The 41209-nt window shown below is 40.1% G+C and carries 38 protein-coding genes and 1 tRNA gene (1 of these 39 only partly in view); 18 read left to right on the plus strand and 21 right to left on the minus strand.

The window, feature by feature from the left end:
* Positions 1–535 carry the 5' end (the start) of an oxidoreductase gene (locus CH352_RS16960; RefSeq protein ID WP_100705226.1) on the minus strand. The gene continues 1490 nt to the left of window position 1, outside the view, so 535 of the gene's 2025 nt are visible here — the first part of the coding sequence; it begins with the start codon at positions 533–535; its stop codon lies off the left edge, out of view.
* Between the two features lie 136 nt (positions 536–671).
* On the opposite strand from CH352_RS16960, the gene CH352_RS16965 reads away from it, so the two are divergent.
* Positions 672–1328: a TetR/AcrR family transcriptional regulator gene (locus CH352_RS16965; protein WP_100705227.1), complete on the plus strand. Its 657-nt coding sequence runs from the start codon at positions 672–674 to the stop codon at positions 1326–1328.
* Positions 1329–1375: 47 nt separating this feature from the next.
* On the opposite strand, the gene CH352_RS16970 is transcribed toward CH352_RS16965, so the two are convergent.
* The 3 genes from CH352_RS16970 to CH352_RS16980 form a co-directional block, all read right to left on the minus strand.
* Entirely contained in the window at positions 1376–2851 is a 1476-nt protein-coding gene (locus CH352_RS16970) for a flavin-containing monooxygenase (protein ID WP_100705228.1), read from the minus strand.
* Between the two features lie 160 nt (positions 2852–3011).
* Entirely contained in the window at positions 3012–5015 is a 2004-nt protein-coding gene (locus tag CH352_RS16975) for a sensor histidine kinase (RefSeq protein ID WP_100705229.1), read from the minus strand.
* Positions 4999–5766 (minus strand): response regulator transcription factor, encoded by a 768-nt coding sequence (locus tag CH352_RS16980; RefSeq protein ID WP_100705230.1) that lies wholly within the window; start codon positions 5764–5766, stop codon positions 4999–5001. Before CH352_RS16980 ends, CH352_RS16975 begins: the two co-directional genes overlap by 17 nt.
* 111 nt (positions 5767–5877) lie before the next feature.
* Here CH352_RS16980 and CH352_RS16985 point away from each other — a divergent pair, with 111 nt between their 5' ends.
* Together CH352_RS16985 and CH352_RS19185 are read left to right on the plus strand one after the other, a co-directional pair.
* Positions 5878–7143, plus strand: coding sequence for a sugar transferase (locus CH352_RS16985; RefSeq protein ID WP_100705231.1), 1266 nt, complete (start codon positions 5878–5880; stop codon positions 7141–7143).
* 159 nt (positions 7144–7302) lie between these two features.
* The gene (locus CH352_RS19185; RefSeq protein WP_243396200.1) at positions 7303–7569 is read left to right on the plus strand and encodes a hypothetical protein; all 267 of its coding nucleotides are present in this window, start codon (positions 7303–7305) and stop codon (positions 7567–7569) included.
* A gap of 65 nt (positions 7570–7634) precedes the next feature.
* Here CH352_RS19185 and CH352_RS16995 read toward each other — a convergent pair whose 3' ends face one another.
* From CH352_RS16995 to CH352_RS17015, 5 genes are all read right to left on the minus strand, one after another.
* Positions 7635–8660: an LEA type 2 family protein gene (locus tag CH352_RS16995; protein ID WP_100705233.1), complete on the minus strand. Its 1026-nt coding sequence runs from the start codon at positions 8658–8660 to the stop codon at positions 7635–7637.
* A gap of 168 nt (positions 8661–8828) precedes the next feature.
* Positions 8829–9242, minus strand: a complete 414-nt coding sequence (locus CH352_RS17000) for a hypothetical protein (RefSeq protein ID WP_100705234.1) — start codon at positions 9240–9242, stop codon at positions 8829–8831.
* Between the two features lie 183 nt (positions 9243–9425).
* Positions 9426–12791, minus strand: coding sequence for an efflux RND transporter permease subunit (locus tag CH352_RS17005; protein WP_100705235.1), 3366 nt, complete (start codon positions 12789–12791; stop codon positions 9426–9428).
* A 285-nt stretch (positions 12792–13076) separates the two neighbouring features.
* On the minus strand, positions 13077–14177 hold the full coding sequence (locus tag CH352_RS17010; RefSeq protein WP_100705236.1) for a DegT/DnrJ/EryC1/StrS family aminotransferase: 1101 nt from the start codon (positions 14175–14177) through the stop codon (positions 13077–13079).
* A 173-nt stretch (positions 14178–14350) separates the two neighbouring features.
* Entirely contained in the window at positions 14351–14566 is a 216-nt protein-coding gene (locus CH352_RS17015) for a hypothetical protein (protein ID WP_008593673.1), read from the minus strand.
* Positions 14567–14722: 156 nt separating this feature from the next.
* Here CH352_RS17015 and CH352_RS17020 point away from each other — a divergent pair, with 156 nt between their 5' ends.
* Both CH352_RS17020 and CH352_RS17025 read left to right on the plus strand, forming a co-directional pair.
* The gene (locus tag CH352_RS17020; protein ID WP_100705237.1) at positions 14723–15742 is read left to right on the plus strand and encodes a helix-turn-helix transcriptional regulator; all 1020 of its coding nucleotides are present in this window, start codon (positions 14723–14725) and stop codon (positions 15740–15742) included.
* A gap of 11 nt (positions 15743–15753) precedes the next feature.
* Positions 15754–16992, plus strand: a complete 1239-nt coding sequence (locus CH352_RS17025) for a M48 family metallopeptidase (RefSeq protein ID WP_100705238.1) — start codon at positions 15754–15756, stop codon at positions 16990–16992.
* Between the two features lie 18 nt (positions 16993–17010).
* Here CH352_RS17025 and CH352_RS17030 read toward each other — a convergent pair whose 3' ends face one another.
* Positions 17011–18153, minus strand: a complete 1143-nt coding sequence (locus CH352_RS17030; RefSeq protein ID WP_100705239.1) for a DJ-1/PfpI family protein — start codon at positions 18151–18153, stop codon at positions 17011–17013.
* 116 nt (positions 18154–18269) lie between these two features.
* Here CH352_RS17030 and CH352_RS17035 point away from each other — a divergent pair, with 116 nt between their 5' ends.
* On the plus strand, positions 18270–19385 hold the full coding sequence (locus tag CH352_RS17035) for an AraC family transcriptional regulator (RefSeq protein WP_207766629.1): 1116 nt from the start codon (positions 18270–18272) through the stop codon (positions 19383–19385).
* A gap of 7 nt (positions 19386–19392) precedes the next feature.
* Here the strand turns inward: CH352_RS17035 and CH352_RS17040 are convergent, their stop codons facing one another.
* Positions 19393–19815: a VOC family protein gene (locus CH352_RS17040; protein WP_100705241.1), complete on the minus strand. Its 423-nt coding sequence runs from the start codon at positions 19813–19815 to the stop codon at positions 19393–19395.
* 571 nt (positions 19816–20386) lie between these two features.
* On the opposite strand from CH352_RS17040, the gene CH352_RS17045 reads away from it, so the two are divergent.
* A complete protein-coding gene (locus CH352_RS17045; protein ID WP_100705242.1) occupies positions 20387–20722 on the plus strand; it encodes an LIC10421/LIC12816 family protein in 336 nt (111 codons plus the stop codon).
* A 132-nt stretch (positions 20723–20854) separates the two neighbouring features.
* Here the strand turns inward: CH352_RS17045 and CH352_RS17050 are convergent, their stop codons facing one another.
* Positions 20855–21091, minus strand: coding sequence for a hypothetical protein (locus CH352_RS17050; RefSeq protein WP_100705243.1), 237 nt, complete (start codon positions 21089–21091; stop codon positions 20855–20857).
* A gap of 127 nt (positions 21092–21218) precedes the next feature.
* On the opposite strand from CH352_RS17050, the gene CH352_RS17055 reads away from it, so the two are divergent.
* Complete coding sequence (locus CH352_RS17055; protein WP_100705244.1) at positions 21219–22781, plus strand: LA_3751/LA_3752 family putative glycosyltransferase; 1563 nt, start codon at positions 21219–21221, stop codon at positions 22779–22781.
* Between the two features lie 82 nt (positions 22782–22863).
* On the opposite strand, the gene CH352_RS17060 is transcribed toward CH352_RS17055, so the two are convergent.
* Together CH352_RS17060 and CH352_RS17065 are read right to left on the minus strand one after the other, a co-directional pair.
* Positions 22864–23271 carry a 5-fold beta-flower protein gene (locus CH352_RS17060; RefSeq protein ID WP_100705245.1) on the minus strand — a complete coding sequence of 136 codons (408 nt, stop codon included), beginning with the start codon at positions 23269–23271 and terminating at the stop codon, positions 22864–22866.
* A gap of 161 nt (positions 23272–23432) precedes the next feature.
* Complete coding sequence (locus CH352_RS17065; RefSeq protein ID WP_100705246.1) at positions 23433–23738, minus strand: hypothetical protein; 306 nt, start codon at positions 23736–23738, stop codon at positions 23433–23435.
* Positions 23739–23901: 163 nt separating this feature from the next.
* On the opposite strand from CH352_RS17065, the gene CH352_RS17070 reads away from it, so the two are divergent.
* The 10 genes from CH352_RS17070 (at position 23902) to CH352_RS17115 (ending at position 33523) form a co-directional block, all read left to right on the plus strand.
* Positions 23902–24855 (plus strand): helix-turn-helix transcriptional regulator, encoded by a 954-nt coding sequence (locus CH352_RS17070; protein WP_100705304.1) that lies wholly within the window; start codon positions 23902–23904, stop codon positions 24853–24855.
* A gap of 45 nt (positions 24856–24900) precedes the next feature.
* Positions 24901–25794, plus strand: a complete 894-nt coding sequence (locus tag CH352_RS17075) for a 4-(cytidine 5'-diphospho)-2-C-methyl-D-erythritol kinase (RefSeq protein ID WP_100705247.1) — start codon at positions 24901–24903, stop codon at positions 25792–25794.
* A 10-nt stretch (positions 25795–25804) separates the two neighbouring features.
* Positions 25805–25880 (plus strand) — tRNA-Gln (locus CH352_RS17080).
* 25 nt (positions 25881–25905) lie between these two features.
* Positions 25906–26661 carry a sugar phosphate nucleotidyltransferase gene (locus tag CH352_RS17085; RefSeq protein ID WP_100705248.1) on the plus strand — a complete coding sequence of 252 codons (756 nt, stop codon included), beginning with the start codon at positions 25906–25908 and terminating at the stop codon, positions 26659–26661.
* Positions 26658–27599 (plus strand): ribose-phosphate diphosphokinase, encoded by a 942-nt coding sequence (locus tag CH352_RS17090; RefSeq protein ID WP_100705249.1) that lies wholly within the window; start codon positions 26658–26660, stop codon positions 27597–27599. The genes CH352_RS17085 and CH352_RS17090 overlap by 4 nt, the downstream gene beginning before the upstream one ends.
* Positions 27600–27616: 17 nt before the next feature.
* Positions 27617–28252, plus strand: a complete 636-nt coding sequence (locus tag CH352_RS17095; protein WP_100705250.1) for a 50S ribosomal protein L25/general stress protein Ctc — start codon at positions 27617–27619, stop codon at positions 28250–28252.
* Positions 28253–28294: 42 nt separating this feature from the next.
* Positions 28295–28858 (plus strand): aminoacyl-tRNA hydrolase, encoded by a 564-nt coding sequence (gene pth / locus CH352_RS17100; protein ID WP_086447991.1) that lies wholly within the window; start codon positions 28295–28297, stop codon positions 28856–28858.
* Between the two features lie 176 nt (positions 28859–29034).
* Positions 29035–31011 carry an ATP-dependent zinc metalloprotease FtsH gene (ftsH, locus tag CH352_RS17105; protein ID WP_100705305.1) on the plus strand — a complete coding sequence of 659 codons (1977 nt, stop codon included), beginning with the start codon at positions 29035–29037 and terminating at the stop codon, positions 31009–31011.
* Positions 31008–31487 (plus strand): EVE domain-containing protein, encoded by a 480-nt coding sequence (locus CH352_RS17110; RefSeq protein WP_100705251.1) that lies wholly within the window; start codon positions 31008–31010, stop codon positions 31485–31487. The genes ftsH and CH352_RS17110 overlap by 4 nt, the downstream gene beginning before the upstream one ends.
* 50 nt (positions 31488–31537) lie before the next feature.
* Entirely contained in the window at positions 31538–33523 is a 1986-nt protein-coding gene (locus CH352_RS17115; protein ID WP_243396201.1) for a PP2C family protein-serine/threonine phosphatase, read from the plus strand.
* Here the strand turns inward: CH352_RS17115 and CH352_RS17120 are convergent.
* The 7 genes from CH352_RS17120 to CH352_RS17150 form a co-directional block, all read right to left on the minus strand.
* Complete coding sequence (locus tag CH352_RS17120; RefSeq protein WP_100705252.1) at positions 33498–33875, minus strand: hypothetical protein; 378 nt, start codon at positions 33873–33875, stop codon at positions 33498–33500. The genes CH352_RS17115 and CH352_RS17120 overlap by 26 nt on opposite strands.
* 65 nt (positions 33876–33940) lie before the next feature.
* Positions 33941–35440 (minus strand): polyamine aminopropyltransferase, encoded by a 1500-nt coding sequence (locus tag CH352_RS17125; protein WP_100705253.1) that lies wholly within the window; start codon positions 35438–35440, stop codon positions 33941–33943.
* A gap of 1 nt (position 35441) precedes the next feature.
* Positions 35442–35642, minus strand: a complete 201-nt coding sequence (locus CH352_RS17130; protein ID WP_100705254.1) for a hypothetical protein — start codon at positions 35640–35642, stop codon at positions 35442–35444.
* Between the two features lie 9 nt (positions 35643–35651).
* Positions 35652–37613, minus strand: a complete 1962-nt coding sequence (locus CH352_RS17135) for a DUF4178 domain-containing protein (RefSeq protein ID WP_100705255.1) — start codon at positions 37611–37613, stop codon at positions 35652–35654.
* Between the two features lie 75 nt (positions 37614–37688).
* Complete coding sequence (locus tag CH352_RS17140; RefSeq protein ID WP_100705256.1) at positions 37689–38525, minus strand: adhesin OmpL37 family surface protein; 837 nt, start codon at positions 38523–38525, stop codon at positions 37689–37691.
* Between the two features lie 56 nt (positions 38526–38581).
* Positions 38582–40891 (minus strand): heavy metal translocating P-type ATPase, encoded by a 2310-nt coding sequence (locus CH352_RS17145; protein ID WP_100705257.1) that lies wholly within the window; start codon positions 40889–40891, stop codon positions 38582–38584.
* A gap of 4 nt (positions 40892–40895) precedes the next feature.
* A complete protein-coding gene (locus tag CH352_RS17150) occupies positions 40896–41102 on the minus strand; it encodes a heavy-metal-associated domain-containing protein (protein ID WP_100705258.1) in 207 nt (68 codons plus the stop codon).
* Positions 41103–41209 lie beyond the last annotated feature (107 nt).

Here is a 41209-nt window from a genome sequence, read left to right on the forward strand (position 1 = left end):
CGTCTCTATGATTTGTGACAGGAGAGAAGAATTGGTTAATGAGATATCCTTCGCTGCCCATAATTTCCACTGCTCCAAATCCTGTTTCTTTTGCGAGCTTTGCTGAGGTCCCAAAATCTTCTGCGGTTTTCCAACATTCTTCTTCAGTGAGAGCTCTAGGAATATATCTATTGATGGGAGCGCGAATGGCAGAAGGGCCTACGCAATTTCTATCGAACGCATAACGTCCCGCGTGAAAAAGTTGCGCGCACATAGTTCCGCGGCCATTCAGAAGATCATTCATCTTCTTTAGTTCGGATGCATGTTCTTCATTTTGTATATTGAAGAAGTGTTTGGATCCCCTTCCTTCCTCGTTCACGCTAATTCCACCGGTCACTATAAGTCCGACGCCGCCTTCAAAACGTTTTCCATAGAATGCGGCCATTCTTTCTGCGGTTCCAGTTTTGCCCTCGAGTCCGAGGTGCATAGATCCCATTACAAATCGGTTTGGAAGTGTAAACTTTCCGATATTTATGGTTTGAAAGGCTTTTTCCATAATACAATTCTCCGCTGAATTCTATATTGAAGGTATTATTTACCAATGGTAATATAAATTACATAGGATTCAAGAGATAAATTACCATTGGTAAATATGTTCTTGCAAAAAATTAGAAATGCTAAGAATCGTTAGTATGTCCGTAAATAAGAAACGCCGCCAGCAGCAGGGACCGGGAAGGCCTTTTAAAAAGGACAAGGTCACTGTCAGGGAAGATCTTATATCCGCGGGTACTGAGTTATTAAAGACAACCCCTCTCGAAGAAATCTCCTTACGAAAAGTAGCTGCACTTGCGGGTGTCAGTCATGCGGCCTCTTACCATCACTTCGAAAACAAGAACGCACTGCTTGCTGCAATTTCAGAAAGAGGATTTCAGAAATATTTCTCTGAGTATCAGAAGGAACTTGAAAAGACGGAAAACAATTTTCTGGGACGTTTTCATGCTCTTGGTTGGACTTACATTCAGTTCATTTTAAACAATCAACAATTTGCTAGGATCATGTTCGGCGGTATTGATATAAATTTACATCCGACATTGTCTGCAGTTTCTAGAAGAACATATCGGCAGTTGCATGAAATTATACGTATGGGCCAAAGGTTGGGGGCGATTAAGCCTGGACAAACACGCGAGAAGACTGTGGCGTCTTGGTCTATGATACATGGAATCGCGATGCTTTTTTTGGAAGGGAGAATAAAACCTCAAAAGAAGAAAGAAGATATGAAAAAATTTATCTTGTCCGTGATCGAGTGCGCGTATACGGGAATGACATTACCGCCGCCTGTTGTAAAATAAAGATGTGGCTCTCTTCTTCAGAGCCACTCGAATTCAATATCTATTTTTCAAGCAGAGAGAATTTCATAATCAGACAGATCGATCTTTTTAGTTCGATAAGAATATTCGTAAGTATGACCGGGCCAATTGTTTGTGTTCTTACCGGAAGCATTTATATACCAATTCGTACATCCAGTGTCCCAAACGAATTTATCAAATTTTTTATTCAAAGAAGTATTGTAATTTTGCATACTGCGAACCTTAGGGATCAATGCTTTGATCCCATTCTTATCCATTTCATTTAAAGCAGAAATTAGATAACGAACCTGGGCTTCGATCATGTATACGATAGAATTATGAGCCAAATTCGTGTTCGGTCCGTATAAAATATAAAAATTCGGGAAACCTGCTACAGTTATTCCTAGATAAGCTTCTGCACCATTCTTCCAAACTTCATTTAGATCTTGGTTTTTGGTTCCCTTTACTTTCATAGGAGAGAGAAACTCGGTTGCCTTAAATCCAGTCCCAAAAACGATCGCGTCGAATTTTTTAAGACCATCTTTAGTAACTATTCCTTCCGCAATAGCCTCTTTGATGGATTCAGAAAGGACTTTTGTATTCGGTTTTGCTAATGCTTCATAATAGTCGTTGGAAAGAAGGATACGTTTACATCCTGCAGGATAATCTGGAGTTAGGATCTTGCGAAGTTCCGGATCCTTGATAAATTTTTTCATATGAAAAAGGCTCATCCATTTTACGATCTTATTTGCATGATTATTCTTTTGGAATGCGATCATTCTGATCTCGTTCCAAATATAGATCTGGAATCTATGCAGTAACCTATAGCCGGGAAGATACTTAAATAAGAACTTTTCAAAGTTGAAATATTTACGATCCGGTTTAGAAACTACCCAAGGCGCCGTTCTTTGAAAAACGGTTACGTCTGCTCCTTGGTTTATGATTTGAGGAATGAACTGAATTGCGCTCGCACCGGTTCCTATTGCCGCTACCTTCTTCCCTGAAAAATTATAAGAAGGATCCCAATTTGCAGAGTGAAATATCCTACCTTTAAAACTTTCCAAACCTTTGATAGAAGGAAGAGCGGGGCGATTCAATTGTCCCACAGCAGAAATAAAAACGTTATGCTCTAATGTTTCATTTTGAGAAGTTTTGATCTTCCAAGTTCTGGAAGAATCATCCCAATCGGCGGCTTTGATCTCGGTCCCGAAACGAATATGAGGAAGTATCCCGTATTTTTCGGCGCAATGTTTTAAATAGGAAAGTATCTCGGGCTGAGCGGAATATTTTCTAGGCCAGTTAGAATTCGGCTCGAAAGAAAAAGAATAAAGATGAGAAGGAACATCGCATGCAGCTCCCGGATAAGTATTTTCTCTCCAAGTTCCTCCAACTGAATTCGATTTTTCGTAAATTACGAAATTATTGAATCCGTTTTTCTTAAGTTGAATTGCAGCACATAATCCGCCAAAACCCGTTCCTACGATTGCGATAGAGATCGATTTTTCCTTTTTATTTTGCGACTGCATGGTTTCCTAACTCCGACTAACTTATTGTTTGAACAAACGTTCACTGTGTTTTATTTATTAGATTCCGACTTAAGCGCATCATTGAAATGAAAATCATTCTAGCAAGTCGATTTTTACGATTAACTTTTGTATCGAACCTTGTTAAATATCAATCTTAGGTTTAAATCTGTGGTGGTGGGGGAAGAAGGATCCGGATCAAGGCTTCTTGGGAACTAGGAAACTCTAATGTCAAAGAACCGTGAAAGATTCTCAACAACGCACTGTGTATTTTCAATCCTTGTCCGGAGGAACGTACTGATATAAGATCATTTCCTATTTTATTTTTGATCTGGATAAATAACCCGGTCTTGTATTGAATTTGGATCACGATACTCGATTTTAATTCTCCTGAATATTTTACTGCATTACGTAGGGATTCTCGGAAGGCATAATACAAAACTTCCTGTACTTCCGGAGGATAGTTTTCTGTTTGGGATTTTGTATTTTGATCTATTTCCCAAATTAAATTGGAATCTTTAGCTTCGGAATCCTGCAGTTTTTGTAGTATTGGAATTAAGCCCAGCCTGGAGATTTCCAAACCTGTATCCGACATTTCTCTCAATAAAGAAGAGATTCTTTTATGAAGTTCTGTAAGAGAATTTGCATGGTGAGAATTAAGACTTCCTGGTTTCTCATTGGAGATCTCTAAGATAAGAGAATGGATTTCAGGAAGTATTTCATCATGAAGGATCTGTCTAGTTTTTTGGTCGGAAATTCTTTGCTCTTGTAGCTTCTTTCTTTGTAGTTCTTCTAAAATATTTCCAGTTTCTTCTAAAAATAAAGAATGAACTAACCAGTTTCCTGTAATCTTTGCGATCTCAATTTCTTCTTCTGCGAATAATCCTCCGTTCTCTTTTTGGCCCAAGATCAAATATGCATCTCCGGAAAGAACGCTTTCAATTTTTACTCGAATTACAAACCCGGAGAACTGGTTCTTATCTAAGTATTGAATATCCGGGTTTTCCGGATCTATTTTAGAAAAATCAAATGTTTCTGCAGAAATGCTTTCCGGATAATAGATATTTGTATCGGAGATATAGGGGATTTTTCCTTGGAAAACCAAAGCAGCTTTGGAGGCTTCTAATACATCTTTGCATAAATACCCGAAAGAAAGTTTTACGGAACCGGAAGATAAAATCTTTTTTAATACTTCGTTTTGGTTAGAACTTATCTGTTTATTTTTTTGTAGTGTAAAAAATCGAGAGAGAAAGAAGGAATAAGAGAATATGATAGGTATTTCAGCTCTAGGATATCCTAATTTTGCGAAAAGAAAGTATAAAGCGGAAAGAACAAAAGAAGTATAAACTGAATTTTTCCATTCTTGTTTTAAACTGATCTTAGGTAATATCCTTCCTGTGAGTATTTCGTAGGATGTTAATGCCCAGCCTAAAATTAAAATAGAAATACAGATCAGTAGTTGAATACTGAGCAGGAATCCATAAAAATATTCAGGTTCCTTTTCCGCTTTTAGGATCGGATTTTCTATAATTCCGAATTCGTCTCCTACGAATAGAATGGAAACCAATAAGACAACTCCAAATAAAGAAAATCCGATAAGTTTTAAAAATGGAACTGCCTTTTGCCTTCCAAGTTCGGAAAGGCTATTATCTGAAATTTTAAATAGAAATAAACAAATCAAGGAAAGGGAAATACATACAAATATATAGATCAAATAAGCGAATTTGAAAGAGAACGGAACAGATTTCCAATATTCAAATAAACTGATATTCCATGTTTTTCCCGGATTATAGATAAGCAGAATGGAAATTGCAACCAATTGGCAAAAGGATAAAATATAAAAGAATACTAGGAAGATCCCCCTTCTTCTTAAAAATCCAAAAAACCAGACGATTACCACAAACCATCCGAACGGTATGAGTATTAGTAAGATCAGCCCCGGAAAAAAATATAAGATAGGATAAGAAGATACTACGATAAACCCGTTTTGACCCAGGATAGCGGAAAAAGAGAATAGCAAGGAAGACACAATTAAAGTAAAAATACTAAAATATGCGGCAGCATTTTTCTTTTCCAGATTCGTTCCGGTAGTTGATCCTAACCAAAATAAATTTGTGGAAAGAAAGATGAAAACAGAGCAGATTAATATTTCAAGATCTATCTTCAAAGTTAGGCATCCATGGAATTCTTTCGCCTGAAGAATTCCTATAAAAAATTTTTTCGTTTTCTTCCCATTCTAAAAATCGATTGGATAATACGATCAGTGCTGCTCTTGTGCGGGCCACTTTTTCGTCGGCGTTTGTTTCGTTTAATCCCCAGGCAGAGTAAATTTGACCGTTAATTCTGCTGATCGTTCTTTTGTCTTTGAACCCGAAATGTTGTGCTATTTGTTCGTTACTAAATCCTTTGGCTAACATTTCAGCTACCGATCTTTCGTTTGGTTCTAATACTGCAAGAGGAGAGTTTTCGTCCTTCTCTCTGACTTCTGTAACTCTGGATTCGATTTCCGGATCTATAAAACTTTTTCCATCGTAAGCCAATCGAATGAGTGGAGCTACCATCTGAGGAAGAAGATAATTTGATTTTCGGACGTATGCATAATGACTTAAAATTCCCGAACTTCTGAAAGTCCTAAAATACTCGTCGCTGTCTTGGATGGAATAGATGACTACAGGTTTACGTGGGAATTCCTTCCGAATGGAGATGATGGTTTCTATTCCATTCAATTTTCCAGCAAGCCTTACATCTAAAAGGAGAACATCTACATCCCCTTCTAAACAATAGCGGATCGCCTCTTCTCCCGAGTCACAATCGAATACCGATTTTATTTTTCCGGATCCTTCCAAGCCGGAGATCATCGCTTTTCTGAGCTTCAGATTGTCTTCTGCAACTAGTATCTTGAGAGGTTCGGCTTTCATGTATTCTCGGAATTTTAGGATAAGAAGAATGTTGAGGTCAAGCACTTGAGTGCTTGGCGAACTGCACTCGAAAGGTGGGTTTGTTTTTGAAAATTAGATATTCTTCCATCCATGAAACGAATTTTAGAATTTTTTTTGGCCGTAATAGCGCTTATCGTATTTTCCCCGGTTTTACTTGGGATCTTTCTGCTGATCTCTGTATTTGATCCCGGTCCGGCTTTCTTTTTTCAAGAAAGGGTGGGATTAGGAAAGAAACTATTTCGGATCTGGAAGTTCAGAACATTAAAAGATGGAGCTCCTACGAAGATCGGTTCTTTTTTGAGAAGTACCGGTTTGGATGAACTTCCTCAGATCTGGAATATCTTAAAAGGAGATATGAGTATTGTTGGGCCAAGACCCCTGACCGAGTATGATATTGAACGGTTAGGTTGGGGAGTAGAAGGTTTAGACAGAAGATGGTCCGTTCGTCCTGGGATTACGGGACTTTCTCAATTGTATTCAGGAAGAGGATCCAAATATTCTATTTGTTTCGATCTTTCTTATCTTAAAAGAAGAAGTTTTATCTTAGATCTTAAGATTATAAGTTTAACATTAGTGATGAATCTTTTTGGCAAGAAAAGAATTAGAAATTTATTATGGACTCATCTTCAAAAACGGGACCGAGGCTTTCTTTGGGGGAATTGGGCCAAACATTTCAGAAAGAATGCGGATCGTCCTTATCCAATCGTTAAAGAACAAGTTATAGGTTTTATTCCTCAAAAACGACTCCCTGTGGCTAAATCTCTAGCGATCTTTCAGTTAGGAGAGGCCGGAGAGGGTCGAATCGCTAAAGATATAGATCATATACATATTTATGGAGTGGATCCAAATTATAGAGAAGCGCTTAAACTTTTTGTAAAGGAAGAAGGTAGACACGCACGTATATTAGGGGACTGCGTTCGTGCGTTAAGAGGAGAACTGATCCAAAGCAACTGGACTGAAAAACTTTTTCATTTTGGTAGGAGACTTTTGGGAACCAGACTGAAACTGATGGTATTGCTTGTCGCAGAAGTAATCGGGATCTGCTTTTATAAGAAGATCGCGGAGAAGATCCCATTCGGTTCGGTAAAGAACGCGCTTTTACACATCGCAGAAGATGAAGAAAAACATCTGATCTTTCATTGTACTTTTTTTAAGATCCGACTTACAAACCCGGTCACTCGATTTCTTTTCAAGATTACATGGAGATTGCTCTCTTTTGCAGCTTGTGTTTCAGTTTTGATGGACCATCGTAAAACCTTCAGAGCATTAGAAATTCCGATCAAAGAATGCTATTTTCAGTTTAAGAATATTTCTCGGAACACGGAGAGAAAGATCCTCCAAACTTTTTTCGTTTAAGGGAATTTTTTTATGCATGTGGTTTTGGTGTTTAGAAGAAAAATTTTCGGTTATGGGTTTGAATGTAAAGAAGAGGAATTGGTTTACGAATCGAATTGTATCCGAAATCGTTTGGACCAGTATTTATTAAAGAATAATGTCCGACGGAAATGTTTTGCGGTGAAATACGAAAATGCCGGGAAAAGTTTCAGAGGGTTTATTGGTTTTCTTCAGGAAAATAGTTTCGATTTTCCTGAAGAATTAGAAGAAGCAGAGATTGAAACTGGAAAGTATTTGAAGCTTGGGAATTCATCTGTAATTGATCAAGTCAGGGCACAGTTATACATTGATAGAAGAATTCAAAAGTATTTGGATGAAAACAATATCAAAACGGATCGGATGAAATTTTGTTCCGGGAGGAATTTATATCTTAGAATTATTAATTAAATATTTATAATATATTATAGATATTTAAAGAGCAACGGATCGTAGCGGAGCCGGGTGCCAAGTCCTTAGTTCCAGCTAAAAGAGCCGGACTTGTCGAACTTGAATGGAACCGGACCTGTTCCGATCTCGGGGGATTCGGTAGTTGCTTTTCCGTTAAGTCGAAATGCTGCCGATCTTTTGGAGACTGCGTTTGCAATTCCTTGGGTCACTGTCCCAAGTGGGAAGGAAGTGCGGACGCTTAGAATAGATTCTTGTCCTTGGTTTTCGATCCGAACTGGCTGGCCTGTTAAGAATTTTTCTTTTTCGAGTGTGAGTTCAAATTCAAATTCAGAAAATTGTAATCTAGATGTGGCTCTGTTTTTCAAGATAATCTGGAATTCCGTGTCCACTTTTAAGTCGAGTGATGATAAACCTGCAGCGACAGCCGAACCTGGGGATTTTTTCTGAGGGCTGAGTAATGTGTCTAAGAATGTTGTGGCCTTTTTTGCCAAATCTTCTGTGCCTGCGGAACTTAAGATAGTCGAAGGATCAGGTTTGATAATTTTGAAATTTCGGATCTCTATGTCGGGGAGAACTGCGGGGATTTTTCTTTCTTCTTCAAACGGAAAGTCGAGTGATGCGGCACCTACGATGGATCTGTATTTTTCCGGGATAGGAAGTGAAACGACTCCCTGCACTTTGACTATTAAGTCGATCTTTCCTGGAACTTTTTTGTAAAGTTCTGCCAGATCATTATATGCAAATGTTAAATCTACCGGAACTGGTTTGTTGGAATTCCCACCTACGGTTGGAATTTTGGTTTTTGCCTTCGTGAATTGTTGCCCTTCAATCAGGATATTCATTTCCAGATTGGTCGCAGGTAAAGCGATCGGATAAGGATTTTTTACTTTCGAATCCACTCTTAGTCTGATCTCGGATAGATTGATCTCTGCAATGGAAACTTTTTCCAAGATGAAGGATGGTCTGTCTAGATCCTCGATCTTTTCTTTTACTTTTTTTAAATCAACTTTTTGTAATTGAGCACAACCGATTAGAAGGTTAGATATAAGAGCAATTCCGATATAAGCATGTAAGGAAGTTTTCTGGATCATAAACTCCTCCTAGAAGGTGAAGTCTTTATTTAAGATTTATTCTTTATTGGAAACTAAGTTTTGAATGCTCATAAATAAAAAATGGAGTTTTGCGATTCTGGAAAATGGTTCTTGTAAGTCCTACACACGATGTTGGAATTCCAACATCGTGAAAGTTTAGAAAATTGTTTAGAATTGGCACTGAGAATTTGGCGGATAGCTAGGATTCTGAGTATAACACTGAGTGCTTTGGATTGATGGATCTATCAAGGATAATAGCTTTAAAACGCCTACTGGATAGCTTGCATTTTGCTGATAACCGTTACTCCAATCAATTTTATAATTTCCGTAAGTATCGGAAGGTCGTATAGTTCCTTTGAAAGTATTGTACGTTCCTCCGGGCTGTTGCACACAAGATCGGATATTGTTAGATTCAATTTCTAACCATGCAACGGGATTAGGTCCCCCTTCAGCACAGTTTGCAACCTGGACCCATTTTCCATCTAAATTGATCCTGGAATCTTTTAGATCTCCCGCTTTTTCCTTACAACCGGCAAGCATTAAGATTGTAAAGATCGCCGCTAATATTCCTAAACGTTTCATGTATTGGTTTCCTTTGTTTTTCACGATGATTTCGGGAAAAACAAAGCCACTAATTGATAAAATTTATCAAAAGTCAATAAATTATTATTTAAAATATGATAATTTATTAATTTTTCTATATTATGAAAATTTGAATTTTAGTTCGGAAAAAAAGAAAAGGGCCGTTAGGCCCTCTTGCTTTCACTACTTTTTCTTTTTAGAACTAGTTCCTTTCTTTGGCTTGGATTCCACGTCATGAGCCCATTCACTTAAGGAAGGCTGATTATGATTTGTAGATACCGAGGCAGTCCCGGAATGATTACCATCGGTGTGAATGGTCGCCGTCATGTCAGGACGGAACTTGGTTTCTATCCATTCCCTGAACTTATCGATACCACCAAAGATAGAAGGGACCACGATTAATGTAACTAACGTGGAAAGGATCAGACCTCCGATGATCGCGATACCCATTGCGGTTCTGGATTTGGCAGCTTCTCCGAGGCCTAATGCAATCGGAACAGTTCCCATGATCATCGCGATGGATGTCATTAAGATTGGGCGTAATCTAACAACACCCGCTTCAAAGATCGCTTCGTCTCTTGTGAGTCCTCTTTCTCTTACTGCTTGCATCGCATAGTCCACGAGTAGGATAGAGTTTTTGGCCACGAGTCCCATGAGTAGGATGAGTCCGATCATAGAGAATATATTCAACATTTCTCCCGTTAAGAACAGAGCGAAGAATGCTCCGGAAATTGCAGGAGGGATAGCGAATAAGATCGTGACCGGAGTGATGAATGATTCATAAAGAGAAGCAAGGACCAAGTAGATGAATATCAAAGCAAGACCGAATGCTACGATGATATTCAAGAATAGTTCTTTCAAATCTTCCGACTGACCTTGGAAATTAAAACGAACGCCTGGTGGAGGAGGAATTTCCTTTGTGATGATCTTAGTAGCTTCTTCCATCGCGGTTCCGATCGCACCACCTGGTGCAAGGTTTGCGTTCACCACGACTGCTCTTGCTCTATCGATCCGGTTGATCCTAGACGGTCCTAAATTTTCTTTTCCCGTGCTGATCGCAGCTAGAGGAATCAATCTGTTTGCAATATTCGGGACCTTGGTTTGACCATAAGCCGCTCTCAAATTCCTTTGGTCGGGCTTAAGTCTCATTCTGACTTCGTATTCGATACCTTTATCGTAAAACTTACTGACTTGGTCCCCGGCAATCTGGTATCTCAATTCGGAACCGGCAACACCTGGAAGAACACCTACCAATTGCATTTTAGAATTATCTAAAACGATTTGGTATTCAGGTTTTCCTCCTCTAAAGTCGGAGTCGATATCCGCGAGGTCTTTGACACCTTTTAGCCTTTCTATTACTTTTTTAGAATATGCTTCCACTTCTTCCAAATTATTCCCTTTAAGAACTAATTGGAACGGATACTGGACCCCGCCTCCCACTGCAGAATAATCCGAAACTGCCGGCCTTGCAAAATCATAAGCCTTTAACATAGTGCGGATCTCTTCTTTGACGGTAGTAGTGCTCCTGGACCTTTTTTTAGAAGAAACAAGTGCAATCGCCAAAACAGCAGTGTTAGGTTCTCCACCATCAGGTTTGCCGATTGTAATCGCGATCTTATCCATTTCAGGGAATTTTTGGAGTTCCGCTAAAACCTTATCCGAAACGTCTTTGGTTCCTTGTAAGCTAGTGCCTGGAGGAAGGTCTAAGGTTACCATAAATTCACCCTGGTCGTTTGCAGGTAAGAATGTCTTTTTCACAAACGCACAGCTCACGAATGAGAGAGCAAATATTAAGAAAGTGAGAAGTATGATCTTGCCTGGATGGGCCAATGCGTAATGCATCGTAACCTTATAAATTTTTTCCAGCCAGTTTTGGAAACGATCGAATGCTTCTACCGCAGCGTTCTTTTTATCATGGGTAAGTTTTCCTGCAAAGTATGCGGACAACATAGGGGCCACAAAAAGACCGTCGAAGAGCGAAATGATCATGGCAAAAACCACGGTCAATCCGAACTGTTTGAAGAATTGACCCACGACTCCTGATAAAAATCCTACAGGGAAGAATACAGCAATCACGGTTAAGGAAGTTCCAATCACCGCGAGAGCCACTTCCATAGTTCCTTTTTCAGCGGCTTCTAAAACGCTCGCACCTTCTTCTAATTTACGGAAGATGTTTTCCCGGACAACGATCGCATCATCCACGAGAAGGCCAACTGCAAGTGATAGGGCCAACAACGTCATAACGTTGATCGTGAATCCCATGATCCACATGATGATGAATGCACCTAATAATGAGTTAGGCAATGCAAGACCGGTGATGATCGTAGATCTCAAATTTCCTAAGAAGAAGTAAACTGTAATTACCGCTAACAAGATCCCGAGAACGATCGCTTCTGTAACGTCTTCCACATTATAACGGATCCATCTAGAACCGTCGCGGATCAGTCTGATCTTAGGTTGTCCCGAGAGAGGTTGGATATCCGCATTCAGCTTATCTATCCTTTTTAAAACCTCGTCAGCAACCGCTACAGTATTTGCACCGGACTGTTTATAAACATCGATGAATAATGCAGGTTTCAGTTCTTTTTCTATAACCGGCTCTTTGGTCCCGCTTAATTTTGCAAAAGTCCTTTTGACCCTTTTAGGAAGCTGAGTAATCCAAGTGAAAGGATGTGTAAGAAGGCCGGCATCCTCTTCTTCAATAGCGTCACTTTTAGAAGCCCAAAGATAACCTAATGTTTCTTCATCTTCCGTTCCATCTCTAACAGAACCAAGCTCTTTGATAAGAACAGAATTACCAACATCTCCACCGAAGGAAACGATGGTGTTCTCAATCTGAGAAAGAGTTTCATATCTTCCTAATGTTCTATAAGAAGTTTCCTTTGCACCTGAATCGAATTTACCGACCGGAACGTTTAAGCCCGCGGTCTTCAATCTATTGGCGATGATCACCATTGGCATTTGATAAGAAACTAATTTGTTTCTATCTAATTCGATTTGGATCTCTCTTCTTGTTCCTCCGACTAGCTTAACTGAACCAACACCGGCGATCTGCTCTAACTTAGCTTTAACAGTTTCTTTCGCAAGGTCGTATAACTTTGCTTGGTCAAGATCTGCGAACACTGCGAGACGAATAATCGGTTGATCCGCCGGATCGAAACGAACCACTTTCGGTTCTTTGATCCCGTCGGGAAGTTTAGGACGAACTAATGCGGTTTTATCTCTGAATTGTTGCTCAGCATATTTGATATCGGTGGAAAGAGTGAACTCACCGAAAACAACGGAGACACCTTCCTGGTTACGAGAAGTGATCTTCTTCAAACCTGAAATAGAAGAAAGTTCTTCCTCTAAAGGTTTGGAAATCAATTCCTCGATCTCTTCCGGACCAGCGCCCGGATAGATCGTAGTCACAGAGACCACTGGAATGTTCACATCCGGAAAAAGATCCACTCCCATTTTACTGAGGGAAAAGATACCGGTGATCAACATCAGGATCACAATACTAGTAATAAATATGGGACGCTTAATAGAGAGGAGCGCGATATTCAAGTTGCCTCCGGAGTATCCTACATTTCGAAAATCGAATGAAGGATCTGCTCAGAGGTCCATTGCGGTCTATTCCTGGATTTTCGAAAACAAATTCGCGGACCGCGGTTCGGAAATTTAGAAAGAAAGGTTTTGGGATCGGACTAAGTAATTTTATTCAGAAAAAATTAAAGAGACTAAAGTCGGCGCGACCGGACGAGGAAAGTTACCTAATCGAGCGACAAGTAAGGAGCCGGTGACAAAAATACTGGAAAAACGCTGTTTGTAGGAATTCCTACCTAGCGAAATTTAGTAAATTCTGCGAATTGCCTGAGAGATCCTTTGCACATTATCCTTAGTTAAGTTAGGATAAATCGGAATGCAATGACCTCTTTGGTACAATCTCTCCCCGTTCGGGAAATCGGAATTAGAAAGTTCAAGAATATGATGGATCGGTTCCGCAACAGTTCTGCGAGTACCAATTTGTAGAGAACGGAAGTATCTTTCAACTTGCTCGTAATTACCTGGAGCAATAATCACAAAACGATTGAAAGTTTCGGAATTCGGATCGTTAAAATGAGAACCGACTTGGGAACCTTGGATGGATTGCAGATATACCTGAGCGATCTTTCTTTTTCTTTCTAAGATCACGCCAAGGTTAGATAATTGTTCGATCCCTAAAGCCGCTTGGTAATCGATCATATCGTAATCTAATCTAGGTTGGCCTTCTTTACGTGGATAAGGATCTTTACCTTCTTTTCTGGCTCTGATCTTTTTTGCCAAAGAATCATCATCAGTGCAGATCAAAGCTCCGTTCCCTGTAGTGATCAGATATTCTATAGAAAGACCGCAAATAGAAATTTTCCCCTGTTTACCGGGCGTAAAAGTTTCTGTTCTTGCTCCAACAGCTTCCGAAAAATCTTCGATTACTGGGCGGTTTTTGAAATCGTATTTGGAGAAGTCCGCCAAAGAACCGAAAGTGTGATCTACGACTACAGCTTTTACGGATTCGTCTTCCAAAGCAGAAGATAATCTTTCAGGACAGATATGGAAAGAATGTTTTCCCATATCGACAACCAAAGGTTGAGCTTGCATTAAGAAAATTGCATCTAGAGCGGCAAGAGGCGCGAAAGTGGAAATAGCAATCTTGTCTCCTGGTTGGATCTCAAGCGCCAATAAAGACAAATGATACGCGGCTGTTAAACTATTTGTGGAAATTACTTGTTTAGTCCGGAAAGTAGAAGAGAAGGCCTTCTCGAACTTATGGGTAACCGAACCGGAAGAAAGATGGTCTTCTACCAGGGCCTCTAAAACGGTCTTCAGGTCTTCCCGAGAAAGAGTCGGTTTATGGAATTCGATATCGGTTTTTTTCCGGCTTGATTTCTCTAAAACTTCGGTTTCCGCGCTCATCTTCCCTTCTCAGGTTCCAGTAATTTTATTATGTCGCATTATAGCCCATGTACTTGGCCCGTAAAGATTTTTTTCAAAATCTTAAGGCGCCAGGCAACTAGGACATTCAATACAAATAATCAGAATACCAGAGGAAATGTCTAGACGTTTTCGTACAAGGAAAAAAGGGAGGATCAATCTCCGAAAATTTTCTTACGAATGCCGATCCAAATTTCAGGTAAATAAGCGCCTACTAGGATTAGAGCCAAACCGGTATAGGTCCATTTGTTAAAATAAGATTCTCCGGAGAAACGAAGAGTGGCCACATTGATGATAGTTGTCCACCATCCGAGTAGAATAAAAATAAGACCTATAAAATTCGGAAAAAGAAAACCGATGATTTTACCCATAAAAACCTCTAACAAAAAGGGACTAAGACGGGAGAATTATCGAGATTGGATCTTGCTCATCAAGTTGTTTTTTGGGACTTTCTTCGAATTCAAAAACAGGGTAGCGATTTTTCCTTGCCCCGGGACTTTATAAAAACCAGAATTTAGAAACGAGCCATGAAAGAAGAACTAGACAAAGATATAGATCAGGAAATCGAGCCGAGGGAGATGAATCCCACAGAATACAGGCTTCTCACATTATTATTCAATTTTTTCAGATTTCCGGATGGGATCACCCTAAGCTCCTTGAGAAAGATCATGGAAGGATTTTATGATAATGAAAACCGAGACTCAGATCGAAGAAAGTTATCCAGAGATATAGAAGAGTTAGGCGCTCTAGGGTTCCATATCAAATATTATCCCCAAAAGAATGGGAAAGATTTCGTATACGTGCTCGTAAAAGATCCACTTTCAAAAACTCTCGAGTTTACTGAAGGAGAACTTAGAGAAATTTCCGCGCTCCTATTAAGAGGATATTCGGAAGCTCCAAAATACGAACTCTATACGGCCGCTCGAAAAATATTTGCGGGAGATTTGGAATACTTTCCTGAAATGAACGAAACTCCGGAAGAAAGTTCGGAAGAGTTAGGAGAGACCGCATTTCAAATATTGGAAGCACTCAAAAATCATACTCCGATCCGGATCAAATATTATAAAACTTTTCCTGAAGATTCCTACACTAAGGAAGCAGATCCGATCCGATTGATCCGGAAAGGCGGTCAGGACCATTATCTATTGGCTTACGACAGAGAAGAAAAAGCTAAAAAAAGATTCGTCCTGCCTAAGATCTTATCTGTGGAACTCCTACAAGGAGATCCGCTTTACCAGGCGAGAGGAGCCAAAAAGGAAACGGAAGAAGATCTTATCATACATGCAGGATTATTCCCTGTCCACGAACCAAAAAATGTGGTATGGATCTGCAAAGAAGAAGGTCTTGTGAAAGCAAAACTCTTCCTAACAGGTATCAAATACACGGAAGAAAAGAATAAACTCAGTTTCCAATCTACAAATCTGGAAGGATTATTGCCATTCTTATGGAGATGGCCGGACGCAATAGAAACGGTTCTTCCTGAAGAATTGAACTCAGTCTTCCGAAACTCAGTAAAACAGATCTCAGAACTCTACGAAAAAGTATAAACAAACAATATATGAAACTAAGAAACATTCTATTCTCTTTATTTTCCCTTCAGATCTTATTCACACTAGTAATGAAATATTTCTCCTACCAAGGAGATCTTTCGCCCGAACTGCATGAAAGAATTCTAAAGTATTTTACTCAGGAAGATATAAACTCAGGGATAGACTACGAAAGAAGAGGATTTTTTGTCTCTATCATTGGGTCCTTGCTGGACTTCGCTTTAGCGGGAGCGTTCGTATTCACTCCGATCTCGGTAAAGTTAGAAGAATACTTTCGTCGAAAAACTGGGGAAAGATTTTATCTCACAGTATTTCTATTCTTCGTTTCTTTCTATCTTTTAGAATTTATTATTTCATTACCGTTTAGCTATTATTTCGGATTTGTGATAGAACACGAATTTCAATTCTCCAATATGACTATAGGGGACTGGATCTTATTTAAGGCAAAATCTTTCGGATTAGGATTTCTATTCGGTGGACTCGTTGTTCTCGTAGTCGCATTCGTATTTAAGAAACTTCCGCGTGCTTGGAAATATATACTTCCTATCTTATCTTTGGGATTCGGATTACTTATGTCAGTGCTATATCCGATCGTCATCACACCGATCTTTTATGATTACGGCCCTATCCAAGAAGGAAGTTTAAAAACGAAAATTTTAGCCCTGAGCCAAAAAGCAAATATCCAAGTAGAGAATATCTACGTGATCAATGAGAGCAGATACTCAGGTCACACAAACGCATATTTCACAGGTTGGGGAGAAAGTAAGAAGATCTTCTTATATGACACACTCATCAAAAATCACACGGAAGAAGAAGTCGTAAGCGTTCTTGGACACGAAATAGGTCACTGGGTGCACAATCATCAAATGATAGAGATTGCACTTAGCACATTGGAAACTTTCTTATTATGCTTCTTACTCGGATACGTATTCCAAAAAGTAAAAGAAGAAGGACTTATCCCTCTAAAGGAATTTTATTCTCCTTCTACCTTACCATTTCTGTTTTTGATATTATCTATAGTCGGAACTGTAATCGGACCTTTTTCAGCAACGCTCTCCAGGGTTCTGGAAACCCAAGCTGATAGAGAAGCTCTTGTGTTGACCAACGATAAAAAATCATTCATCAGTACGGAGATCAAACTAGCAAAAGACAATAAATCCAGGTTGAATTCACACAAACTGGAAGTGATCTTCGAACATTCTCATCCTACGACTATAGAAAGGATAGAGTTCGCGGAGGGCTGGAAATAAGTATCCAGCCTTATGGTTCTATTTCCTCCAAGGATATTCCATCTGCAGAGCCACAAATGCTGCAGTGTTTGTTCCGTATTTGGATTCAATCTCTGAGAGATTCTTATCGTAAGCAATCACTGCCGCCATTCCATTCAGATTTTCTAAAATAGAGTCTAAATTGGCAGCTTCCGCTTGCGTTTTATCTACATGCAATAGTAACCCAGATTTGGTTCGGATCTGTTTTTGGTCAGAAACGGAAAATACTTCTGATCTGTAGGTTCTAGAAAAAGAGTCCGCTTGCAGAGCTAACACTACTTCATCTGTTCCATCCGAAACTTGAACTCCTAAGTTTTCATAATTCCAAAAGCCAAGATAGTTTTTTGCGGCAATATACATGTCTTTCCCGCTTAGATAAAAATCAGAACTTTTATGAGCGGGTTTCCAGTCCTTGGCTCCTAAGCTTGCCGCAATTTCTAAAGCTTTTTCTTTTCCGGAGATTGTCTCGATTAAAGCCAAAGAAACTGGAATAGAAGCAGTAATTCCAGTGGTCGTGATGATCTTTCGATCTGCAATGTACCTTCTATCCTTAATCCATCTAGTCTCAGGAAATTCTTTCTCTAGTTTAGAAAAAGAAAACCAATGACCTGTTGCCTTGTGATCTTTCAAAACTCCTGCATTCGCTAATACCCAAACTCCGTCGCATACTCCTACAATGGTAGAGCCCTTTGCAGATTGTTTTTGTACAAAAGATAGAAGAGTAGGATCATCCGAATAATGGACCGCAGGCACGATTACATAATCTGCACCTTCCGGATACTCAGAATCGAAATGATCAAAAGATTTCTCCGCTTCTACCTTTAACGCAGGGAACATTTGTACCGAACCGGTTTTCGGAAAAACGGAAATTACCTTTGCAATTTTCGCAGAAGTCAAAACTCCATAAGGGATCATAAAGTCAGTCAGCTCAGTCATTCGGTTCTCGCCGATGACGACAATGATTGGTTGCTTTCTGCCGAATCTGGGTTGGTAGGAAGGGATCTTGAAGTCTTCTTCCTGTATCTGGACTTTTGAGATTTCGGAAGATATTCCGTATTCTACAAATCCGAATAAAGTTATAATTACAAAACTCACGCATAAGAATTTCAAAAAACGATTTGGTTGGAAGCTAAGATGTTTCATACATTCAGGATACGATCATTTCTAAAAACGGTCGTCCTTCCGTATCCGGACGGACTAAAAAAAGAAAAATCCTGAAAAAATCTGGACATTCAATTCTAATCGGACTCTTTCATTTTATGGATACGTTTCTTGCATTTGGAGCAGGGCTTTCATTCTTATTGGCCATTTCTGAATTTATCGGGAAAGATAAGGCCAGACAAATTCAAGACTTCAATCTCGGATCCAAAATAGAGTCCGCATTTTACCGACCAATCGGTTTCTTCTTTCTATCTCTTTCTATCGTGCAGTTCCATTTGTATTTAGAATTATCCGATCAGTTAAAGGAACACCTTTGGTTTGCGGAAATCCATATCCCATTTCTATTTTTCACAGGCCCATTGGCTTACTTGTATTTTACAAGATTAGGAGGATTACCCGCAAAAGCACTCAACCTGGTGCATTTTGTTCCTGGATTCGCGGCGTTTTTGTTCCTTATACCTTTTGTTCTATCCGATCCGAATTCCAAATTAGAATACGTAACTGTATTCCCACCTAGACAAATTTATTTCCAATTCTTGTTCGGACTTTTGGTCTTAGGAACAATCTCCAATTTAGTTTATCCGCTTTTACTGATCGGAAAGATCCGCAAATGGAAAAGTTTCGTCCAAAAAGAAGAAGGTAGGGCATTCTCTCCGTTTCTTGTGCTCTTCTATGCGAGTATATTTGTGATTTTCCTGTTCGTGATCGCTCAAATCTTCTTCATGCCATTATTCACAATTGCCGCCGCCGCTCTGACTTTGATCGTATGTTCCGTTTTTTTGAGCGCTTCTACTTCTCCTGGTCTGATCGTCTCTTTTGAAAAAACTGCAAAGGAAGCAGGATACAATGAGACTAGGCTCCAAGGTTTGGATGTGGAGGCAGTCATCCAAAAGATGGAAGAATTGATGAGAGACAAAAAACTCTATCTAGACGAAGAGCTGACACTTCCTATTCTTTCAGAAGAATTAAAGATCAAAACACATCAATTGTCAGAGATATTAAACGATAAGATGAGGATCGGCTTCAGAGAATACATTACCGGATTTCGCTTGGAAGAAGCATCCAAAATGTTAAGAGAAGAGCCCCAAAGATCGGTGCTTGCGGTGATTTACGCGGCAGGATTCAAATCCAAATCCGCATTCCATAAACTATTCCAGGAGAAATATGGATGTTCTCCCGGAGAATATCGTTCTTCTTTATCTAAAAAATCTTAATTTAAGCTTACCATTCTCCAGTATTGCTCATACTCTTCCAAGGTTCTGCGATCTCTAAGGATTTTCCTCTTTGTAGTAACTCAATAGAAATTAAATCAGGAGAACGAATGAATGCCATGCGTCCATCTCTAGGCGGGCGATTGATAATCACTCCTTTTGCCTGAAGATTCGCGCAGGTTTCATAAATATTATCTACTTCGAAAGCAAGATGACCGAAATTCCTTCCGCTTGTATAAGCGGAATCTTGATCCCAATTATAAGTTAACTCTATTTCAGGAGAATTCCTATCTAACTCGGATAAGAATACAAGAGTGTATCTTCCTTCCGGATGATCATGTCTTCTTGTTTCTTTTAATCCTAATTTATTGCAGAAAAAATCCAATGCTTGATCCAAATCTTTTACTCGGATCATAGCGTGTAAGTATTTCATTTTGTGTCCCTTCGATTATTCTTCTCTGAAAAAGAAGATTTGTTCCTTATTTATCGGAAAATTACTGCGGATTTTTCCTATGACAAGCTCAAAGCAATGACGAAAAATCGAACGAATTAGTAAATTCCACCATATTGGATTTTTTCGATTTACCCCCAAAAACACCGTTTTTGACCCCATTTTTGCTCACCATAGGGGCAAAATGCTTAATTTGTGTGCTCAAAAAATAGGCATTTTCCGAATTTCTAATAAAGAATTGGCTTGAAAAAAACACCCTTCGGATCGATACTTGTACTATATTCAAGCAGCGGTATGAGAAATCATCCGATTCCGCTTCTTTTTTATTCAATATGAATGGATAGAAGCTATGTGGAACAAGGTGCTTAGAAAATTAGATAATTCTAATAAATGTAAATGTGATAAATGGTTCTTCGAGTTCGTTTAACAAAAATTTTTAATTTTTTATTAGTTTAAAAATTTTTTTGTTCCATTCGCCCGCATAGATAGGTCATATGGATATAAAGCGAAAACAAGAACAGAAAATATAAAAATAACTCGAGGTTTCAATTTTATGAAAATCAACAAACTCACTTCTCTTCTATTGGTAGTAGGCTTCTTAGCAGGATCTTCCGTTTTCGCAGTTTCACAAGATACTGAAGATCGTCTTTTAGAGCAAGCTTTGGTATCCGCTGCGGTTACTAAAGAGCAAAAAGTTGCAGTAGCTACTTACTTGAAAGCAATCGCTCAGCAAAAAACTGAAAGAGCAGAAGAGTTAAGAGCATTGGCTAAACGTTCTACTGGTGGAAAATTCCTCGCTAGCAACGCTCAGTCTGAGAAATTCTTAAGACAAGCAAAAGCTCTTGAAGCAGAAGCTGCAAAAACACAAGAATTTCTAAACAATCTTTAATTCGTAGTCACAAATCCTAAAAATCCATCGACTGCAAGGCGCCGTAAGGCGCCTTTTTTTATGTACTAGTTTGGTAAGAATAAAAGAAGAAGGTTAAGTGGGAGGAAGATATCGCTGAACTTTCGGGGATTTTTATTTAGCGACCTTTTTATCTTTGGGAAAACAACTCATGCTGAAGCCTTCTATCATATAACAAATAGCGTCTTTGGTTTCACATCTTAGTGCGTCATTATAGGTAGCGCTCTGTATTTCCAGGTCCATACGTTCACATACCATTTTTTCTCTGGTAGAAGTTTGGGTGCTTGTGTCTTGGCCAAGCAAACCACCGGCGAATAAGAAACAAATTGTGAATAATAACGCTTTTTTCATCATACTCTCCGGAGAATTCTCTGATTCTATGACCCTTTCAGGTTTCCTTCCTTGAGTCAATCGATTTGGAAGAGGTAAGGTTCCGAAAAAGGATTGTGAGACGGTTTAAACCTTCTAATTTGCCCTGATGAGTTTCCTGGACGGAAAGTTTCACTCTAAATGGACAAAACTTACGTTTTGTTTTTTGTTCCTTCTTCCTTTATTATATCCATTCTTATTGAAGCCTGGTGAGCAATTGTACTCGGATCATTTGGGTAAATTTATATTGGGAGAATCCGTAGGAAGAAACGGTTTTCTTTCTGGTACTTTGGTTCTGCCATCTAAAAGTCTAGATCCGGAAGGAAATTATTGCCCCACGGAATGTATTCGTATCGGTGAAGAGCTGATCAGTCCATTTCCTGCCGCATTGGGTTATGTGTATGCGGTTTTTCTTCCTTGGAGCGGGATCGTCGGAGTGTATGTCGCAGTTGCGATCTTGATCCTTCTTTCTTTTCTACTCCTCTCTATCTTATGGGATTGGGATCCGATCTATTTGGGAGTTTTGGTTTTAGCCTCTCCGTTTTTAGTGAACGGATATTTTTTCCCAGATGTAGGCATTTCTTCCTTTTTGTTTTTGTGGGGAAGTTTTCTATTTTTAAGATCCGGCCCTTCTTCTTCTCTGCTAAGATTTGTAAGTGCAGGTTTTATCTGCGCTTCTTCTGCATGGTTTCGGATAGAAAGTATCGTATTTCCTTTGTCCTTCATTTTTTTCTTAAGCATATATAATTTTCCTAATATAGAAGAAAGAAGGAAAATTATAGGCTATTCGCTTGGCTTTTTTGTAGGCTTGGGTCTTTTACTCGGAATACAGTATGTTCTTTATGGACATCCTTTGGGCCCGAGGTTTTCCTTCAACCAGCCCACTATGTTCCTGCTTCCTTGGAAGAAGTGGAACATTTACGTAGGACTATTGATCGCAAACCCGAATCGTATCGGATTTTTCGGCTACACTCCAGCATTCTTAATCGTTCTATTCTTCTTCATATATTATATTTTCTTTAAGAAGAATCCTTTTAGAAGAAACGAGGTATTGGGTATCTCAAATCGGGATCTATTCGTTTACTCTGGTTTGGCTGCATTTTTAGCATTAGTGATCTCTGCTCCAAACGATGGGATTATAGATTTTGGTTCCAGATATCTTCATTTGAGTTTGCCGGCTTTTGCGGGAATGTTTCTGATCCTGATTGAGAACATAGGAGAGAAGTTCCGTAAGATCGGAAAAATTGTTTTGTTTACGATCCTTCTCTATTCCGTTTACGTTAGTTTTTCTTATACCCAAATCTTGGGAAAATATGGAAGAAAGACAACTAAACTGAATGCGATCTATTTGGAGCAAAAACCTGATTTGGTTGTGGTTCAGATCAGGACGTATTCTCAGATTTTAGGAAAGTATTTTTTTCAAACTCCTTCTGTTTGGCTAATGAGAGAAGGTAATATTAAAAACTTTTTCTCTAAGAATAGTCCGGAGCAATTTAAAAAAATATTATTCGTTCAAACGAAAGCTTCTATCTTGGAAAGTTTGAATGAGTCAGATCCTTTTTTGAAAAATAAATATTATGAGAGCATTACCCAAGCGTTAGGTCCTGATTTTAAAAAAGTTTGGTCTGAAAATAAGGAAGATGTTTTGATCTTCTCTATGGAGAGAAAATAGTAAAATTCGAGAATGATAGAATGTTTTGCACTGCTTCCCCTGATTGGAAGCAGGCAAAACTTAGTGTGGCTTTATTCTGATCTTACTCGTTCAAAAAGAAGAAGAAAAAGAATCCTGCTGCTTGCGCTCTCGGAATTCCCACTGCACTTCCGATCAAGGAACCATTTTTTCGTACGTCACCATTACTATCAATGCGTCCGATCAGACTTCCGTTCTTACGTACATCTCCACTGGAATCGATCGAACCCACTAGTGATCCGTTCATCCGGATATCTCCGCTGGAGTCGATTCTACCGATCAGGCTTCCGTTTTTCCGAACATCCCCGCCGGATTCAAATCTTCCCACGAGAGAGCCGTTCAACCTTACATCTCCGTTGGAGTCGATACTGCCAATAAGAGAGCCGTTCTTTCTTAGATCACCTGCCTGCAAGGAGCCCAAGCCAGCGCTTAAAAAGAGGGCCACAACTATGAGTTTCAAAATTGATTTCATTTATGTATCTCCGTTCTTATATTCAAAGTTAACAAGTATACGGACATTTTTTGAGGAATATTATATGTTTCTTTCTCTGCTCTGCTTCCGATCCATTGATTAAAATGTAGTGTTCATTCCATTTGCAGAAGCTTGAGTTTTTTAGATCGGAACGTTATACACTATTCTATATCCTCGTCGGATTCTAATTCCAATTCGCATAATTGAGAATAATGCCCTGGCTTAATTTCCTTTCTGTCTCTTATGATTCCCGAGATTGGAATAAAGAAACTTGATCTTAGTCCGTACAATCTTCCATAAACTCCATCTCCTTTTTTATAAGAAGCTCTCGAATCTATTCGAAATCGTAAGATCCTCTTTCCGATGATCTGCACTGCGGCCAAGAATACTTGGTCTGAATCGAATAACTCCAGATAAAATTTAGGAAGAAGTCTAAATGTATTTTTTAAAAAAGACGTTTTGGTCATATAAGCGCATTCTATTGTAAAGGCCGGACAAATAGGTATCATCCTTCTTAAAATCCCGTGTTTTCGGTTACGATTCCGTAAAAAGAAACGCCTGAAAAATTCCTTCTCAAATGATACGTATTTTTGATTGTCTCGGAATTTCCCGAAAGAAAGAATGTCCGGCATGAATCCAAGTACGAAAAAACTCCAAACCAAATTAGCGGTGATTCATCTTTTGCAGGAAAACAAAAGAATGAGTTTGGAGGATCTTTCCAAGTATTCCGGTATTGATGATATAAAAGATCTTAAAAAAGAACTCGGAAAATTGTACATGGTGGGTTCTTATCCTTATACTCCTGACCAATTTGTGGAATTGGATTATGATGGAGAAACGATCGGTATTCGTATGCCTTTGAGTCTCGAGCAAGGATTAGTCCTAAGTGTAAAAGAGTGGGCCACGATCCGAAAATTATTTTTGGAAGAAGACGAAAAGGAAACGAGCAGTTCCAGAAAAAAGATTCTGAAATCTATATTAGATAAAATTCATACAATCCTTCCTTCCGCAGGGATCCCGAGCGAAAACGAGTTAAAAAAGGATATTGAGGACTCCATCTCCGAAGGTAAATCCTTACAGATCAAATACCGCGCACAGGGAGAGTCCGAACCGGAATCCAGAAAAGTAGATCCTTGGGCTCTATTAAGTTTTAGAGAAGAATATCTGATTGGATATTGCCATTCCAGAAAGGCACCTAGAACATTTAGATTGGATTCCATTCTTCAATTGAATAGAACCCTGGAAAATGTTGCGGAAATCCCGGACGAAGAAAGAAAGAATGCGATCTCCAAATTAAAGGAATTTGTCCAAGGAGGAGCGGGGGATTCGAATTTCGCAGAGATCTATCATACTGCGGAAGTTTACTTTAATCTACATTCTCGTTTGCATTTAGAAAGAACTTCTAGCAAAAAGCAGATCGGAGGCGTTACTTATTACCTTTCTAAGGCAAGGATCAGAAACCAGGATTGGTTCTTATCTATTTTGAAAGGTTTTGGTCCGAATGTAATTTTGCAAAGTCCTCCTGCTTTAAAAGAAAGAATGATTGCATATTGGGAGACTGTTTCTTCTGATTTGTCCAATTAGGAATCGATTGACTCCTTTCTCTTTACCATTGATTCAGGATATACCTTGCTTTCTCCCGCAAAGATCAACTTAGGATTAGAGATCCCTTACAAAAGGCCTGACGGATTTCATGAGATCCGGAGTGTATTCTTACGTTTGAATTGGGGAGATGATATTCAGATAGAACCTATCTCTCCCGGATCTTTTGAGTTGGTCTCTGATAACCAAATCATTTTGGAAAAGAGACATTTATACGATGAGGTTTCCGAGAAAGGAGACATCCGTAAGAATATTCTTTTCAAAACATTCTCTAAAATCCGTGCTCATTACAGAGAACTTCCAGGTGTAAGGATCCATCTTACTAAAAAAATTCCTCCTGCCGCGGGTCTTGGAGGTGGATCCACAAATGCCGCATCCCTTTTCTCTTTTTATTTCGGTTTGAGTCCTGAGTTTAGTTCGGATCATATTTTCGAACTAGCAGCAGAGATTGGAGCTGACGTTCCATTCTTCTTATCCGAAAATCATTCTTTGGTGTCCGGAAAAGGTGAGGTCTTGAAAGAAATTCAGGTGCATCCTGGTCAGGGAATTCTGGCCTTAACTCCTCAGGTACTCTCGACTGCCGAAATGTACGCAGGTCTCAAAAAGCCTTTACAAGCCGACCCTCCCTCGAAAAGATGGATTTCTCTAGACAATGACGTCGAGTTTTCTTTAAAAGAAGGAAATTGGGCGGCTTTGAGAGGAAAGCTCGTAAACGACTTCGAGCCTCTTGCCTTCCAAAAATTTCCCCAACTAGGGAAATTAAAGGAAAGTTTTTTGGCGAATGGAGCTAGTTATTCCTCCTTAACCGGATCCGGATCTTGTGTCTACGGTTTGGTGCAAGGATTGGAGATACGGGAAGAGCTGTTCGCCAAAATGCAAACGGAATTTCCCGACCTTACGTTTGTAAGCTTTAATTATTAAAGAACGAAACTGGGCCGTCGCCAAGTGGTAAGGCAGCGGTTTTTGGTACCGCCATTTCATAGGTTCGAATCCTATCGGCCCAGCCACTGTTTGATTTCACCGGATTACTGAATGGACGCCAAAAAGGAAGCAGTCGCCGTAGTTTTAGCTGCGGGAAAGGGAACCCGCATGAAGACGGAGCTCCCAAAGGTGGCTGTTCCTTTAAATGGAAAGCCCCTTTTAAACCATGTTATTGATCACCTCAAAGAAGCAGGCATCAATGACATAGTCATAGTTGTAGGCTATAAAAAAGAAGAAGTCCAAGCACTTTGCGCTGGGATCCCTGGAATTCGTTTCGCCGAACAAAAAGAGCAATTAGGCACAGCTCACGCAGTATTAAGCGCCGAAGAATTTGTTAAATCCCATAAAGGTCCTATCCTTGTAGCTTGCGGGGATGTTCCTATGATCACTGGGGACACATTCGGTTCTCTCGTTTCCACTCATGTCCAAAACGGATTCTCCGCTACTCTTCTTTCCGCAAAGGTAGATATTCCTACCGGTTACGGAAGGATCGTTCGTGATTCTTCCGGAGAAGTAACTGCAATCGTTGAAGAAAAAGACGCAGATGCGGAGCAGAAAAAAATAAACGAGATAAACACCGGAACGTATGTTTTCAGTTCCGAAATTCTTTTCGAATCTCTTAGAAAAATAGGAAACAGCAATGCTCAGGGGGAATATTATCTTCCTGATCTAGTTGAGTTGTACAAAAAAGAAGGAAAAAAGTTGGGCGCAGTGATTCTTAAAAACAGCGGAGAAAGCCAAGGTGTGAATTCTCCAGCGGACCTGGAAAACTTAGCGGCAGTTTTAAATGGAGCGGTTGCAAAATGAGCGGCTCTAATATCGCAGTTTTTTCGGGATCTTCCAATCGTACGATCGCAAATGAAATTTGCCAAGAATTAGGAATAGCTCCGGGCAAGATCAATCTTCGTAAATTTTCCGACGGAGAGATCGCGGTTAAGATAGAAGAGAACGTAAGAGGAAGAGACGTATTCATAATCCAATCTACTTCTGCGCCAGCAAACGATAACTTGATGGAATTACTTTTGATCATGGACGCGTTAAGACGTGCTTCTGCAAAAAGTATTTCAGTAGTCGTTCCTTATTATGGTTACGGACGCCAAGATAGAAAAGCGGAACCAAGAGTTCCAATTTCCGCAAGAGTAGTTGCGGATTTGATCGAAACCTTAGGTCCTACAAGAGTGATCGTGATGGATCTTCATGCGGACCAAATCCAAGGTTTTTTCAAAGTGCCTGTGGATAATTTACATTTTAATCCTGTACTGGTAGAATACATCTTAAGCAAGAAATTCGATGATCTAGTCATCGTTTCTCCTGACTCTGGCGGCGCGGAAAGAGCCAGATCCTTCGGTAAAAAAGTGAACGCAACTTTAGCGATCATAGACAAGAGAAGACCGAAGGCAAACGTTTCCGAAGTGATGAATGTGATCGGAGAGATAGAAGGTAAAAATTGTATCCTTCTGGACGATATGATAGACACCGCTGGCACAATCTGTAAGGCGGCTGACGCTCTTTTAAAGAATGGAGCCAAGTCTGTGTATTGTGCCGCTACTCACGGAGTTCTTTCCGGAGAAGCTATCGATCGTTTGAACTCTACACCTTTCACAGAGGTAGTATTGTCTAATACGATCGAGATACCAGAGTCCAAAAAGATCACAAAGTTAAAAACTCTATCCGTAGCTCCGTTATTCGCAGCTGCGATCCAGAGAATATCGACCAATCAATCGGTCAGCGACCTATTTATATAAGAACAAGGGTAAAGACAATGAGCCACAAATTAGCTGTCAAAAAAAGAACTGAAACCGGCAAGAACGTAAACAATCGTCTTCGTGAAGCTGGACAAGTTCCTATTAACATCATCGGAGGCGGGAATGCCGCATCCGGTTCCGTAAACGAGAAAGAACTTGAAAAATTAGTTCATTCCGGGATCCGTCAATCCACTCTAATCGAGTTGGAAGTAGAGGGAGAAGGAATCCAAAAGGTTTTCGTTAAAGAAGTACAACGTTTTCCTGAAATCGACAGAATTCGCCACGTAGACTTCTACAAAGTTGAACCTGGTAAGAAGATCGTTACTAAGATCGGAATTCGCACCGAGGGAACTGCAAAAGGTTCTAAGATGGGTGGTCAGTTCGACCATTTGATCCACGAGATCCGTGTGAAAACTGTTCCTGAGGATCTGATTGAAACTCTGGTTCTAGATGTAACTGATCTAGATGTGGGCGATTTTATCAAAGTTAGTAACTTAAAAGTTCCTGCAAGCTGGGAAATTTTAGTTAACGGAGATCCGATCGTTGCAGCAGTTCTGAAAACCAAAGCTTTACTTGCTCAAGAAAGAGCAGAAGCTAAGGAAGCAGCTGGAGCGAAGCCGGGAGCAAAAGCCGGAGCTAAAAAAGGGAAATAATTTCCCCATCCCGAGATCTAAAAAATTGGAGTACGTTATTGTATGAAGCTAATCGTCGGATTGGGTAATCCCGGAGACAAATACAATAATAACCGAGCAAATATCGGCTTCAAAATTTTAGACGTGATCGCCAATAATATAAACGTTGAGATCAAGACTAAAAAGAAAAAGTCTTTGATCGGGCGCGGCGATTTCGAAGGAGAAGAGGTTGTATTATTAAAACCTCAGACCTTCAGCGATCTATCGGGAGAATCCGTTCTGTACATAGCTTCCTTCCTGAAAATTCAGGTACAGGATATTCTTGTAATTCACGAAGATTTAACCTTACCCTTGGGTAAAATTGTAGTGGATAAGGGAGCTAACGGAAACGAAAACCCCGGGATCAAATCAGTGATCCAATCCTTACGTTCTCCAAATTTTATTCGTATCCGTATTGGGATCGGTAACGACCAATTCGATGGCACTAATTTGGACGGATTTTTGAAAGAAGATTTCCAACCTCTGGAAAACTTAAGTTTGATCCAGATCATCAACGACGCGGAAGCTGCAATTCGCTCCATCAGTTTGGGCGATATAGAAGACGTGATCGAAAAGTACAGACTGTAAAAATCCTTTACTTTTCCGGAAAAAAAGGGACTCTGATTGTGGGAACCTTTTCTGCGGAATCGGTTTCCAAATATTATACCGGTTTACGATTCCGGCGGGTCCAAGACCTGTTTCCTTTAGTCTAATCTACGGGAAGAATGCGGCTCCAAGGAGATGGTGGAGCTTGGGAGTTACACATGAATAACAATAATAAAGGTCTTAGATTACTTATACTTTTTATCTTAGTAATCTTAGGATTAGCACTTCTCGTACCGCAGATCCAAACTGCTCTGGGAAAACCTAGAATATTACCGTTCTCCCAATTTATGAGCATGGTAGAACCGGACGCTTCTTCCAAGCCGAAAGGCAAGTTGGTTAAGACTACGGACTCCAATTTCCCCGGCTGTGACAAATTAGTCATGGAAGGAGATATGATCAAAGGTTGTTACGAACCATTTGAAGAAGGAGCCACGAAAACTCCTGTTCGTTTTGAGACCAGGATCGCTCCTATCGACAAAGAATTTCTTTCTTCTTTAAGAAAAACGAATATTGATCTGGAAGTAGTTCCTTCCGAGAACGGACACGGATTCGGAATGTTGAGTTCTTTTCTTCTGATCGCTGTGATCGGTATTTTCGTATTTTACTTTTTTATTATGCGTCAAGTCCAGTCTACCGGCAACAAGGCTTTTTCTTTCGGAAAATCCAAAGCTAAGATGACTGTGGATCCTAAGGTTAAAGTAAGCTTCGCTGACGTTGCTGGATGTGAAGAAGCCAAAACCGAATTGGTCGAAATTATAGAATTCTTAAAAGACCCTAAGAAATTCCAAGCAATGGGTGCAAGGATCCCAACCGGAGTTCTTTTAGTGGGTCCTCCTGGAACTGGTAAAACTCTACTTGCTCGCGCCGTTGCAGGAGAAGCAGGAGTGCCATTCTTCAGTATCTCTGGTTCCGACTTCGTAGAAATGTTTGTGGGTGTGGGAGCTTCTCGTGTTCGAGATCTATTCGAACAAGGTAAGAAAAATTCTCCATGTATCATCTTCATAGATGAGATCGATGCTGTGGGAAGATTGAGAGGCGCCGGATGGGGCGGCGGTCATGACGAAAGAGAGCAGACCCTGAACCAAATGCTTGTTGAGATGGATGGTTTCGAGAAGAACGAAGGTGTGATCGTAATGGCAGCTACAAACCGTGCTGACGTTTTAGATCCTGCGTTACTCAGACCGGGACGTTTCGACCGCCAAGTGATGGTAGATCTTCCTGACTTAGTAGGAAGAGAACAAATCTTAAAAGTGCATTCTAGAAAAGTTCCTTTAACAAGCGATATCTCTTTGAACTCTATCGCAAGAGGAACCCCTGGATTTACAGGTGCGGACCTTTCTAACTTAATTAATGAGGCAGCTTTACTTGCTGCACGTAAGAATAAAAAACGTGTAACTCAAGAAGAACTGGAAGAAGCACGCGATAAAGTGATGATGGGTCCTGAGCGTAGATCCTTCTTCATTTCCGAAAAGGAAAAGGAAGTAATTGCGTATCATGAAGCAGGTCACGCGATCTTAGGAACCCTTCTGGCTTATACTGAGCCGGTTCATAAGGTAACTATCATTCCAAGAGGAAGAGCGTTAGGTCTGACTCAATCTCTTCCGACGGAAGACAAACATATTCATACTAAAGCGTATTGGTTGGACCAAATCGTAGTTTGCATGGGCGGATTCATCGCGGAAGAGTTTAAGTTCAAAATGACTTCTACCGGCTCCAGCAATGATATCCAGCAAGCTACAAATATCGCAAGAAGAATGGTCTGTGATTGGGGAATGTCCGAAAAACTGGGCACGATCAATTACGGAAGCGGCCATGAAAGTCCTTTCTTAGGAAGGGATATGGGTCAGAGCAACAAAGCTTATAGCGAAGAATTTGCCGCAATGATCGACAAAGAGATCAGAGGGATCGTTCAGACTTGCCTAGATAAAGGAAGGGAACTTGTCCGTAAGAACTCTACCAAGTTCGAAAATCTTGCGAAGGCTCTTCTTGCAAAAGAAACCGTTGCGCATGAGGAATTGATGGCTATCGTTCATCCTTCTCATGAAGAAACTAAAAAGAAAACAGAACGTTCTAACAAAAAGGAGAAGGCGGGACAAATTCCTAATAAGCCCGCGTATTCTACCGGCATAGAATGAAATTCTGGCTTTTTAAAACTGAGCCTGACGTTTTTTCCATAGATACCTTGGCTTCTTCTCCCGGCAAAACAGCGCCATGGGAGGGAGTCAGAGGTTATGGAGCGAGAAATTACCTAAGGGATGAGATCAAAAAAAAGGATCTCATTCTATTCTACCATAGCAGTTGTAAACCTCCCCATGTAGCAGGACTTGCGGAAGTAGTCAAGGAAGGCTACCCGGATCATTTCGCTTTTGATAAGAAACATAAGTATTATGATCCCAAAAGTGATCCACAAAAACCGACCTGGTTCATGGTAGATGTGAAATTTAAGGAAAAATTTTCTCGCCCAATTTCGCTAGAAGAATTAAGATCCCACGGGCAACTAAAAGGAATGGTCCTTTTGCAGCCGGGTGGTAGACTTTCGATCCAACCGGTTAGCGAAGAACATTTTCATTATATTTGTAAATTGGCCGGGGCAAAAGGTCTCCCCGGTTAGGGAGATTTTTGGTGAATATTTTCCGAAAAATTCGGAACTTCAGCTTCATTTTGCTGATACTCATCTTGGGTATAGGCTCACTATATTCTCAGGAAGATGTTCCCGTTTTTCCGATTTCCGGTTCTATGTCCGGAACTCCCATAAATAAATTTACTTTCATCCGAAAGATCCGTCCTGGAGAAGTGAAAACTCCTACTGACTTAGAATCAGGTGACTGGACTAGAATGGATAAGGACAGTGTCTCTTTCAGTTTCACAGACGATCAGTTTTTAATAAAGTTCAAGATACAGGCGCCTCCTAAAGAAGGAACGATCTCCTGGTACTTAGTTTTGAATAATCCCGGGATGGAAAATCTCACAGTTTTCAAAAGAGTCTGGGGACCACAAGGATGGATCTGGTCGGAACTTTCCAGAGATACGAGGATGTCCTACATCCAACCTGCATTTCTGATAGAAACCCCTCCAAACAAACAGGAAGAATTTTTAATCCACGCTTCTACCAGAAGATCCTTGGTATTGAATTTCCAAGCTTGGGCTCCTAAGGAATTCGCAGCTCATATCCAGATGGAGAATCTGTTCTTAGGGATCTTCTTTGGAGCGATCGGGATCATGTTGATATATAACGGGTTTCTCGCCTTTGTGGTGAAGGATTCCAGTTATTTCTTCTACGTTTTTTATCTATTGTTTTATGGACTCTGGCAGATGGCAGTCACAGGTGTCGGGGCTCAATATTTAATCCCGGCTCCGGCAACTTCTTGGAACGATTATCTGACCGGTTTTGCATTTTTATCCGTTGCATTCTCTCTTTTATTCACACGTTCCTTCTTACATATGGAAAGAGAGACCGGCTGGAAGAATTATGCTTTCTTAATATTGGCGGCCTTCGCGATTTTCGGATTCATCGCTTCTTTATTTTCCAGCATTTACGGTCCTATGATTTGGGCAGTTTCCTGGTACCCTTTTTTAGCCGCTGTTTTAGTGATCTATTCCGCTGCGATCCGTTTGAGGAGAGGGTATCGTCCTGCACGTTATTTTCTATTGGCCTGGTCAGTTCTGATCCTTTTTGTTTTAATTACCGCTCTTAGGAACTTGTCCATTATCCAGGATACGGAGCTTACTCATTGGTCCGCACAATTCGGTTCTTTGGTGGAGATGACACTTCTTTCTTTCGCTTTGGCGGATAGGATTAAAACGTTAGAAAAAGATTCTCTACAGGCTCGACTAGAAAATTACGAAAGCCAATTGAAGTTAACAGAAATTGAGCAAGAGCTTAAGATTGCGAGGGAATTGCAAGAGTCCATTCTTCCTGATCGTTTACCTGAAGTAAAAAATCTCAAACTTTCTGTGAGAGGCGAATTTGCGAGTTCCGTAGGCGGGGATTTTTACGATTTTCATCAATTGGACTCAGGTAAATTAGGGATCTTCTTATCGGATGTTTCAGGTCACGGTGTTCCTGCTGCGATCATTTCTTCCATGGTTAAGTTGGCATTCTCTATTGAGTCTAGAAAGAATGAAGATCCTGCGGAAGTTTTAAGAAGTATCAACAGATCTTTGAGTGGCAAGTATGGGAAACATTTTATCACTGCGGCTTATCTTCTGATCGATCCAGAGAACGGAAAGGTAACTTATTCTAATGCGGGGCATCCTCCTATCGTTGCTATAGACAAGGAATCAGGAGAAACCAAGGAAATATTTTTACCTGGTTGGATCATGGGAATGGATCCGAATCTGAAAAACTCTGTGGTCGAATTCCAGATGAAACCTGGAGATCGTTTGATTATTTATACGGATGGGATCACGGAAGCCAGAAGTAAAAACGGAGAAATTTTCGGATTCCAGAGATTTTATAAATTGTTAAGCGAACAAATGCAATCGCCTGGAGAAAAACTGGCAGAGGATCTGTTTTCTACTGTGCGGAGTTTTACGGGGAACAGAAAACATTTCGAAGACGATCTGACTTTTCTCGTCTTAGATTATTTGCCGATCCCCGATGAGAGTGTAATTAAGGAAATTACTTCGAGCTTTTCAAAAAGCTGATCAGTTCGTTGGAAACTTGGATAGGACGTTTTCTGTAGCTCTTTTTGTATTCTTTTTTATATTCTTTATGACAGCTTTTGCAGGATGATTCCAGATTGCCTGAAGCAAGAGCGGTATCTGTGATCTCTTTCCATTTTACTTTTTGTTCGTCTAAGGCCCAATTCGGAACTTCTTTTAAGATCCTTTCGAGTGCGGCCTTATCACCTTTCTTAGCTTTTTTGGAAGCAGGTTTAGTGTAATCTTCCATAAAGTCGTGTAACGTGGTTTCTGTAGTTCCGGATTGCGCATAGGAAGCAGAAACGCCTAGTAAGAATAATAAAACGAAGGAAATATTTTTAAGTGTACGGTTCATCTGAGAAACTCCTCTTTTTCCTCTATTTTTAAGTCTTTATAAGTTTAGGGAAGTTCTTTCTTTTTTTAATCTAAGATTCGATTCCATTCTTGGTCGTAATAACGTACAAGACTCTGGTTGTCTAATCGATTCGGTTCAGTTGGCACTCTGGACATATCTTGCGGGAATTCCGAAATGGATTTGAGTTCAGTTTCATTCAGGAATTTTAATCCTGCCGGAAGGTCTTTTCTGTACCCTCCTAATTTTCCGACACTCCCTAAAATAAATCCCCATTCTCCGAAGGAAGGAACATATACATGTAAGGCCCTGGTATTAAATCCTGATTCCTTAAGAGTAGCTTCTACGCACCAGAAAGACATTCTAGCGAATAGAGGAGAAGTGGACTGTATCTCTACGATCGAAAATTCGTTGAGCCTTCTTTTTAAACTTCTGTAAAATGCGGTACTGTATAATTTTCCAATGGAGAAATTACTCGGATCCGGAAAATCTATCAACACCACGTCGAATACTGAATTCGATTCTTCTAACCATAAAAAAGCGTCTGCGTTTTGCACTTTTACTTTAGGATTTTTTAAACTAAATCCGTTGATCTCCGTGAGAACAGGCTGTTCCGAAAAGATCCGAGTCATCTCCGGGTCCAAGTCCACTAAGGTGATGGATTCTACACTTGGGTATTTTAGGATCTCTCTTACTGCTAAACCGTCTCCTCCTCCTAAAACCAATATTCTTTTTGGGTTTGGATGAGATAGAAGGGCAGGATGTGCCAATGTCTCGTGGTATCTATACTCGTCTCTGGAACTGAATTGTAGATGTCCGTTCAAAAAAAGCCTGAGCTCACTTTTGTATCTGGTCACTATAATCTTTTGAAAATTGGTTTGTTTGGAGTAGATGATCTCGTCTGAAAAAAGATTTTCCTCACTGTAATATGTGATCATTTCGGAAAATGCGAAACCTAATCCTAATAAGGTCAATACAAGAGCCGATTTCGCTCTCAATAAGTTTTTATGTTTCTCGGAAAGTGGAAGAACGAATGTTCCCCATAGTGCCGTTCCAGCGTTGAGTAATCCGAAAAAGAAGGAAGTTCTCACCATTCCCAATTTAGGAGCGAAGAATATCGGAAATGCCAAGGAAGCCAAAAGTGCTCCTGCGTAATCCAAGCTGAGCACTTTGGAAACCATATCACGAAATCCTAATTTATTTTTTAGGATGCGGAGAAGTAAAGGTATCTCCATACCTACAAGGGTTCCTACTGCTACAACGATAGTGAAGAGTGGGATTTGGAAAATTCTAGTTTGTCCAAAACTTAAGAATAGAATTGCAGCACTGAATCCACCTAATAATCCTAACGCGAGTTCCACGTCCAAAAACTTAGGGATCAGATCTTCGATCAGGTATCTGGAAAGCCAACTACCGATCCCCATGGAGAATAAATAAACTCCAATGACTAAAGAGAATTGAGTGACTGTCTCTCCGAGCAAGTAACTCGCCACAGTGCCTGCTAATAGCTCGTATACTAAACCGCAGGAAGAAAGGATTAGGACGGAGATTAATAAGGCTCTCTGCAGTTTATTTTCCCCCTGGGAAATTTCTGGTGAACCAAGCGTAATGAGAACGGTAGATACCAGGGTTTTGTCTGACGGTTTTAGGGACCTGGTTCACTTCTTCGAAATCGGTGCTTGCTCCACCTTTTGTGTATTCCGAAAAAAATCCCAGCCCTAATGAGGCTGCGAATAGAGGATAAACAAGGCCTTTTATAAAATCCCACATAATAAATCCTTAAACTCTTTTGGATTCAAAAGAATAACTTCTGAAGAAAGTATAGATCAAAGGAAGCCATAAGAAGATAGAAAATAAGAAGAATGGAGCGGGGCTCATCACATCTCTGATTACCTTTACATTATAATCGGAACCCCAACCTACAGGAAAGTCGGACTGGCTTTCCAATCTCAGATAATATCTTCCAGGAGGGATTTCCGATAAAGATTTAGAATCCGATTTGGAACCTTCCGACCAAGATTCTCCGTCGTCCACTCCATGATAATAACTAGTTTCGATAGAAGTATCGTAAGCTGTGTCCGTATCTTCGTTAATCAGAGCAGCAGAGAAGAATAGATATTTATTGTCTAATTCGGGAGCTTCGATCTGGATCTCCACATTCTCACTTGGTCCTCCTTTCAGTTCGAACACATCCGTAACGAAAGAATTATCTCTAAAATTGGTACTGCCGATATCGGTATTCGGCATGGATGTTTGGACGTATTTAAATTTTCCCTGATAGACTACTTGGTTTTTGGCCTTGATACATCCGTATACTTGGAATACCAAAAATACTGCTGTGAGTATTGACGCTACCCAAAGATTCCGTTTTAATCTGATCTTGAATGGGTTCGGTTCGCAAACGCCAACTATTTCAGGTTTTCTTAATTTAGAGGCTGTGTCCAAAGGAACTGCAGCTTCCATTGTATCGAAAGGAATAAATACTCCCTTGGACCAGAAAATTTCCTTATCCGTTCTTTCGGAAGAGATCATATATGGAGGAGAGATAAAGTCCTCGATTTGCGCCTTCTCTCCTGCGGAGACTTTCCAGTAAAATTCTCCCAATGCAAAGTCGGTGTTAGAGTCTGAATTAGCGAACCACTTGTAGGATCTTTTTTGGAAGATACGTTTTAGTCCAGGAGCCCATTTTGGAATTCCTGGCAGAGGCTCGAAATAGGTCCAGTTGTCCCCATTCTCATTCAACCAAGCATATCCACCTTTGTATCGGAGAAGATAGTCGGTCCAAGTATAAGTTTCGTCGTCTACTTCAGTGGATTTTCGTAATACTCCGATGACTTGGGATTCAGGAAGATTAGGTAACTTGATCGGAGTTCCTAAAGGAAGGAGAACATTATCTTTGGAAACCTGGTCGAATTTAGCGATGATCTTCAGATCATCACTTTCGGTGTCCATTACGGATCCACAATATTCGCAAGCTAAGGATTTGGAAAAATCAGGACTGAATTGATTAAGAGAAGCTCCGCACCCTTTGCATTGTATAGACTTTGCTGGGATCTGAGCTTGGTTGTAGGCAACTTCTTCTTGTCTTAGTCCGGTTAAATTCAATTCTTCTAATAGAGCAAAATTTCCGGAAAATAATAATGCAGGTGATTCGGAATAATCCAAGGTACCAAACATACCGTCTTCGCTTGCAAGATCCAATAGGACTGCTTCGTATCCGGTTTGGAATCCAATGGGGAGTTCACCTTCTCCGCCTATACAAACCGCTTTCATGATCTCTTTTAGAGTCCAGTTCTCCCCTAAGAAAAAACTGTCTCCCGGGGTGATCCTTTCTCGTCTGCCCGAGGCGATTACGATCGGATCTTCGTCGCCTTCCAAGGTCGGGATCTTGTCTGTTGGAATTCCTACATTTAGTTTTGTATAATAATAAGAACCTTGGGCTTCTCCCAGCCAGGCTGAACTTCCGTCTCCTTCCATGAGATGCCATTCGTTCCAGAAGCCTAATTCGAATTTAAGTTGGATCCTTCCTATGACCCTGAATGGAGTTCCTTTATAATTTCCTTGGGTCCCGAGTTGTATGATGGAATGATCGTCAGCGAGTTCTCCCGCTGTGCCGATCTTTTCTAGATTCACATCTTTTTTAAGAGAGAGAGTTTTACAACTGGAGCAAACCGCGTAAACGGATGCCTTATTGATGATAGGGACAGGGGCTCCGCAATTTGGACAACTTAGTTCGGACACAAAGAAAGGTGATAACTTCGGGAGGATACTCTGTCAATCCTGGTTTTACGGGGCCGAAAGAAATTTCCTGAATTTTTAAGGGATGACGGAGCGTTTCGCCATTCTTCTTGCCCGATCGCTGGCAGGGTCTATATCTCCCAAAGCTTTTTCCAATTCTTGCAGGCCTGGATTTTCCCAAGTCGCTTCATATAGATTCGGAGAATTGAAAATATGAAAATGGTTATCAAAATGGATCCGATTATAATAGTCCGCCTTGCTGAACATTGCGCGGTTTATCTCGTTATAAATTTCTTCGAATTCAGTGGTTTGCAGATCCGGTTCGAAGTCGGAAAGAAATTTTAAGGAAAGAAGAATGACGTATTCTCTGGATTGTTTTAATAATTTCAGAGCTTCATATAAGTATTGGGTCTTGATCCCAGGCAAATAAGGTCTTGTATTATCCGCGATCGTTTTCTTTTGGTTGGAGGCTCCGTATTCTCGATAGCCCATTTCCAAATGATGTCTTGCTTCTGCGTCTTTTGTTCTGAGAGCGTATTTAGATAAAAAATCCAATTCTCTTCTTACGCTGGAGGATGATGCTTCCACAATCTTAGCATATAATATCACTAATAATCTTTGGGTTTGGCGCATCTCATCGTAAGAATGTGCAAGATCGAATTGTAAATACAAAGTGAATGTTTCTATATGATGTTGCAGGCACCTGCGGAATAATGCTTTATCTTCTTCTGTTCCGTAATTAGAGATCGTGCTATTGATCGCTTTTAGATGAAATTCGTTTTGTTTTAATCCTCTTTCTACTCGGACCAAAGCAGTCGCTCTATTACTGTCCAAGTCCGCCTTTGTTTGTTCAAAAGGAAGAATTAGAAATGCGAAAAGAAGAATGAAGTAAGTTAGATTTCTTTTCGATCCCATATTAGCATTTTCGGAAATAAGAGGGGTCCAAATTGAACCCCGTTACAAGATAAATTTTACTGAACTATTCTTTGTCTTATGTCCTTTTTCCTAAGTCGAAGCGCATTTAGGACCACTGAAACGGAACTGAACGCCATCATCGCACCTGCAATCCAAGGAGCTAAAAGACCTGCGGCTGCAATTGGGATGCCTAGAGTGTTATAAGCGAGCGCCCAGAAAAAATTTTGTCGAATATTTCTTGTAGTCGCCTTTGCAATCAAGATTGCCTCTGCAATTTTTTCCAGATCTCCTTTTACCAAAACTACTCCTGCGGTTTCGATTGCGACGCCTGTTCCTGTTCCCATTGCAAATCCTACATCAGCTTTTGCTAATGCAGGAGAATCGTTGATACCGTCACCGGTCATTCCTACAATTTTTCCTTTGGATTGTAAGTCTGAAAGTATCTCTGCTTTTTCTTTGGGAAGAAGAGAAGCATGTACATTTTTGATCCCAACTTTCGAAGAGATGCTCTCTGCTACTGACAAATGGTCTCCGGTTAAGAGTAATGTTTCGATTCCGAGAGAATTTAATTTCTCCAATGCAGACTTTGCATTTTGGCGAATTGTATCTTCTATTGCAAAAATGATCCATCCGGCATTCTCTGATCTCGCCCAAACTACTGTTTTTCCTTGCTTCTCCCAAGAATTAGAAATTTCCAATAAATCTTTTGGAAAGTTCTCTTTTTGTTCGAAAAACTCCAGTTTTCCTATCTTGATATTGTTTTTGTTTACTTTCGCAGTGATTCCAAGTCCTGGAACAGTCTGTAAATTTTCAGGAGAAAGGATAGAATGGCCTTTGGATTTTACAAAAGAAACAATAGCTTTTCCTAAAGGGTGAGAAGATGCGGATTCTGCGGATGCAGAATAAGAAAGTAGATCCGATTCTTCTCCCAAAAACTTGTAATCTGTCACGGAAGGATTTCCCTCGGTGATCGTCCCGGTTTTATCGAATGCGATCAGGTTTAGAGAAGCTGTGGTTTCTAAAACTTCAGAAGTTCTGAATAAGATCCCAAGGCTTGCTGCCTTTCCTGTTCCTACTAAAATTGAGATTGGAGTGGCAAGTCCTAAAGCACAAGGGCAAGCAATCACTAAGATTGCGATCGATTTTTCCAGAGATGAACCTAATACTCCCGCTTCTAAGAAGAAGAACCATAATAAAAAGTTAAACAAGGAGATCAAGATCACTACCGGAACAAATACTGCTGAAATTTTATCCGCAATCTTTTGGATAGGAGCCTTCGAACTTTGCGCTTCTTCGACGGTTTTGATGATAGATGCGAGCACTGTTTCTGAACCGACTGAGGTTGCTTGCACAACCAAATTTCCATTTCCGTTGACTGTTCCTCCCAATACTTGGCTGTCTTTCTTTTTGTCTAGAGGAAGACTTTCGCCGGTTAACATGGATTCGTCTACCGAGCTAAAACCTTCTAATACAACTCCATCTACCGGAAATTTTTCGCCTGGTCTGATTTGTAGAGTATCTCCTTTTTTTACGTATTCTGTAGGGATTTCTAACCATCCCTCTTCTTTTTTAATACGAGCAGTTTCCGGTTTTAATTCGAGTAAGGTTTGGATTGCAGAAGAACTTTTTCCTTTTGCTTCCGCTTCCATCCATTTTCCAGCGAGTATAAAACAAAGTAATACAGCGGATGTTTCATAGTATAATGGTGGAAGTGAATGTGTATGCGCGCCTTCTTCCCAAAAAGATGAGAAGAACAGATCTCTTTGCTGGAGTCCTTGCAAGAGTGAAAGTATAAAACTATATCCGAATGCCGCAGAGGTTCCTAAGGAAACCAGCACATCCATGTTCGCGCTTCCGTTTCTGATCGCTCTGAATGCACTTTTATAAAATGGCAATCCGATCCAGAACTGGACTGGGAATGCCAATGCAAATTGTACCCAAGGATGCATTAAGACTTTTGGATTCGGTAAGAATTCCAAAAACGTAAAATGCGAAACCATGGAATAGAATAGAGGAGAAGCAAATAAAAGGGAGATAAAAAATCTAGATCTTAATGTGGATCTTTCTTTTTTATGTAGTTCTTCCGTTTCTTTATAATTGTTTTCTGAATGCTCCTTTGCGGAATAACCTAAGGACTCTACTTTAGAAAATAATTGTGAAGAATCTATGGACTCGTTGAATCTTACGAATGCGGTCTCTCTTCCGAAATTGACCCGTGCTTCTTCTACTCCTGGGACTTTATTCAAGCCCGTTTCAATCCTTCTCGCGCAGTTGGCGCAGGTCATTCCGAAAAGATCTAAAGTGATCTCGGATGTTTTTTCTTCCGGGGAGAAGGTTTTGACTTCTTCTCTAATTTCCACGCTCATCTCTTTACTCCTGGTTAATGGAAACCACAGGATAACCTTCCTCTTCTAACATCTTCGAAAGAGAAGAAACATCTTTTTTGGTTTCGAAACGTGCCGTTTGGGAGTTTAGATCCACTACGGGTTTAGACTCCGAATCGAAGGATTGGATTGTTTTAGATACGGTTCCTGCACAATGGTTGCAGGTCATACCTGATAATTTGATCTCGTACATTTTATTTCTCCTTGATCTATAATACAATTGTCAACCTTCCAATAGTTAGAAGGTTAGAAAATCCGATTTTTTAGGAAAAACGGAATTTTTTTTCGGATTTGGGTCTT

Source organism: Leptospira hartskeerlii (assembly GCF_002811475.1).
Taxonomy (GTDB): Bacteria; Spirochaetota; Leptospiria; order Leptospirales; family Leptospiraceae; genus Leptospira_B; species Leptospira_B hartskeerlii.

Coding starts and splice junctions, on each gene's coding strand:
- CH352_RS16965 (WP_100705227.1), top strand. CDS start 672: ATGTCCGTAAATAAGAAACGCCGCCAGCAGCAGGGACCGGGAAGGCCT.
- CH352_RS16970 (WP_100705228.1), bottom strand. CDS start 2,851: ATGCAGTCGCAAAATAAAAAGGAAAAATCGATCTCTATCGCAATCGTA.
- CH352_RS16980 (WP_100705230.1), bottom strand. CDS start 5,766: ATGAAAGCCGAACCTCTCAAGATACTAGTTGCAGAAGACAATCTGAAG.
- CH352_RS16985 (WP_100705231.1), top strand. CDS start 5,878: ATGAAACGAATTTTAGAATTTTTTTTGGCCGTAATAGCGCTTATCGTA.
- CH352_RS16995 (WP_100705233.1), bottom strand. CDS start 8,660: ATGATCCAGAAAACTTCCTTACATGCTTATATCGGAATTGCTCTTATA.
- CH352_RS17000 (WP_100705234.1), bottom strand. CDS start 9,242: ATGAAACGTTTAGGAATATTAGCGGCGATCTTTACAATCTTAATGCTT.
- CH352_RS17010 (WP_100705236.1), bottom strand. CDS start 14,177: ATGAGCGCGGAAACCGAAGTTTTAGAGAAATCAAGCCGGAAAAAAACC.
- CH352_RS17015 (WP_008593673.1), bottom strand. CDS start 14,566: ATGGGTAAAATCATCGGTTTTCTTTTTCCGAATTTTATAGGTCTTATT.
- CH352_RS17020 (WP_100705237.1), top strand. CDS start 14,723: ATGAAAGAAGAACTAGACAAAGATATAGATCAGGAAATCGAGCCGAGG.
- CH352_RS17025 (WP_100705238.1), top strand. CDS start 15,754: ATGAAACTAAGAAACATTCTATTCTCTTTATTTTCCCTTCAGATCTTA.
- CH352_RS17030 (WP_100705239.1), bottom strand. CDS start 18,153: ATGAAACATCTTAGCTTCCAACCAAATCGTTTTTTGAAATTCTTATGC.
- CH352_RS17035 (WP_207766629.1), top strand. CDS start 18,270: ATGGATACGTTTCTTGCATTTGGAGCAGGGCTTTCATTCTTATTGGCC.
- CH352_RS17040 (WP_100705241.1), bottom strand. CDS start 19,815: ATGAAATACTTACACGCTATGATCCGAGTAAAAGATTTGGATCAAGCA.
- CH352_RS17045 (WP_100705242.1), top strand. CDS start 20,387: ATGAAAATCAACAAACTCACTTCTCTTCTATTGGTAGTAGGCTTCTTA.
- CH352_RS17050 (WP_100705243.1), bottom strand. CDS start 21,091: ATGAAAAAAGCGTTATTATTCACAATTTGTTTCTTATTCGCCGGTGGT.
- CH352_RS17055 (WP_100705244.1), top strand. CDS start 21,219: ATGAGTTTCCTGGACGGAAAGTTTCACTCTAAATGGACAAAACTTACG.
- CH352_RS17060 (WP_100705245.1), bottom strand. CDS start 23,271: ATGAAATCAATTTTGAAACTCATAGTTGTGGCCCTCTTTTTAAGCGCT.
- CH352_RS17065 (WP_100705246.1), bottom strand. CDS start 23,738: ATGACCAAAACGTCTTTTTTAAAAAATACATTTAGACTTCTTCCTAAA.
- CH352_RS17070 (WP_100705304.1), top strand. CDS start 23,902: ATGAATCCAAGTACGAAAAAACTCCAAACCAAATTAGCGGTGATTCAT.
- CH352_RS17085 (WP_100705248.1), top strand. CDS start 25,906: ATGGACGCCAAAAAGGAAGCAGTCGCCGTAGTTTTAGCTGCGGGAAAG.
- CH352_RS17090 (WP_100705249.1), top strand. CDS start 26,658: ATGAGCGGCTCTAATATCGCAGTTTTTTCGGGATCTTCCAATCGTACG.
- CH352_RS17095 (WP_100705250.1), top strand. CDS start 27,617: ATGAGCCACAAATTAGCTGTCAAAAAAAGAACTGAAACCGGCAAGAAC.
- pth (WP_086447991.1), top strand. CDS start 28,295: ATGAAGCTAATCGTCGGATTGGGTAATCCCGGAGACAAATACAATAAT.
- ftsH (WP_100705305.1), top strand. CDS start 29,035: ATGAATAACAATAATAAAGGTCTTAGATTACTTATACTTTTTATCTTA.
- CH352_RS17110 (WP_100705251.1), top strand. CDS start 31,008: ATGAAATTCTGGCTTTTTAAAACTGAGCCTGACGTTTTTTCCATAGAT.
- CH352_RS17120 (WP_100705252.1), bottom strand. CDS start 33,875: ATGAACCGTACACTTAAAAATATTTCCTTCGTTTTATTATTCTTACTA.
- CH352_RS17130 (WP_100705254.1), bottom strand. CDS start 35,642: ATGTGGGATTTTATAAAAGGCCTTGTTTATCCTCTATTCGCAGCCTCA.
- CH352_RS17140 (WP_100705256.1), bottom strand. CDS start 38,525: ATGGGATCGAAAAGAAATCTAACTTACTTCATTCTTCTTTTCGCATTT.
- CH352_RS17145 (WP_100705257.1), bottom strand. CDS start 40,891: ATGAGCGTGGAAATTAGAGAAGAAGTCAAAACCTTCTCCCCGGAAGAA.
- CH352_RS17150 (WP_100705258.1), bottom strand. CDS start 41,102: ATGTACGAGATCAAATTATCAGGTATGACCTGCAACCATTGTGCAGGA.